This is a genomic window from Marinobacter sp. ATCH36, assembly GCF_023555055.1.
In the GTDB taxonomy this organism is placed as follows: domain Bacteria; phylum Pseudomonadota; class Gammaproteobacteria; order Pseudomonadales; family Oleiphilaceae; genus Marinobacter.
The window spans coordinates 1-57,671 of sequence record NZ_JAMJPL010000005.1; the positions used below are offsets into that span (position 1 = coordinate 1).

General features: G+C 56.8%; 54 protein-coding genes (1 of these 54 running past the window's edge). 32 read left to right on the forward strand and 22 right to left on the reverse strand.

Features of this window, described 5'->3' with window-relative positions; genetic code table 11:
* Positions 1-149: 149 nt before the first annotated feature.
* The 8 genes from M8010_RS14770 to M8010_RS14805 all read right to left on the reverse strand — a co-directional run bounded on the left by M8010_RS14770 (position 150) and on the right by M8010_RS14805 (position 11,572).
* Entirely contained in the window at positions 150-866 is a 717-nt protein-coding gene (locus M8010_RS14770; RefSeq protein WP_250092759.1) for a sensor histidine kinase, read from the reverse strand.
* On the reverse strand, positions 863-2,506 hold the full coding sequence (locus M8010_RS14775) for a tetratricopeptide repeat-containing response regulator (protein ID WP_250092761.1): 1,644 nt from the start codon (positions 2,504-2,506) through the stop codon (positions 863-865). The genes M8010_RS14770 and M8010_RS14775 overlap by 4 nt, the downstream gene beginning before the upstream one ends.
* Positions 2,503-6,021, reverse strand: a complete 3,519-nt coding sequence (locus M8010_RS14780; protein ID WP_250092762.1) for a hybrid sensor histidine kinase/response regulator — start codon at positions 6,019-6,021, stop codon at positions 2,503-2,505. Before M8010_RS14780 ends, M8010_RS14775 begins: the two co-directional genes overlap by 4 nt.
* Before the next feature lie 52 nt (positions 6,022-6,073).
* Complete coding sequence (locus M8010_RS14785; protein ID WP_250092764.1) at positions 6,074-6,580, reverse strand: hypothetical protein; 507 nt, start codon at positions 6,578-6,580, stop codon at positions 6,074-6,076.
* A 97-nt stretch (positions 6,581-6,677) separates the two neighbouring features.
* Positions 6,678-8,447, reverse strand: a complete 1,770-nt coding sequence (locus M8010_RS14790; RefSeq protein ID WP_250092766.1) for a sodium:solute symporter family protein — start codon at positions 8,445-8,447, stop codon at positions 6,678-6,680.
* 6 nt (positions 8,448-8,453) lie between these two features.
* Positions 8,454-8,717 (reverse strand): DUF4212 domain-containing protein, encoded by a 264-nt coding sequence (locus M8010_RS14795; protein ID WP_250092768.1) that lies wholly within the window; start codon positions 8,715-8,717, stop codon positions 8,454-8,456.
* A gap of 207 nt (positions 8,718-8,924) precedes the next feature.
* Complete coding sequence (locus M8010_RS14800; protein ID WP_250092775.1) at positions 8,925-9,635, reverse strand: 3'-5' exonuclease; 711 nt, start codon at positions 9,633-9,635, stop codon at positions 8,925-8,927.
* A 17-nt stretch (positions 9,636-9,652) separates the two neighbouring features.
* Positions 9,653-11,572, reverse strand: a complete 1,920-nt coding sequence (locus M8010_RS14805; RefSeq protein WP_250092776.1) for a putative nucleotidyltransferase substrate binding domain-containing protein — start codon at positions 11,570-11,572, stop codon at positions 9,653-9,655.
* Positions 11,573-11,755: 183 nt separating this feature from the next.
* On the opposite strand from M8010_RS14805, the gene smrA reads away from it, so the two are divergent.
* The 8 genes from smrA (at position 11,756) to M8010_RS14845 (ending at position 18,450) form a co-directional block, all read left to right on the forward strand.
* The gene (smrA, locus tag M8010_RS14810; RefSeq protein WP_250092779.1) at positions 11,756-12,334 is read left to right on the forward strand and encodes a DNA endonuclease SmrA; all 579 of its coding nucleotides are present in this window, start codon (positions 11,756-11,758) and stop codon (positions 12,332-12,334) included.
* 42 nt (positions 12,335-12,376) lie between these two features.
* The gene (locus tag M8010_RS14815; RefSeq protein ID WP_250092780.1) at positions 12,377-12,568 is read left to right on the forward strand and encodes a hypothetical protein; all 192 of its coding nucleotides are present in this window, start codon (positions 12,377-12,379) and stop codon (positions 12,566-12,568) included.
* Between the two features lie 71 nt (positions 12,569-12,639).
* A complete protein-coding gene (locus tag M8010_RS14820) occupies positions 12,640-13,125 on the forward strand; it encodes a (2Fe-2S)-binding protein (RefSeq protein ID WP_250092783.1) in 486 nt (161 codons plus the stop codon).
* 1 nt (position 13,126) lies between these two features.
* Positions 13,127-15,331, forward strand: a complete 2,205-nt coding sequence (locus tag M8010_RS14825) for a xanthine dehydrogenase family protein molybdopterin-binding subunit (protein ID WP_250092790.1) — start codon at positions 13,127-13,129, stop codon at positions 15,329-15,331.
* Between the two features lie 147 nt (positions 15,332-15,478).
* Positions 15,479-16,105 carry a methylthioribulose 1-phosphate dehydratase gene (locus M8010_RS14830; protein WP_250092791.1) on the forward strand — a complete coding sequence of 209 codons (627 nt, stop codon included), beginning with the start codon at positions 15,479-15,481 and terminating at the stop codon, positions 16,103-16,105.
* Positions 16,102-16,662, forward strand: a complete 561-nt coding sequence (locus M8010_RS14835) for a 1,2-dihydroxy-3-keto-5-methylthiopentene dioxygenase (protein WP_250092793.1) — start codon at positions 16,102-16,104, stop codon at positions 16,660-16,662. The genes M8010_RS14830 and M8010_RS14835 overlap by 4 nt, the downstream gene beginning before the upstream one ends.
* The gene (mtnC, locus tag M8010_RS14840) at positions 16,659-17,351 is read left to right on the forward strand and encodes an acireductone synthase (RefSeq protein WP_250092799.1); all 693 of its coding nucleotides are present in this window, start codon (positions 16,659-16,661) and stop codon (positions 17,349-17,351) included. The genes M8010_RS14835 and mtnC overlap by 4 nt, the downstream gene beginning before the upstream one ends.
* A gap of 49 nt (positions 17,352-17,400) precedes the next feature.
* Entirely contained in the window at positions 17,401-18,450 is a 1,050-nt protein-coding gene (locus M8010_RS14845) for a DUF3080 family protein (RefSeq protein WP_250092801.1), read from the forward strand.
* Between the two features lie 13 nt (positions 18,451-18,463).
* Here M8010_RS14845 and tfpB read toward each other — a convergent pair whose 3' ends face one another.
* From tfpB to wrbA, 3 genes are read right to left on the reverse strand one after another with little or no spacing between them, the layout of a single operon-like run.
* A complete protein-coding gene (tfpB, locus tag M8010_RS14850; protein ID WP_250092803.1) occupies positions 18,464-20,266 on the reverse strand; it encodes a type IV pilus assembly ATPase TfpB in 1,803 nt (600 codons plus the stop codon).
* 13 nt (positions 20,267-20,279) lie between these two features.
* Positions 20,280-20,648 carry a DUF2069 domain-containing protein gene (locus M8010_RS14855; protein WP_250092804.1) on the reverse strand — a complete coding sequence of 123 codons (369 nt, stop codon included), beginning with the start codon at positions 20,646-20,648 and terminating at the stop codon, positions 20,280-20,282.
* 28 nt (positions 20,649-20,676) lie between these two features.
* Positions 20,677-21,282: an NAD(P)H:quinone oxidoreductase gene (gene wrbA, locus M8010_RS14860; protein ID WP_250092814.1), complete on the reverse strand. Its 606-nt coding sequence runs from the start codon at positions 21,280-21,282 to the stop codon at positions 20,677-20,679.
* 140 nt (positions 21,283-21,422) lie between these two features.
* Here wrbA and M8010_RS14865 point away from each other — a divergent pair, with 140 nt between their 5' ends.
* The 17 genes from M8010_RS14865 to M8010_RS14945 all read left to right on the forward strand — a co-directional run bounded on the left by M8010_RS14865 (position 21,423) and on the right by M8010_RS14945 (position 40,151).
* Positions 21,423-21,890 carry a TlpA family protein disulfide reductase gene (locus tag M8010_RS14865; RefSeq protein ID WP_250092820.1) on the forward strand — a complete coding sequence of 156 codons (468 nt, stop codon included), beginning with the start codon at positions 21,423-21,425 and terminating at the stop codon, positions 21,888-21,890.
* 44 nt (positions 21,891-21,934) lie between these two features.
* Positions 21,935-25,417, forward strand: coding sequence for a DNA polymerase III subunit alpha (gene dnaE / locus M8010_RS14870; RefSeq protein ID WP_250092823.1), 3,483 nt, complete (start codon positions 21,935-21,937; stop codon positions 25,415-25,417).
* A gap of 176 nt (positions 25,418-25,593) precedes the next feature.
* Positions 25,594-26,547, forward strand: a complete 954-nt coding sequence (gene accA, locus M8010_RS14875; protein ID WP_250092825.1) for an acetyl-CoA carboxylase carboxyl transferase subunit alpha — start codon at positions 25,594-25,596, stop codon at positions 26,545-26,547.
* On the forward strand, positions 26,531-27,886 hold the full coding sequence (gene tilS / locus M8010_RS14880; protein WP_284048145.1) for a tRNA lysidine(34) synthetase TilS: 1,356 nt from the start codon (positions 26,531-26,533) through the stop codon (positions 27,884-27,886). The genes accA and tilS overlap by 17 nt, the downstream gene beginning before the upstream one ends.
* 94 nt (positions 27,887-27,980) lie before the next feature.
* Positions 27,981-29,609 carry a CTP synthase gene (gene pyrG, locus M8010_RS14885; RefSeq protein ID WP_250092829.1) on the forward strand — a complete coding sequence of 543 codons (1,629 nt, stop codon included), beginning with the start codon at positions 27,981-27,983 and terminating at the stop codon, positions 29,607-29,609.
* A 2-nt stretch (positions 29,610-29,611) separates the two neighbouring features.
* Complete coding sequence (kdsA, locus tag M8010_RS14890) at positions 29,612-30,457, forward strand: 3-deoxy-8-phosphooctulonate synthase (protein ID WP_250092834.1); 846 nt, start codon at positions 29,612-29,614, stop codon at positions 30,455-30,457.
* A 179-nt stretch (positions 30,458-30,636) separates the two neighbouring features.
* On the forward strand, positions 30,637-31,932 hold the full coding sequence (gene eno, locus M8010_RS14895; protein ID WP_250092839.1) for a phosphopyruvate hydratase: 1,296 nt from the start codon (positions 30,637-30,639) through the stop codon (positions 31,930-31,932).
* Positions 31,933-32,119: 187 nt separating this feature from the next.
* Positions 32,120-32,392 carry a septum formation initiator family protein gene (locus tag M8010_RS14900; RefSeq protein WP_250092843.1) on the forward strand — a complete coding sequence of 91 codons (273 nt, stop codon included), beginning with the start codon at positions 32,120-32,122 and terminating at the stop codon, positions 32,390-32,392.
* A 38-nt stretch (positions 32,393-32,430) separates the two neighbouring features.
* The gene (gene ispD / locus M8010_RS14905) at positions 32,431-33,129 is read left to right on the forward strand and encodes a 2-C-methyl-D-erythritol 4-phosphate cytidylyltransferase (RefSeq protein ID WP_250092849.1); all 699 of its coding nucleotides are present in this window, start codon (positions 32,431-32,433) and stop codon (positions 33,127-33,129) included.
* Between the two features lie 4 nt (positions 33,130-33,133).
* Entirely contained in the window at positions 33,134-33,613 is a 480-nt protein-coding gene (ispF, locus tag M8010_RS14910) for a 2-C-methyl-D-erythritol 2,4-cyclodiphosphate synthase (RefSeq protein WP_250092851.1), read from the forward strand.
* A complete protein-coding gene (gene truD, locus M8010_RS14915) occupies positions 33,610-34,701 on the forward strand; it encodes a tRNA pseudouridine(13) synthase TruD (protein WP_250092857.1) in 1,092 nt (363 codons plus the stop codon). Before ispF ends, truD begins: the two co-directional genes overlap by 4 nt.
* An 11-nt stretch (positions 34,702-34,712) precedes the next feature.
* Positions 34,713-35,477: a 5'/3'-nucleotidase SurE gene (surE, locus tag M8010_RS14920; RefSeq protein ID WP_250092859.1), complete on the forward strand. Its 765-nt coding sequence runs from the start codon at positions 34,713-34,715 to the stop codon at positions 35,475-35,477.
* Positions 35,477-36,133: a protein-L-isoaspartate(D-aspartate) O-methyltransferase gene (locus M8010_RS14925; RefSeq protein WP_250092860.1), complete on the forward strand. Its 657-nt coding sequence runs from the start codon at positions 35,477-35,479 to the stop codon at positions 36,131-36,133. Before surE ends, M8010_RS14925 begins: the two co-directional genes overlap by 1 nt.
* 74 nt (positions 36,134-36,207) lie before the next feature.
* Entirely contained in the window at positions 36,208-37,098 is an 891-nt protein-coding gene (locus M8010_RS14930; RefSeq protein WP_349666114.1) for a DUF368 domain-containing protein, read from the forward strand.
* 371 nt (positions 37,099-37,469) lie between these two features.
* A complete protein-coding gene (locus tag M8010_RS14935; RefSeq protein WP_250093602.1) occupies positions 37,470-38,243 on the forward strand; it encodes a peptidoglycan DD-metalloendopeptidase family protein in 774 nt (257 codons plus the stop codon).
* 138 nt (positions 38,244-38,381) lie between these two features.
* Positions 38,382-39,383 (forward strand): RNA polymerase sigma factor RpoS, encoded by a 1,002-nt coding sequence (rpoS, locus tag M8010_RS14940; protein WP_250092862.1) that lies wholly within the window; start codon positions 38,382-38,384, stop codon positions 39,381-39,383.
* Between the two features lie 192 nt (positions 39,384-39,575).
* On the forward strand, positions 39,576-40,151 hold the full coding sequence (locus M8010_RS14945; RefSeq protein ID WP_250092869.1) for a chalcone isomerase family protein: 576 nt from the start codon (positions 39,576-39,578) through the stop codon (positions 40,149-40,151).
* 42 nt (positions 40,152-40,193) lie between these two features.
* On the opposite strand, the gene nth is transcribed toward M8010_RS14945, so the two are convergent.
* The 8 genes from nth to metG are packed head-to-tail and all read right to left on the reverse strand — an operon-like array spanning position 40,194 to position 48,441.
* Complete coding sequence (nth, locus tag M8010_RS14950; protein ID WP_250092880.1) at positions 40,194-40,835, reverse strand: endonuclease III; 642 nt, start codon at positions 40,833-40,835, stop codon at positions 40,194-40,196.
* Positions 40,836-40,863: 28 nt separating this feature from the next.
* Positions 40,864-41,580, reverse strand: coding sequence for an electron transport complex subunit E (locus tag M8010_RS14955; RefSeq protein WP_250092882.1), 717 nt, complete (start codon positions 41,578-41,580; stop codon positions 40,864-40,866).
* Positions 41,581-41,582: 2 nt separating this feature from the next.
* The gene (rsxG, locus tag M8010_RS14960) at positions 41,583-42,284 is read right to left on the reverse strand and encodes an electron transport complex subunit RsxG (protein ID WP_250092884.1); all 702 of its coding nucleotides are present in this window, start codon (positions 42,282-42,284) and stop codon (positions 41,583-41,585) included.
* Between the two features lie 3 nt (positions 42,285-42,287).
* The gene (gene rsxD / locus M8010_RS14965) at positions 42,288-43,337 is read right to left on the reverse strand and encodes an electron transport complex subunit RsxD (RefSeq protein WP_250092885.1); all 1,050 of its coding nucleotides are present in this window, start codon (positions 43,335-43,337) and stop codon (positions 42,288-42,290) included.
* 21 nt (positions 43,338-43,358) lie between these two features.
* On the reverse strand, positions 43,359-45,185 hold the full coding sequence (rsxC, locus tag M8010_RS14970; RefSeq protein ID WP_250092887.1) for an electron transport complex subunit RsxC: 1,827 nt from the start codon (positions 45,183-45,185) through the stop codon (positions 43,359-43,361).
* Positions 45,185-45,763 carry an electron transport complex subunit RsxB gene (gene rsxB, locus M8010_RS14975; protein ID WP_250092888.1) on the reverse strand — a complete coding sequence of 193 codons (579 nt, stop codon included), beginning with the start codon at positions 45,761-45,763 and terminating at the stop codon, positions 45,185-45,187. The genes rsxC and rsxB overlap by 1 nt, the downstream gene beginning before the upstream one ends.
* Before the next feature lie 30 nt (positions 45,764-45,793).
* Positions 45,794-46,375: an electron transport complex subunit RsxA gene (gene rsxA, locus M8010_RS14980; protein WP_250092890.1), complete on the reverse strand. Its 582-nt coding sequence runs from the start codon at positions 46,373-46,375 to the stop codon at positions 45,794-45,796.
* Between the two features lie 32 nt (positions 46,376-46,407).
* Positions 46,408-48,441, reverse strand: a complete 2,034-nt coding sequence (gene metG / locus M8010_RS14985; protein ID WP_250092893.1) for a methionine--tRNA ligase — start codon at positions 48,439-48,441, stop codon at positions 46,408-46,410.
* 163 nt (positions 48,442-48,604) lie between these two features.
* Here metG and apbC point away from each other — a divergent pair, with 163 nt between their 5' ends.
* From apbC to M8010_RS15005, 4 genes are all read left to right on the forward strand, one after another.
* Positions 48,605-49,705 (forward strand): iron-sulfur cluster carrier protein ApbC, encoded by a 1,101-nt coding sequence (gene apbC, locus M8010_RS14990; RefSeq protein ID WP_250092900.1) that lies wholly within the window; start codon positions 48,605-48,607, stop codon positions 49,703-49,705.
* A gap of 231 nt (positions 49,706-49,936) precedes the next feature.
* On the forward strand, positions 49,937-50,503 hold the full coding sequence (gene dcd / locus M8010_RS14995; RefSeq protein WP_250092902.1) for a dCTP deaminase: 567 nt from the start codon (positions 49,937-49,939) through the stop codon (positions 50,501-50,503).
* Positions 50,504-50,531: 28 nt separating this feature from the next.
* Entirely contained in the window at positions 50,532-51,131 is a 600-nt protein-coding gene (locus tag M8010_RS15000; protein ID WP_250092911.1) for a YjaG family protein, read from the forward strand.
* Between the two features lie 71 nt (positions 51,132-51,202).
* Entirely contained in the window at positions 51,203-52,492 is a 1,290-nt protein-coding gene (locus tag M8010_RS15005) for a valine--pyruvate transaminase (protein WP_250092915.1), read from the forward strand.
* A gap of 10 nt (positions 52,493-52,502) precedes the next feature.
* On the opposite strand, the gene M8010_RS15010 is transcribed toward M8010_RS15005, so the two are convergent.
* The 3 genes from M8010_RS15010 to purM all read right to left on the reverse strand — a co-directional run bounded on the left by M8010_RS15010 (position 52,503) and on the right by purM (position 55,073).
* Positions 52,503-53,243 (reverse strand): DUF3108 domain-containing protein, encoded by a 741-nt coding sequence (locus M8010_RS15010; RefSeq protein WP_250092916.1) that lies wholly within the window; start codon positions 53,241-53,243, stop codon positions 52,503-52,505.
* An 85-nt stretch (positions 53,244-53,328) separates the two neighbouring features.
* Complete coding sequence (gene purN / locus M8010_RS15015) at positions 53,329-54,012, reverse strand: phosphoribosylglycinamide formyltransferase (protein WP_250092920.1); 684 nt, start codon at positions 54,010-54,012, stop codon at positions 53,329-53,331.
* On the reverse strand, positions 54,009-55,073 hold the full coding sequence (gene purM / locus M8010_RS15020; RefSeq protein ID WP_250092922.1) for a phosphoribosylformylglycinamidine cyclo-ligase: 1,065 nt from the start codon (positions 55,071-55,073) through the stop codon (positions 54,009-54,011). Before purM ends, purN begins: the two co-directional genes overlap by 4 nt.
* Positions 55,074-55,295: 222 nt before the next feature.
* Between purM and M8010_RS15025 the strand changes: the two genes are divergently transcribed.
* The 3 genes in view from M8010_RS15025 to hda are tightly spaced (at most 33 nt apart) and all read left to right on the forward strand, a layout consistent with a single transcriptional unit that may run on beyond the window.
* Positions 55,296-56,588 (forward strand): DUF2066 domain-containing protein, encoded by a 1,293-nt coding sequence (locus M8010_RS15025; protein WP_250092923.1) that lies wholly within the window; start codon positions 55,296-55,298, stop codon positions 56,586-56,588.
* 33 nt (positions 56,589-56,621) lie between these two features.
* The gene (locus M8010_RS15030) at positions 56,622-57,182 is read left to right on the forward strand and encodes a CDP-alcohol phosphatidyltransferase family protein (RefSeq protein ID WP_250092925.1); all 561 of its coding nucleotides are present in this window, start codon (positions 56,622-56,624) and stop codon (positions 57,180-57,182) included.
* Positions 57,179-57,671 carry the 5' portion of a DnaA regulatory inactivator Hda gene (gene hda, locus M8010_RS15035; RefSeq protein WP_250092927.1) on the forward strand. It continues 206 nt past the right edge of the window, so the window shows 493 of its 699 coding nt (coding positions 1-493); its start codon is at positions 57,179-57,181; the stop codon falls past the right edge of the window. The genes M8010_RS15030 and hda overlap by 4 nt, the downstream gene beginning before the upstream one ends.

Genomic DNA, 57,671 nt, shown 5'->3' on the forward strand with positions numbered 1-57,671 from the left:
ACTCAGCCGTGAAACAGACCAGCGCCGATGGTAGTGTGGCTTCTGCCCATGTGAGAGTAGGTCATCGTCAGGCTCTTAATACCGAAAAACCCCGTCAGCAAACGCTGCCGGGGTTTTTTATTGGCGGGTGAAAAGTGGGTCAATGATATTCAGGGCAACCAGATCTCGAACACTCCGCCTCCCAAGCTGCCACCATTGTGAAGCCGAATTGACCCTGTCCGGTCTCCGTCACCGTGCAACTGGGCTACGGACGACGCGAAGAATAAACCCAGGCTTGTGCTCCCGCTCTTGAAATCCAGGGATTTGAATCCCGGTGTGCCGCTGTGTTGCATGCTTTCCGGATACCCATCACCATCATCCTCAACGCCAATCACCAGAAACCCCTGCTGCTCCGACGCCGTCAGTTTGATTCTGGTGCTGGTGTATCGTATGGCGTTGTTAATGGTGTTGTTCAGCACGCCGGTCAGCAAATCCTCATCGAAAAACCCATTCTCGTCATCAGCCTCTATCTCCAGCCCTATTCCCAGACCTTCTAGAAGTGGTGTGTGCCGCGCCATATGCTCAGAAAGGAAGTCGGGGACGAAGTGCTCCTCAATGTGAGCCGAGAGATTATTTTCACCAAGCCGATAGATACCGAGCAGTTGCACCAGATCATTGTGCATGCGCTCAGCCTCGTACTGTAGTGTATTGAAACGTGAGGACTCTCCAATCAACTGGCCCTGTTCCTGGCGTAGTTCGTCGAGAGAATTCAGAAGCATACCGAGGGAGTTCTTCATATCGTGAACGGCTGATGCCAGGACCATGGAGAAATCGATACTTTGCGCTTCCTGGAATTCCACAGGAGTGTCGTGGTTATTGGTGCTCATGACATCATTCCTTTCAGTTTTTTGTCCAGGGACATCAGCCGACGATACTGTCTGTGTTGCTCCGGTAATCCCGAAAGTCTCGAAAGGTAAACGTCGCAGCGCTTCAACAGATCAGGATCGCCTGGTGTTTCCTGATACTGTTTCATCAATACTTGTACCAGGTTGAGGTTGAGTGAGGCGTGAGAAGGGACTATTTCGAGCGCCTGGCTGAACGTGGCGACAGCCTCATCCAGCTTTCCTGCCTCAAATGCCTTTATGCCATCCCGATTAAGGGATCTTGCCTGCAGTTTTTGCCGGAATCCTACCGGCTCATCGAGCAAATTCTCGATCTTATGCAGCAGCGTCGGGTTATCATGGAAACGGTTGGCGAGTGATGCCAGCAGGGACTTTGCTTCCTCGTCCCGGCCTAGTCTGAACAGTGTCTTGGCATAATCCAGGCCGACGTCGGGATCCATCATGTTCGGATCGTCCAACTCCTCGGCGATGCTCTCGATAGCTTTCCGGGCTTCGCCCATGCGTCCCTGACCGACGTGAACCCGTGACTGAACAATGCGGCTCCGGACCTTGATAATATCCTTATCAGCGAAGCGTTTTTCCATGCGACGCAGAATGGTGAGGGCTTCGTCGGCATGAGCCGAACCTTCGTCAGAAGTATCACCTTCGCTAAGATCCGATAGCGACTGCCCCATTGCCAGGTAATGCTCGTAGCTGTCGTGTATAGAGTAGGTGCCGAGAGCGACGGTTTGCCGCCATGCATCTGAGGCTGTTGCCATATCCTGGTTGGATGCGGCGAGTGTTGCAAGATGCTTTTGTCGCAACAGAGCATTCGGAGAATGCTCTGCGGCCTTTTCCAGAATTTGCTGTGCCTGGGTTGGGCGCCCCTGTCTTTCCAGTGCCTCGGCCAGCAGATCGTAGGCTTCCATGTAATCCGGGTGTTTCGCAACCAGATCCTTCAGGGTGATAGCGGCATCATCATAATTCTGGTTGGCTAACAGAATTTTGCCACGGCCCAACCTGGCCCATGACAGGTCCCGCTGCGCCAGCACGTCATCGTAGATTTTCAGAGCATGGCTGAAGTCTCCCACCTGGAAATAGAGATCGGCGAGTGTTTTCGTCAGCCATGTCTTGTAACGGGGTTTTGCCGGAAGCGTCTGCAGACACAGGGAGATGGCTTCAGGAAAGTTTTCGCGGTCGATTTCCCGATTAATGGGAAGCAGGGCATTGCGTTGCGAAATCAGCCCGCTGAGGCGTTTTTCCAACATGGTGCGGTTGATTGGTTTTGTCAGATAGGCGTCGGGCTGGTATTCCCTTGCGCCCATAACCATCTCTTTCGAGGTTTCGGCGGTAACCATCAGGAACAGCGATGATCGTTTCAGAAGTTTCTTGTGTCGCAGCTCCTCCAGAATGTGCTGGCCGTCCTTGCCTTCCCCCAGGTTGTAGTCGCAAAGGACCACATCGACATGATTGTAGGAGCAGTACTGAACAGCAGTGGAGGCATTGGGCAAAAGCTCGATTTTGTCAGCCCCACAGCTGCGTAACATCTGCCTCATGGAAAGACGAAAATTCTCAAAATCATCGACAACGAGAAAACTGAGTTTTGCGAAGGTATTGCCGATAGCATTGTCTGTTGAGACGGTCATGGGCGCTTCTGTTTCAGTAACTTGTTAACCACTGCCCTGAGGGCCGCTGGTTTTACAGGTTTGTAGAGAATCTGATAGCCCCGGTTAATGGCATCTTCCCTGACGTCCGGAGCCATGTAGCCGGTAATGAGTATGCCAGGTATATCATTGGTTGCCTCGTGTCTCAATGAGTCCATGGCGTCAAGACCGTTACGGTTATCATCAAGCTGATAATCCGCCAGTATGATGTCCGGCTCGGTTCCGTTCAGCTTGTCGTGGGCGTCCTCAAGGCTTTCGGCGGTTGTGACGTCACATTGCCAGTTGTCCAGCAGGGCACTCATGCCGTGCAGGATGGCAGGGTCATTGTCGATACACAGCACGTGCAGTCCTCCCAGGCTGGAGACGCGCCGGGATGCGGCTGCCGGCTTGGCAGCATTCTGCTCGGTGTGTTCAGGGGGAGCGACCGGCACAGTTATGCTGAACACACTGCCCAGGCCCTGAACGGAGCGCACATTGACCGGATGGTTGAGCATGCCGCAGATTCGATCGACGATGGCCAGCCCCAATCCCAGACCTTTTTTGTCCCGGCCCTGCTGGAAGCGGCGAAACTCCTCAAAAATATGGGCGAGCTGATCATCCGGGATACCGGGGCCGGTGTCCCAGACCTCAATGCGAATATAGCCTTTGAGACGACGGCACCCGAGCAGGATCTTTCCACTGGGGGTATAGCGGATGGCATTGGAAAGGAAGTTCTGTATCACCCGTCTGAGCAATTTGGAATCAGAGCGAATCCAGGCACTGCTGGGTACGACGTGCAGATCCAGCCCCTGATCTTTGGCGATGGCGGAGAAATCGGTTGCCAGGTGACGCATGATCTCATTGACCGGGAATACACCAATGTCCGGTTCCAGCGCGCCGGCATCGAGTTTGGATATGTCCAGCAGCGTACTGATGATTTCCTCGGCAGCCCCCAGAGAACTGTCAATATGCTCCACCAGTTCGCTCATTTCCGGGTCACGAGCCTTGCCGGCCAGCGCTGATGTGAATAATCGCGCAGCGTTCAGTGGTTGCAGCAGGTCATGACTGGCGGAAGCGAGAAAGCGGGTTTTGCTCTGGTTGGCCTGCTCAGCAACGGATTTGGCCTTGAGCATCTGCTCATTGATGACCTGCAACTCCTGGGTGCGTTCCTTGACCCGTTGTTCCAGATAGATATTGGTTTCCTTCAGCGCCTGTTCGGTGCGGCGCATGGCAGTGATGTCCTGGAATGTGGTTACGTAGCCGCCACCTGGAATCGGGCTGCCGTCAATTCGCAGCACGGTGCCGTCCGGTCGCTGACGCTCGTAGGACATGGCAAGGCCTTCCCGCATCTTGCTGCAACGGTCGGTAATAATCTCGTCGATACGCCTTGCCGGCAGGTTTGCATTGGTCAGGTTGTAGCGCATCAGGTCTTCCACCGGCCGGCCGACCCGGACAAAACCGGCGGGATAGTTGAATTGCTCGAGGTAGCGCTGATTCCATACCACCAGCTGTTGCTGATGATTCACCACCGAAACGCCCAGGCTGATGTTCTCAATAGCGGACTGCAGCAACTCCCGGCTGAAGGTCATGGCCTGGGAGGCTTCATCGACGATACTGACAACGTCCTCAATCTGCATGTCCCGACCGGTCAGGGTCGACTCAAGGACGACCCTGGCCGTTGATGCGCCGATAACTGAAGCCAGCTGACGCTCGATAAACTTCATAAGATGTGATGAAGCCGGGCGGTGAAGGTGCAGGCGGATCGCGTTACGCCGCTCGTAGTTGCGGAAAATGGCTTCCGCCCGCTCCTCTCCCATAAAGCGGTCGGCAATAGCCTGGAGATCCGAGGTAAGGATCTCGCCCTGCCAGCTTTGTTGCTGGGGTGTTTCAGCTTTAGGCTGAGGGTCCTGAAAGAAAGAAGCGATCTGGATTTTTTCACGCACTCGTTGGCGGGTGAGCATGGACAGAACAATGTAGGTGATGCTGTTAATGCCAAGGCTCCAGATGATGCCATGGCTAATCTGGTCCAGCTCGGAGCCGAAAAGGGCCGTCGGCCTGGTCCAATTGATTCCCCAGATACCCTGTTCGATCAGGGTATCACTAAGCCAGCCGGTGGAAGCGAGCGCAGGTAACAGCAGAGTATAGCACCACATCAGGAAGCCCAGCCCAAGCCCCCATACTGCACCGGTGTGATTGCCCCTGCGCCAGAGTATGCCGCCCACCAGGGCGGGACCGAACTGGGCTGCGGCCGCGAAAGAGAGGAGCCCGAACGCCGTCAGGCTGTAATCTTCCCCGGCCATTCGATAGAAACCGTAAGCGGTAAAAAGAACAACGAAAATGGCAACCCTGCGGATGCTTAACAGCAGGTAGCTGAGATCGGAGCGTTTGTTCATGCCCGGCCGGAAAAATTTCAGCAGGGCAGGCATGATGATCTCGTTGCTGACCATGGTGGCGATGGCCACGGAACAGACAATCACCATGGCTGCGGCCGCTGATCCACCCCCCAGGAAGGCCAGTATGGCGAGCCATTGTTCGCCCGCGGCAATGGGCAGGTTGAGAATCAGTATGTCGGGGTCCGAGAACGCGAATTCCGGTGACAGAAGTCCGGCTGCAGCGATGGGCAATACAAAGGCACTGGCAATGATCAGGTAAATAGGCATGGCCCATCGGGCGGTTTCAAAATCCCGGTGATCGGTGTTTTCCACCACCATCACGTGAAACTGGCGTGGCAGGCAAATGATGGCGAGCATGGCCACTAGCGTCTGGGTAATGAAGGCTGGCGCCTCAATGCCATCCGTGGTCAGAGTTCCCATCAGTCCGGCATCACGGACATTGTCCCACAGGTCGCCAAATCCGCCGTAAATGCCATAACTGACAAACAGCCCTACAGCCACGAAAGCAACGATCTTGATGAGTGACTCGAAGGCAACAGCCTGAATCATACCGCGATGGTGTTCTGTGGACTCAAGGTGCCGGGTGCCGAACAGAACAGTGAACACCGCCAGAACGAGGGTGATGTACCACGCAGAGTCGTTCCATGCGGCGGTGCTCAGCTCAGTGTGAGCCGCTCCGGAGTCGGACAGAACGTTGAAGCCCATGGATATGGCTTTTAACTGGAGCGCTATGTAGGGAACGCTGCCGATGAGGGCGAAGATCGCGACCATGGCCGCCAGGGATTGCGATTTACCATACCGGGAGGCAATGAAGTCGGCGATGGAAGTGGTGTTGTTACGTTTACTGATGAAGATAATGCGGCGCAACAGTGGGGCGCCGAACACGAATACCAGCAAGGGCCCCAGGTAGATGGGCAGGAAGCCCAGTCCTTCCTGTGTCGCACGCCCGACAGCACCGTAGAAGGTCCAGGAGGTGAAATAAACCGCGAGGGACAGAGCGTAAACATGGGTCCTGGCCCAACGGCGACGATACAGCCCGGGGTGACGGTCGCCAGCCCAGGCAATGGCAAACAGCAGCGAGATGTAAGTGATCGAAATGAGGACTAACAGCCAGCCACTGAGCATAAACAGGCTTTCCCAGAATACGGTGATCGGACGTCAGGCTCGGAACCGGTACTTACCGGTCGCAGGCAAGTTCCAGTAACCGGTCGTCTTCGGACAAGGTTCGGAGTGCGCTGGTATCCAGGCTTTTTTCGCCCTTCAGGGGCACCAGTTCACTCGTGTCACAGTTTAGCAGATACATTTTCTGGGATACCGCATCGGTATAGGACTGTTCAAACCGATAAAGACTGAAACGGACGATATTCTGATCGGGGTTGTCCTGTACCACGCTATTGGTATCCAGGACGGTAAAGGCGGTCACCTGCGGCACCACATAGGCCCATGGCCGCCAGGGTGCGCCGTACTCCTCGGTGCTGACGACGATGGCTTCTTCAGGAAGCTGTGTCTGTTTGAGTTCAAACCAGGTGTACTCCATGTATATCAGGTAGCCCAGCATACCTGCACCAGCGAACGCGGGAATGATCCACTTGGGGGCCTTCTTGCGGGTGATGGAACGTATACTCAGGGCGATACCGGCAGCGCCAAGACCACAGAATACGGTTGCCACAAAAGTCCAGAACATAAGATTGTTTCCTTGAAAAAAAACGGGCTTCCCCTAAGAGGAAGCCCGTTCAGGTTCAGCCTGTCAGATTCTCATCTGTCATTGGCTGACGTGTTACTTAGTGGTCATAAGATTTGCCGGCACCGCGTGGGTAACGGACGCTTTCGACCAGTTCCTGAATCTCAATGGGCGGCTCTTCGGTCGCGTGAGAGACCGCAAAGGCTACCGCAAAGTTGATGATTGCACCAACCGCACCGAACGACAGCGGGGAAATACCCAGCAGCCAGTTGTCCGGAGTGTTGGCCAGGTTGTTGGTCCCAGGAATGAAGAACCAGCCAAGGAAGATAAAGATGTAGACCAAGGTTGCACCCAGGCCGGCCAACATACCCGAGATGGCGCCAACATTGTTGATGCGCTTGAAGAAGATACCCATCATCAGCGCCGGGAACAGCGAGGCTGCCGCGATACCGAAGGCCAGAGCCACAACCTGCGCGGCGAAACCTGGTGGGTTGGCACCGAGGTAGGTGGCCAGCACTATGGCGACGGCCATGGAGATACGTGCCGCCAGTAGCTCTCCTTTCTCCGATATATCGGGTTTGATGCCGCCCTTGATCAGGTCGTGACTCACCGCGGACGAGATTGCGAGCAACAGACCAGCCGCTGTCGACAATGCCGCTGCGAGACCACCGGCTGCAATCAGGCCGATAACCCAGCCTGGTAGGTTGGCAATTTCAGGGTTGGCCAGTACCAGGATGTCGTTGTTATAGGTGAATTCGTTACCTTCCCAGCCGCGGGCTGCAGCTGCTTCAGCGAACTCGGCATTGCCCTCGTTGTAGAACTGGATTCGACCGTCATTGTTCTTGTCTTCGTACTGGATCAGGCCGGTAACTTCCCACTCCTGAATCCACTGGGGCCGTTGGTCATACTCGATGGCCTGACCATCAACGCCATCCGGATAGATGGTGGTCATCAGGTTCAGCCGAGCCATGGAAGCAACCGCAGGTGCAGTCAGGTACAGCAGGGCGATGAAGACCAGGGCCCAGCCAGCTGACCAGCGCGCATCTGCAACCTTGGGTACGGTGAAGAAGCGGATGATAACGTGTGGAAGACCAGCGGTACCGATCATCAGCGACAGGGTAAACAGAACCATGTTCAGTTTATTGTCCACGTCAGCCGTGTAATCCCGGAACCCCAGTTCGGTAATGACCTGGTCCAGTTTCTCCAGCAGCGGTATGCCAGACTCCACGTGGGTAGAGAACAGACCCAGCGGGGGCAGCGGATTGCCAGTCAGCTGCAGTGAGATAAACACGGCAGGAATGGTGTAGGCAATGATCAGTACGCAGTACTGGGCCACCTGGGTATAGGTGATGCCTTTCATGCCACCGAGTACCGCGTAGATGAAGATCACAATCGCCGCAATGATCAGGCCCATGGTGGAATCTACTTCCAGGAACCGCGAGAAGGCCACACCGGCACCGGCCATCTGGCCGATAACGTAGGTAACCGACGCCACGATCAGACAGGCTACTGCTACAAACCGCGCATTCCTGCTATAGAAGCGGTCGCCGATGAACTCGGGAACCGTGAACTTGCCAAACTTGCGCAGGTAAGGGGCAAGCAGCATGGCCAGCAGTACGTAACCACCGGTCCAGCCCATCAGGAAGGTTGAGTTGGCATAGCCGCCGGCGGCAATCAGGCCCGCCATGGAAATAAAGGATGCCGCGGACATCCAGTCAGCACCGATAGCGGCACCGTTGGTGATTGGATGAACGCCGCCACCCGCGACGTAGAAATCACTGGTGCTACCGGCACGTGCCCAGATGGCGATACCGATATAGAGGGCGAATGAACCGCCTACAAACAACAGGTTGATGACAAATTGACTCATTCGAACTTACTCCTCATGCACGTCGAATTTTTCATCGAGCCGGTTCATACGCCATGCGTAATGAAAAATCAGCGCGATGAAGGTAAGAATCGAACCCTGTTGGGCGAACCAGAACCCGAGGTCTGTTCCGCCGATAGGGATACCGGCGAGCATGGGGCGAAGTAATATCGCAAATCCATAAGATACCAGGGCCCAGACAATCAGGCTCCCGAATATCAGACGAAGATTCGCCTTCCAATAATTCACAGCATCGTAGTCATGACCTGACATAGGATCACTCCTGTCTTGTTGTTGTGGAGGTTGGGTGGGTTTTCCGTGAGGTGTTTTTTGTAGAGAAATTATTATTCATATAGTTCTTCTCCGACTTGTTGTCCCTCCTGACTTTACCCGTCAAGCAATATATAGATATTGGCAAAAGGTCTAATTCTCAGTTATTTGCCCGTGAAAACGTCCATAAATGCGACACTGTTCCTAATATCAGTTTGGCCGATGCATGTTTTTCAGTTGACGGTAATACTTCAGTTTTCCAACAAGGTCCTTTAGCGTGATGAGGTCATTTTTTTGTGCTTTATTGATCACTGCGAGGGTGAGCTCAGCGGTGACCATGGCATCGGCTGCAGCGTGGTGTCGGGCACTGACTTCCAGGCCAAAGAAGTCCGCCCAGTTGTCGAGCCCACGACCCCCGGTTTTTGCGTCAGGGAAAAAGGCGGGAAGCATCTCTGCCACGTCGATCCAGGTGTGAGGTTGAGTGTAACCAAGGATCTGTTTGAGGGTTTTTTCGAGAAATTTCTGGTCGAAGGCGGAATGGTAGGCAAGAATCGGGTCGCCATTCATCCATTCCAGCAGATGCAGCAGCGCGTCTTCCGTTTCGTGGCCCCGGGTCAGGGCTTCCGGGCCGATACCGTGAATAAGGACTGTTTCACTGATGTCCAGTTCGGGACGCCTGAGCACCAAATCAAACTGGTCGCCCAGATCGACGGAATTTTTGTGGATGGCTACGGCGCCGATAGCAATTACTTCGTCCTTGGCTCCGTTGAGGCCAGTGGTTTCAAGATCAAGCACAATCAGCCTGCAATCAGACAGGCGCTGATCGCCGGCCGTCTTCGGGGTTGGCAGGTGTTCACGGTCGGGCCCGCCTGTGCTACCGGCCCTGAGTCGCTCAATCCAGTCTTTGATCTGCTCCAGCATAACGGTTGGCCCGGCGGTCAGAGTTGATAGGTCAGTTCCAGTTTCTGCTGCAATCGCTGGGCCTGGCGGAAGGATTCACGGAGGATCCGCCTGTCCAGCGGATTGAGGTCGTCCGGGTTGATGTAGTTAGACAGGGGCTCATCCCGTTCCAGCATTTCCTGGTGTGCTCTCATGCGGATTGCCTGAATCAGACTGTAGGCCTCCTGCCAGGCATTGGCATCCTTGGGGTCGAAGACTCCTTTCTCGGCCAGCTTGTTCATCCGCTCCAGCGTATTGGCCTCGCCAACACCATTGGCAAGCGCGAATACCCGGACAGCCTCTACGAACGGCGCCAGTCCCTGACGTTTGAGGTCAAGGTTGCGCTTCTTTCCATCCTCCTGCACGTAGCGAAAGTTGCGGAACATGGTTAGTGGGGGCTTGCGGGTGATGGCATTGCCTGCAAGCATTTTCTGAAAAAGTGCATTCTTGCGGATACGTGCGAGAACCTTGTCCAGCAGGAGTTCCAGCGGCTTTGTCGGACCAAATACCGCTCTCATATCGAGAAATATGGACGAATAGACCAGGTTTTGCGGGGTGGATGCATCGATAAACCGGATAAACCAGTCATCCCATTCCTGCCCGCTGAGGCAAAGTTTCGGATTGCTGGCCATGATATTGCCTTTGCACAGGGTAAAGCCGCATTCCGCCAGTTCCTTGTTGATAGTTTCGGCAAAGGGCAGCAGTTTTTCCCGCACCTGGTCCTCTGTCATTCCTTCCGGTGTTTCGAACAGAATGCCATTGTCCTGGTCTGTCAGCAGAGTTTGCTCCTGACGACCCTCACTGCCAAATGTCAGCCACGTAAACGGTATGCCGGGGTCGTTCTTCTTGATGTTGAGTTCCAGCACGCGCCGCACGGTGACATCGTTCAGAGTGGTGATGATCTTCACCACCTGGCCGGAGTCGGCTCCGTGGGCGAGCATGGAGTCTACCAGTCTGGAAACGTCGGTTCTCAGGCTGACCAGAGTCCGGAGATGGCTGGCAGTGCCGATGGTGCGCGCAAGATTGACAAGATCCACCCGTTGCAGTGAGAAGAGGTCTCTTTCTGAAACCATGCCGATCAGGCGGTTTTCATCATCCACCACACAGATATGGGCGAAATGATGCTCGGCCATAAGCATGGCTGCCTCAAAGGCATCAGCCTGAGCTGTCAGGCAACAGGGATCTTTGGTCATCACCTGGCCGATAGGGGTGTCCAGCGGGCCCTTTTCTTCCGCCACCATGGTGCGCAGGTCCCTTAGGGTAAAGATGCCAGTGGGGTGCCGTTCGTCATCCGTTATTACAATACTGCCGACGTTGTTCTCATGCATGCGCGCGACGGCTTTGCGTACCGGAAGATCCGGGGAGCAAACAATGGGATTGCGAATGGCGTAACGCTCCAGTGGAGTGTCCAGCGAATTGCTGGATCCTATGGACGCCATGGCGCCGCTCTGGATTCGCTGGTTCACCTGGTCGAGCAGGCTGCTTACGCCACGAAGACAGAAATCGCGGAAAGGATCACTCTCTGAAAACAGCATTACGAAGGTGTCGTGTTCAATGCTGAGGCAGAAAGTGTCCCCGGAAGCGCGGTGCAGTGTGCGGGTAGGGCGCTCGCCGATCAGGGCGGCCAGCGGAAAACACTCGCCCTGACTGATTTCGAATGTGGTTTCTGTCTCACCGTCCTTGTCACGGGCGCGCTCGCCGCGAATGCGCCCCTGTTTGACGATGTAGAACCGTTTTACCGGGCCGTCTTCAGGCGATAGCACGACATCGTCGTCTGCATAGAACCTCAGGGAGGCGTGTTCTGCAAAATGGGCCAGATGTGAGTCATCCATGTTGGAAAATGGCGAATGCTCACGCAGAAAAGTCATGATGGCACGGGTATTCTGGGGGCGTTCGCTGTCCTGGGGTGAGGCTGTCATAAACGCGCTCCGTTGTCGTTGTTATGAGCCTGAAGTGTAGACCAACAATTGGCCGGCAGGCCCTAAGATTTTTGTCTGATAGCCAATTATTAACACCACAGCGGGTGTAGGCTGAAGGCTCGTCTTTATGATAGGGGAGGCGGGTGGTAAAGTCCCTCCAACCCGACTGCAAGTGATATCGACATGACGACCAAAGATGAGCGCCTGAGCTTTCTGGAGGAGATGAAGGACGTCCGTCGCATCCGGAAGTCCAACAAGGCCGATGTAAAAACTCCAAAGGAGCTGACGCCGGGGCACCTCGAACGGCAGCGGTCAGCCATGGATCAGCCGCTCAAGGACCGTAACCCGCTCACCGCTGATACAGTGGAGCCGCTGACAGCGCACGATGTACTGTGTTGGCAGCGCCCTGGTGTCCAGCACGGGGTGTTTCGTAAATTCCGTCTTGGGCAATATCCCATTGAAGCACGCCTTGACCTGCATCGCATGACCGTTGAGGAAGCTCGCAGGGAGGTATTCGGCTTTGTTTCAGATTGTGTCCGCTACGGGCTGCGGTCCGTGATTATCCTGCACGGAAAGGGTGAGCGGAACCCGGACGGTATCGCCCAGCTCAAGAGCTACATCGCTAAATGGCTACCGGAGCTGGATGATGTGCTGGCGTTCCATTCGGCGCAGAAACGTCACGGCGGCACGGGTGCCGTCTACGTCATGGTTCGCAAGGGAGACCGTGACAAACAACACAACCGTGAAATTCACGGTGCCTGAGCATTATCAGCCAATACCGATGAAATCGGTCCGGAGGTAAGAGTGAAGCAATTAATGTTGGTACTTTTCGTGGTAGCAGCCCTGGCCGGATGCAAGGACCGAGTTATCTGGAACGATAATGGCAAGGTCGAAGAGGCGACAACGGACCGTGAGGTCTGGGACTCCGAGGGTAAAATGCCGAGCGGCGAACGAAAGATCTGGACCGACAAGGACGGTGAAGACGTCGTCAAGTAAGGCCGTTCCGGCTGAAGCAACAATAAAAACTCAGCCGGGGCCGTGGCTCCGGTCTACCTGGGAGAGTATTCATGGCCGTGCGCCTGACTGTGAATGGCGAAAAACGAACCGTTGAGGTTGAAAGCGACACCCCCCTGTTATGGGTCGTTCGCGACGAACTTGGGCTTAAAGGAACCAAATTCGGGTGCGGCAAAGGGCTTTGCGGTGCCTGTACCGTGCATTTGAATGGACAGCCAGTGCGCTCCTGTTCCACGCCGGTGGAAATGGCCGAAGGTGGAGATGTGATCACTATCGAAGGCCTGACAACTGATGGCGATTTGCATCCCCTGCAACTGGCCTGGGTGGAACACGGAGTTCCCCAATGCGGCTATTGCCAGTCAGGCCAGATCATGAGTGCTGCTCACCTGTTGCAGCACAATCAGTCGCCCTCCCGTGAGGACATTGTAGCTGCGGTGAGCGGTAATCTGTGCCGTTGCGGCACTTATTCACGCATTGTAGCTGCTGTTGAATCCGTGGTCGAAAACCGTGCCGCCCAGTCCAGTCAGGGAGAGGCCTGATATGACCATGAATCGACGCGATTTCCTTAAAGTGACTGCCGGCACCTCTGGCGGGCTGGTAATCTCGCTGTCACTGCCGGGCTGTGCCGGAATACAGACCGGATATGACGAAAAAAGCGGCGACTGGAAACCCGACGCCTGGCTGGAGCTGACTGCCGATGATCAGGTCTATTTCACCCTGGCCCGGGTAGAGATGGGGCAGGGAACCTACACCGGCCTGACCACGCTGATTGCTGAAGAACTGGAGGTGGCACCTGCCGGCATCAAACCCAGGTTTGCTCCGGTCGCTTCCGAGTACCGCAACCCTCTCTACAAGCTGCAACTGACAGGCGGAAGTATCAGTGTAGCGACCAGTTGGCAGCCATTGCGCGTTGCCGGGGCCTCTGCCCGGATCATGCTGATCAATGCCGCAGCCAGTGTCTGGGAAGTCAGCCCCGGCGATTGCCGGGCAGCTGAAGGTCGGGTGATGCACCCGAATGGCAACGACAGCCTGTCCTATGGCCGGTTGGTGGAGTTGGCGGCGAAACAGAAAGTCCCGGATGAACCCGCTCTGAAACCCCGCAGCGAATGGAAATACATCGGCAAGAACCGGGGTCGCCTGGATGCCGAAGCCAAGTCAACCGGCGCGCCGATCTACGGCATTGATGTGGAGCTGGAAGGCATGGTGTTCGCGGTGGTTACCCGCCCGCCCCGCTATGGCGCTCGCGTGCGGTCTTTCGACGATTCCGAAGCCCGCAAATTGCCCGGTGTACTGGACGTCTTCCAGATTGAACGGGGCGTTGCGGTGGTCGCCGACAAATACTGGCGGGCTCGCAAAGCTCAGGACGCGGTGACCATTGAATGGGATAACAGTGAAGCCCTCAGCGTGTCTAACGACCAGGTTTTTGATTCCTATCATCAGGCGGCCGATGAGGACCCGGGTGAAAGTGAGCGTAGGGAGGGCGACTACAACGATGCGGTTGAGAGAGCCGAACGCCTGGTGGAAGCCAGTTACGAGCAGCCCTACCTTGCCCACGCCACGCTGGAGCCAATGAACGCAACGGCCTGGTACCGGGATAGCGGGATTGAAGTCTGGGCACCGACCCAGGCGCCGGATCTTGGCCGTATCGCGGCAGCCCGCGTGACCGATCTGTCACCGGACAATGTCACCATTCATACCACGTTTCTGGGCGGAGGTTTCGGGCGCCGCCTGACCAATGATTACATCGAGGAAGCTTCAGCCGTTGCCTTCCGGATGCGCAAGCCGGTCAAGCTGATCTGGTCGCGGGAGGAGGATACCCGTCATGACCTTTACCGCCCGGCCATGCTGCACCGGATGCAGGCCAGTGTCAGCGGCGACACGGTTACCGGCTGGCATCACCAGATCGTGGGACCACAGATACTGGACTGGTACGTGCGCAATGCCGCTCCTGCGCAGTATCCCTGGGCACCAAAGTTCCTCTACAACACCCTGGGCCGGGTAGGTCTGATGGCCGAGGGCATCGCCACACCAAAGGACCATTCCGCGATTGAGGGAGCCATCGAGTATCCATACCGGGTGCCCAATCTTGATATCCGCCATACTCACACGGATCCCGGCGTACCGGTCAGTTGGTGGCGGTCGGTGGGCTTCTCCCACAACGGCTTTGCCGTGGAAACCTTCATGGATGAGCTTGCCAGTGAGCTGGGCCAGGATCCGTACCGGTTCCGGCGCTCGCTGATTGACCATGAACCCAGGCACTTGCAGGTGCTGGACCGTGCTATCGCGCTGTCACAGTGGGGCAAACCAGTAGCGGAAGGACGGGCCCGTGGTCTGGCTCTGTACCGGAGTTTCGGCACCTATGTGGCCCAGGTCGTGGAGGCCAGTGTCGAGGCCGGGGAAATCCGGGTACACAAAGTGGCCTGTGCTGTTGATTGTGGCCAGGTAGTCAATCCGGATATTGTGCGTGACCAGATCGAGGGAGGTGTAATCTTCGGTCTCACGGCAGCGCTTTATGGCGATATAACCTTTGAAGAAGGCCAGGTTAAGCAGAGTAATTTCCACGATTACCCGCTAATGCGGCATGATCAGCGCCCGGAAGTCATGGTCGACATTGTTGACAGCGAAGAGGCCCCGACCGGCGTGGGGGAGCCCGGTGTACCGCCGGTGATCCCGGCACTGGGCAATGCCTTGTTTGCACTGTCCGGCAAGCGTCAGCGCAAACTGCCGCTGAAAGCTCAGGTGTAATCTGCCGGATGGCCAAGGGCGCTCACGAATCTGTTTTCAGCGATGTCCGGACCTGATTGCCGTTCGTCACCATTTGCGGGTGGCCCGCCCATCCTTATAATGGACACTATCAAGCGCTGAACCGGCGTGTCTGTTCCGAGGTGCCTTTTGTTTGACGTAACCAGCTACGCCATTGCCGCGCAATCAATTATAGAGGCCGGCCACTTTCTTTACGGCCAGGGCTGGTCCCCGGCTACCAGCAGTAACTATTCGGCGCGGATCGACGATGAACATATTGCCGTTACCGTCTCCGGTCGCCATAAAGGTCAGCTGGTTGCCGGCGACGTGATGGTGGTGGATCTGTCAGGGAAGGCTGTTCAGAGCAATGCCCGCTCATCCGCTGAAACCGGGTTGCATACCGTTCTGTACCAGACTTTCCCGGAGGTGGGTGCGGTTCTGCATACCCACTCGGTCAAGGCAACCGTGCTGAGCCGCCTGCTGCCACCGGGAGAGCCGCTGACACTGCGGGGCTATGAGTTACAGAAAGCCTTTTCAGGTATAGATACACACGAATCGGAGCTGACGATACCGGTTTTCGACAACACCCAGGACATTCCCGCGCTGGCCCGGCAAACTGGGGAATGGTTCCAACAGCATCCGGAACAACCCGGCTACCTGATCCGCGGGCATGGTCTTTATACCTGGGGCAGGACCATGGCAGACTGCCTGCGCCATGTTGAAGCCTTTGAATTTCTTTTTGAATGCGAGCTTGAAACCATGAGGGTCCGCCGATGACTACCTTGAGTATTTTTGACCAGAGTGCGCCCGAATCCCCACGCGTTGTCACCGAAGATGCCGGAAAAATTGCCAACTTGCTGGCGGAACACGGTGTGCGCTTTGAGCAGTGGGCCACCAGGGACCTGCCCGCAGATGCATCATCGGACGACATTCTCGGGGCCTACTCAGGAGAGATTCAGGCGCTCAAGGATGAATGCGGCTTCCAGGCGGCCGATGTTATCAGCCTGAATCCGGACAACCCCCAGAAGGATGCCTTCCGCAAGAAGTTTCTTGACGAACATGTGCACAGCGAGGATGAGGTGCGCTTCTTCGTCCGTGGCCAGGGTCTGTTCTACCTGCACTTCGGTGATCAGGTGTACGCCGTGATGTGCCAGAAGAATGACCTCATCAGCGTGCCGGACGGTACCCGCCACTGGTTCGATATGGGTCCGGAACCTGCGTTTACGTGCATCCGCCTGTTCACCAACCCGGAAGGCTGGGTCGCGGACTTTACCGGTGAAGACATTGCCAGCCGGTTGCCGCGCTATGAACGCCTTGCAGGAGCAGCAGGATGATCCGCGTTGTGCTGACAGACATCGAAGGCACCACCAGTTCGATTTCTTTCGTTCACGATGTATTGTTTCCGTACTCCGCGACGCATATGGCGGATTTTGTGCGGGAAGCGGAAGCTGACAGTACGGAAGTGCGGGAGCAACTGGACGCCGTGGCACAGACGTCTGGCGTTGCCCGGGATGATGTTGAGGGGCTGATCGGCGTACTGGAGACCTGGATTCGCGAAGACCGCAAGGAGACGTCGCTGAAGACGCTACAGGGCATGCTCTGGGAGCAGGGTTATCAGCAGGGGGCTTTCCGGGGCCACGTGTATGAAGATGCGGCCGAATACCTTCAGCGCTGGCATGATCGCGGCTTGCGTCTGTTCGTATATTCTTCCGGTTCTGTGAAGGCACAGAAGCTGATATTCGGATTCAGCGAAGCAGGGGACCTGACGCCATTCTTCTCCGGCTACTTTGATACCCGTGTCGGCGGCAAGAGAGAGCCTCAGTCCTACAAAAACATTCTGGATCAGCTCGGGGTGGAGCCGCAGACAGTGCTGTTTCTCTCCGATGTGGAAGCTGAGTTGCAGGCCGCTGACAGCGCTGGACTGCGGACGATCTGGTTGATTCGGGAAGGGGATCTGCCGGAAACGAAATGGGCGGTGGCCAGGGATTTTACCGACGTCGACCGGTTTCTTCTGCAACGCTGATCCGCTCTATGTGCCTTCTTCTCTGAATACCACCTGAGCAGGAGGCCCCGTGCCTGACATCCGCAAACTGATAGCGCCTTTTCTTTGCATCTACCTGACGGGTTGTGCCCCGGACTCCGATGTGCCGGAGATGATGGATGATTATGTGGCGCAGGTGGCCGAAGCTCTGGAGCTCAGCCCCGAATTCTCTGAAATTCGCCCGGTTGCACAGATACCCCGCCGGCGTGACCGGGTCCTTGAAATGCCTGATCTGGACATGGGCATGCTGGATTTCTTCTCCCTCTATGGCTGCGAACTGCAATATGTGGTTGGCGAGAGGAACTCGATTATGGGCAAGGTGATGCAACCCCTGAATCGATTGCGGTACGAAGCCCGTTTTATACGTGCGGCCGAAGACTGTCTGCCGAAAACGGAACGGGAGGGTATGAAGGAAACGCTGGAAGAGGCCATTGAAAGTAAAGCTGAAACACTTCATGTGGCCGTGTGGAATGCAACCTGGGGCGTGGAGGAAGTAGAGCGGCTCTTCACCCGTTCTGAGGGGTATTATCCCGGGGAGTCTGATGAGACTCCGGTTGCTGCGCTGGCTGCCGACGTCGAACGCCTGAACCGGACGGTGGCGGGCCTGCTGGGTGGCAATTCAGATGAATCCCTTGATTACATCGGTGAGGTACACCAGCGCTGGCAGGCTGAGCACCGGGCGGGCCAGTTGATGAACAGTGTTCGGCTGCTGACTACGCGCCTTGATGACGCGTCGTCACTGCTGGCGGCGAGAGCTGAAAGCGCCACATTGTGCCCGAGCGGTGAGCCAGAAGATGCCCCCGCCGGACTCCTGAATGCCTACGCGGATGGTTTCGAGGGACGCGTGAAGAGCTATCTGGCAGGTATTGGCCAGGCCCGGAAGACGCTGGCAAAGCCTCTGGATAAACTCGCGATCCTGCAAGCGGATACCATGCCAGACGCTTTCCGCGACTGGTACGGGGAAAATCTTGACACAGACGGTGCCCGGAGCCTCTGGGGGCAGCTGGACCAGGCTGTCGAGACTCATACCCGGCAGTGGCAACAGGTCTTCGACCAGTGCGGCCTGTCACCGCAAGCATAAAAGCCGGGGCTGATCAGCGCTGGCTTTCCGGGGTAACCCGGAGGATCTCCTCGACAGTGGTGGAGCCGGCTGACACTTTCTGCGCACCGCTGAGCCGCAACGACTTCATGCCATCCTTGTAGGCATCCACTCGCAATTGCTCCAGTTCGCATTGCTCGGTGATCTGTCGGATCAGGTTGCCGGAGAGCTGCATGATTTCGTACACCCCCGCGCGGCCGTAGTAGCCGGTGTTCCGGCATTCCAGACAGCCAACCGGATGATAGACCTGTTTCGGCGTTGTTGCTTTCCAGGGGCGGGTCAGGCTCTGCCAGGCCTGTTCGTCCACAGGGCCGGGTTCCTTGCAGTGAGGGCAGAGGGTTCTGGCCAGCCGCTGTGCCATCACGCCCAGTACCGTGGCGCGAATGAGGTAGGGAGGAATGCCCAGTTCCATCAGCCGGGTAATGGCGCTGGGGGCGTCGTTGGTGTGCAGGGTGGACAGCACCAGGTGCCCGGTCAGCGCGGCTTGTACCGCCATTTCGGCGGTCTCCAGGTCGCGGATCTCGCCAATCATGATGATGTCCGGATCCTGCCGCAGCAAGGCCCGCACCCCGGAGGCGAAGGTCAGCTCGATATTGGTCTGCACCTGCATCTGGTTGAAGGCCGGCTCCACCATCTCGATCGGGTCCTCAATGGTGCAGATGTTCACTTCTGGGGTGGCCAGTTGCTTGAGGGTGGAATACAGGGTTGTGGTCTTGCCGGAACCGGTAGGCCCGGTGACCAGCACGATGCCATGGGGGCGATCGGTAATACCCTGCCAGCGTTCCCGGTCTTCCTTTGAAAAGCCCAGTTGCTCGTAGGATTTCAGCAACACTTCGGGGTCAAAGATCCGCATTACCATTTTCTCGCCAAAAGCGGTGGGCATGGTGGCCAACCGCAGCTCTACTTCGCTGTTATCCGGCTTTCGGGTTTTGATGCGGCCATCCTGGGGTCGGCGCTTCTCTGCCACGTTCAGTCGGCCGAGAATTTTCAGGCGGCTGGTTACCGCCATGCCCACCTGATCCGGAAATTCGTAGACGTTATGCAGCACGCCGTCGATGCGGAAGCGCACCTGAGTGACGTTGCGCCGGGGCTCGATGTGAATATCAGACGCACGCTGGTCAAAGGCGTATTGCAGCAGCCAGTCGACGATCTTGACCACGTGCTGGTCGTTGGCATCCGGGCTTTCACTGGCGCCCAGATCCAGTAGCTGTTCGAAGTTCTGGGCACCCGCGGGGTTCGCAGATTTGTTGCCACCGGCCTTGCTGACTGAACTGGCCAGTTGATAGAACTCGACGGTATACCGGCGAATATCTTCGGGGTTAGCCACCACCCGACGAATGTCCTTGCGGAGGGCTTGGCGCAAGTTGCCTTCCCAGTCACTCTTGAAGGGCTCGGGACTTGCAATCAGCACTTCATCCTCGCCGATTTCAACCGCAAGAATGCCGTGCCGCTGGGCAAACGCGTAGGACATTACCCGGGCAATGGCCGGGGTGTCTATCTTCAGGGGGTCGATGTGGTAATAGGGCTGTTCTGCCCAGTCTGCGAGCCAGTTGGTCAGCTTGTCCAGGTCCAGCGTGCGGCCTGTCTTCTGGCTTTCCAGTCCGGCCTTGGCCACCAGTTCCAGCGGGTGGCGCTGGCTGGCGGGCCCGCCGGTGCCGGTCTGGATACCTATATTGGCAGACAGGACCCGCTCTGCGTCTTCCTGCTTGATCTCACCACTGGTTACCAGGGCGGTACAGATGTCCCTCAGGGTGAGGGTGCTTCTGTGGGGCGCTGGTGGATGAGTACTGTCGGCCATGGTGCGTTTCCTGTCAGGTTTCTGAAACCGGTTGTGGACGATTCACCTTAAGGTGGACCATGGCCACTGTAAACAACAGGAAAGTGAGCACCGTCAGTATGATCGGGGCGATTGCACCCTCGCTGAGCCAGGCGGACACAACGTGGCGGGTAAAGTAGAAAATAACCACAAAACTCAGCCATATGTAACCGCGGTTGTGGCCGCGAAACACGGGCACCGCAAAAACCAGGAGCGGGATCAGTTTGATGCTGAGCATTAGGGTGACCGAGACACCCTCAGTCTGTACCGGATAAAACGTTGTAACGACCAGCGTCACCAGGGTCGCAAGATAGAGCGCAATGGTCAGTCGGGCCGTGAAGCGTGCTTTCGGATTGTGAAGCATTCGGGATTCCGTTTTGAGTAATGGGCTGTCAATCAATAAGTTTTACGGCGAGCCGGGCCAGTCGTTCGCCGAATGTCTGGCAGATCGTTTTTTCGTGGTCGGTCACTGCCTGCTGCTCTCCGGTGCCTGCCCAGTGGGATGGACCATAGGGTGTGCCGCCGGACGCCGTCTCATTCAGCGCGTTTTCCGAATAGGGGACTCCGCATAGCACCATCCCGTGGTGCAAAAGTGGCACCATCATGGTCAGAAGGGTGCTTTCCTGGCCGCCATGGAGACTGCCGGTGGAGGTAAAGGCGCCGGCGGGTTTGCCAGCAAGGGCGCCGTTGAGCCAGAGGTCGCCGGTGGTGTCGAGGAAATACTTGAGTGGCGCCGCCATGTTTCCGAAGCGGGTAGGGCTGCCAATAGCCAGGCCGGCGCAATTGGCCAGGTCGTCTTTGCTGACGTAGGGAGCTCCCTCGTCCGGAACCCGTGGCAGCGATGCCTCAGTGTCCGGCGACACACTGGGCACCGTGCGAATTCTGGCATCAATGCCCGCCACACGGGATACACCCCGGCTGATCTGGGTCGCCATCTCCGCAGTCTGGCCTGTGCGGCTGTAGTAGAGCACCAGAATGTAAGGGGCATCAGAAGCCATCAGGCGTCTCCGTAAAAGAAGGTTGAAGGCGCTGTCGTGTTGTGGAAAATTTTGGTTGGTTCTGTCATGGTTCTCCATCTTTCCGGGTCAGCTGGACCGAATCTCAATCTGAGCGCAGTAGTCTAACAGGAGGGCACCCTGTGCAATACCCTGCCAAATCGCGTTATCCCACCGGGGTATACGGTGCCGGGTTCTTGCTGGCTTTTCTCATGCTGGCGGGCTGCCAGAACCATGAGTTTGAAAAGCCGGATGGAACGGTACTGCAGTGGGAAAGCTTGCGCGGACACTGGGTACTGGTTAATTACTGGGCGGAATGGTGTAAACCCTGCCTGGAGGAAATCCCCGAGCTGAACGATCTCGACAGATCTCCCACCATTGTAGTGCTGGGTGTGAATTTTGATGATGTACAGGGCCAGGATCTGGTTGATCTGGGCAGAAAAATGGGAATTGAATATGGCATGCTGGCCGAGGATCCCGGGCCTAAATTCGGGTGGAAAACTCCGGTAGGGCTGCCCGCCACCTTTGTTGTAAACCCCGAAGGCGAGTTGGTTGAGACCCGCTTCGGCCCCCAGACCGAGGAAGACATCCAAGAACTGATCGGGCGCTGACCCGGCCCGAAGCCGTCATTAACAAGCAGGAATACCCCGACGCTATGTCACAAACATTTGTCCATCTCCGCGTGCACTCCGAATACTCCATGGTCGATGGACTGGTTCGGGTTAAGCCGCTGATCAGTCGGGTCGCCGAGCTGGGTATGCCAGCTGTTGGTCTGACAGAGCAGTCCAACATGTGTTCCCTGGTGCGTTTCTACAAAGCTGCCATGGGGGCCGGTGTGAAACCGGTCATTGGCGCAGACCTCTGGATAGAAAACCCGGAAGAGCCGGACAATCCGTTCCGGATAACCCTGCTGGCCCGTGATAATGACGGCTACCTGAACCTCACGGAAGTGGTCTCTCTGGGTTACACCGAAGGACAGCGTTTCGGCAAGCCCATCGTTCAGCGCAAGTGGCTGGAAAGCCGGGCCAAAGGCCTGATTGCGCTGTCTGGCGCCCGTATGGGCGATGTTGGTAAGGCGCTGATGGCCGGCAAGCTGGAGCTTGCACGCCAGCGTGCTGAATACTGGATGAAGCTTTATCCCGAATCGTTTTACCTGGAGTTGCAACGGGCGGGACGGCCGGGAGACGAAGACTGCCTGCATCTGAACGTCGAGCTGGCGGAGGCACTTTCCTGCCCGGTAGTGGCCACCAACGACGTTCATTTCCTCCACGGGGACGATTTCGAGGCCCATGAGGCCCGTGTCTGCATCGGTGAAAGCCGCACCCTGGATGATCCTCGACGGGACCGGCGGTTCAGTGACCAGCAGTACCTTCGCAGTGCAGAAGAAATGATCGAACTGTTTTCGGATATTCCAGAAGCAGTGGAAAATACCGTGGAGATCGCCCGCCGATGCTCGGTTCAGGTACGCATGGGTGAATACTTCCTGCCGAATTATCCCATCCCGGAAGGGATGACCATGGACGAGTATTTCCGAAAGGTGTCGGAAGAAGGTCTTGAAGAGCGACTTGCGAAGACCCTGAGTAAAGACGACCCGGACTACGACACAAAGCGCGAAGCCTATTACACGCGGCTGAATTTCGAGCTGGATATCATTACCCAGATGGGCTTCCCGGGCTACTTCCTGATCGTTATGGACTTCATCAAATGGGCCAAGAACAACGGCGTGCCAGTGGGGCCTGGCCGGGGTTCCGGTGCCGGCTCCCTGGTGGCCTATGCCCAGTTGATTACCGATCTTGATCCACTTGAATACGATCTGCTGTTCGAGCGCTTCCTGAACCCGGAACGGGTATCCATGCCCGACTTCGACGTGGATTTCTGCATGGAAGGCCGTGACCGGGTGATTGCCTACGTGGCAGAGAAGTACGGTCGTGAAGCGGTTTCCCAGATTATTACCTTTGGCACCATGGCCGCCAAGGCCGTTGTGCGGGATGTGGCCAGGGTCCAGGGCAAGTCCTACGGACTGGCGGACAAGATGTCCAAGATGATTCCGTTCGAGCCCGGTATGACTCTGGAGAAAGCGCTGGAGCAGGAGCCCCAGCTTGGTGAATTTCTGGAAAATGACGAAGAGGCCCAGGAAATCTGGGACATGGCCCTGAAACTTGAGGGTGTCTGCAGAAACGCCGGCAAGCACGCCGGGGGTGTGGTGATCGCGCCCACCAAGATCACTGATTTCTCGCCGCTTTATTGCGACGACGAAGGCGGCAGCCTGGTGACCCAGTTCGACAAGGGTGATGTGGAAGACGCGGGCCTGGTGAAGTTCGACTTCCTGGGCCTGCGAACCCTCACCATCATCGACTGGGCCCTGAAGATGATCAATCCCCGCCGGGAGAGGCAGGGCAAGCCGGCACTGGACATCAACGAAATCCCGCTGAATGACGTACCGTCCTTTGACATGCTCAAGAAAGCAGAGACAACGGCAGTCTTCCAGCTGGAATCCCGGGGCATGAAAGACCTGATCCGGCGCCTGCAGCCGGACTCTCTGGAGGACATGATCGCCCTGGTGGCCCTGTTCCGTCCGGGGCCGCTGCAATCAGGCATGGTGGATGACTTTATCGACCGTAAGCATGGTCGCCAACCGGTGTCGTTCCCACATCCGGACTACCAGTACGATGGTCTGAAACCGGTTCTGGAGCCCACTTACGGAGTTATCCTGTACCAGGAGCAGGTTATGCAGATCGCCCAGGTGATGGCAGGCTACAGCCTGGGTAACGCTGACATGCTGCGCCGCGCCATGGGTAAGAAAAAGCCCGAGGAAATGACCAAGCAGAAGCAGTTCTTTCTGGATGGCTGCGAAAACAACGGAATCGATAAGACCCTGGCAGAGAACATCTTTGACCTGGTAGAGAAGTTTGCGGGCTATGGCTTCAACAAGTCGCACTCGGCAGCCTATGCACTGGTGTCTTACCAGACCCTGTGGCTGAAGGCCCATTACCCGGCTGAATTCATGGCGGCGGTGCTTACCGCGGATATGCAGAACACCGACAAGGTGGTCACGCTGGTTGAGGAATGTCGCAGCATGGGTCTGGAGCTGCTGGTGCCCGACGTCAGCCGCTCCGAATACACCTTCACGGTCAACGAAGACGGCGCCGTCGTGTACGGCCTGGGCGCCATCAAGGGCTTGGGTGAAGGCCCGATTGGCAGCATTCAGGCTGGCCGTGAAAACGGAGAACCCTACCAGGACCTGTTTGATTTCTGCCGCCGGGTGGATCTGAAAAAAGTGAACAAACGGGCCATGGAGGCGCTGATTCGCTCTGGTGCCATGGACAAACTGGGAGCCGGGCGCGCTCAGCTGATGGCCAGCATCGATAAGGCAATTCAGCAGGCGGGCCAACAGTCCCGCAACGAATCCGTGGGCATGACGGACATGTTCGGCGAGATGCTGATGGGCGGGGAGGACGGCGATCCCTATTCCGACGTGGCGAATGTGCGTGAGTGGCCGAAGAAAGAGCGCCTGAAAGGGGAGAAGGATACCCTCGGAATATACCTGACCGGCCACCCGTTTGATGAATACGAGAAGGAAGTACGGCGTTTCGTGCGCTCGTCCATTGCCGACCTGAAGCCAGCACGGCAACCGCAGCGTGTTGCCGGCCTGGTGGTGGCTCAGCGCTCTATGAAAACCCGCACTGGCTCCACCATGGCGTTTATTACCCTGGATGACCGCAGTGCCCGGATTGAGGCAACGCTGTTCTCTGAAGCGTTTTTTGAAAACAGGGAGTTGTTGCAGTCCGATCAGGTAATTGTGGTGGAAGGACAGGTCAGCCACGATGATTACTCTGGCCAGATGAAGATGCGGGTCAATTCTGTGATGGATGTGGGCACGGCGCGTCAACAGTTCAGCCGCGGGCTCAAACTGGCCATTCGTGCCGACCAGCTTCAGAACGGCCTGCTGGACAAGCTGGACTCCACTCTGCGGCCCTTCCGGTGTGAAGGCAGCCCGGTGTGGATCGAATACAGCAGCGACAATGCCTGCACCCGTATTGAGCTGGGTGAAGCCTGGCGGGTTCAGCCTGATGATGATCTTTTGCAGGAACTGAAATATCTGGTGGGAGACCAGTCCGTAGAACTGGTCTATGATTGATATTGTCCGGCAAGGTTCATCCCGGGTATGGCGGGCATACTGAAAGATTACGGTTTTGTCAGAAAGCGGACTCATACCAAGGTACGCTTTAGCCAGGGCCCGGGCGCTGCTATCTTTGTCCAAAATTCTGGTTTGGCGAATTACATTCTCGCCTTGCAAGCAAATGATGGAACATCATGAACCCTAACTATCTGGATTTCGAACAGCCTATCGCCGACCTTGAAGCCAAGATTGAAGAGCTTCGCATGGTGGGCAATGACACCGACATCAATATTACCGATGAGATCAACCGTCTACGCAAGAAGAGCGTAAGCCTGACGGAAAGCATTTTCTCGGACCTCAAACCCTGGGATGTATCGAGACTGGCGCGCCATCCACGCCGGCCTTACACCCTCGACTACGTCGAGATGATTTTTGACGATTTCGACGAGTTGCATGGTGACCGTCGGTACGCCGACGACCAGGCTATTGTTGGAGGTACTGCTCGCCTGGACGGCAAGCCGGTGATGGTAATCGGCCACCAGAAGGGCAGGGAAGTACGCGACAAGGTAAAGCGCAATTTTGGCATGCCGCGCCCGGAGGGCTACCGCAAGGCCCTGAGGCTGATGGAGATGGCCGAACGCTTCCGCATGCCCATCCTGACGTTTATCGATACGCCGGGCGCCTATCCAGGCATCGGTGCCGAGGAGCGCGGCCAGAGTGAAGCGATTGCTTTCAATCTGGCAGTGATGTCTCGCCTGAAAACACCAATCATCTCTACCGTTGTAGGTGAGGGTGGCTCAGGTGGTGCGCTGGCGATCGGTGTCTGTGACCAGCTCAATATGTTGCAGTATTCCACCTACGCGGTTATCTCGCCGGAAGGCTGCGCTTCCATTCTCTGGAAAAGCGCAGAATTTGCGTCCCAGGCAGCTGAGGCCATGGGGGTTACTGCTGACCGGCTCAAACATCTCGGCCTGGCTGACAATGTGATCACCGAACCGCTGGGTGGCGCCCATCGTGATCCGGATAAAATGGCGGAATCTCTTCGCAAGACGCTGTCGAAAGGCATTGCCGAACTCTGTCGTCTGCCGACAGAAGAACTGGTTTCCCGCCGCTATGAGCGTTTGACACGATATGACACGGGCCGGTAGCACCGGCTCCGGACGTGACTGGCCGGCGGCCCTCTGTGCCCCGGTCAGGAACCTGCCTTCCCATTCACGGTTGCGGATTGCACTTAGCGGAGGAATGGATTCTGTTCTGCTTCTCCATGTTGCCGCCAGGCTCTACGGCGCAACCGGTCAGTTGTCTGCCGTCCATATAAATCATCAGCTGCAGCCCAATGCCAGGCAAACTGAGCGTTTCTGTCAACAGCTCTGTGGTGTACTCGGTGTGCCTCTTGATATCCGGCGCGTGACTGTAAATGCTGCAGATCAGGACTCGCGTAACTCTGCCAGTGGTATTGAAGAGTCTGCCCGCAATGCCCGCTACCAGGTGTTTGAGGAAATTCTCACACCAGGTGAGTTGATGTTGATGGCTCACCATGGTGATGATCAGGCTGAGACGGTGCTGTTCCGGTTGCTAAGAGGAACCGGCGTGATCGGCCTGGGAGGCATGCCACGCTCACGACCTTTGGGAAAGGGTAGGCTGTACAGGCCGTTGTTGGATTTCAGTCGCCGGGAACTTCAGGCCTGGGCTACGGAAAATGGCATCGACTGGGTGGATGATCCAAGCAATATCGATGAGCGTTTTGATCGCAATTTTCTTCGCCTGGCTGTCATTCCGCTGCTCAAGACGCGCTGGCCATCATTGATCAACCGCATACGGCATAGTGCTGATTCCTGCCGTGAGAGCGACGAATTGGCCGGAAGACTGGCCGGCATTCGTTTTCAGCAGTGCGCTGATGAGCAGGGTGCTCTGGCCGTTAAGGCACTGGGGAGTCTTGCCGTGGCGGAGCAGAAAAATCTGTTGCGCTGGTGGATCAGGCACTTTCATCAGGAACCACCGGCGATGGCCGACTGGCCGCAGGTGTTGGGTGATTTGCTGAATGCCCCGGCAGATCGTGAGCCGGAGTTGCGGGGCTCTGGCTTTGTTATCCGCAGGTACCAGGGCTATCTGCATCTGGTGCCGGTCCGACAGCCGTTGCCCTCTGACAGGCTTCCTCTGGTTGCGGGTCAGCCGCTGGTGTGGGGCGAATGGCGAGTAACGCTGACAGCGTCCGGCGAATGCAAAACCGGAGCGCCGGAAATACGAGTATCTACGAGGGCAGGGGGAGAACGCATTCGGCCAAACCCCGATGGCCCCTCAAAATCCCTCAAGAACTGGCTGCAGGAAAATAATATTCCGCCTTGGGATAGAGCCAGGCTGCCTTTGCTCCTGGAGGTAAAGAATGGCAAGGAAGAGCTGGTCGGGGTTGGCGATTTATGGCTTTCCGGCAAATACTGTGGGGGCGCCCCGGCAAGTGGTTGGCGGATTGTTGTGGAGCGGGAATGACATTGAGAAGATGAGGTCTTTCTGGTAGTCTGGCGTCCCATCTTGAGATGATAATCTCCCTCCTTCACCGAACCAGACAAATCACGGAATCTGCATGACGCGTTATATTTTCGTCACCGGCGGTGTCGTGTCCTCCTTGGGGAAAGGTATCGCATCGGCCTCTCTGGCCGCGATCCTCGAGGCACGCGGCCTGAAGGTCACTATTCTCAAGCTGGATCCATACATCAACGTGGACCCCGGCACCATGAGCCCGTTCCAGCATGGTGAGGTTTTTGTCACCGAAGATGGCGCGGAAACTGATCTTGACCTGGGGCATTACGAGCGGTTTATCCGCACGCCGATGTTGCGCCGGAACAATTTCACCACGGGTCGAGTTTACGAAGAAGTTATTCGTAAAGAGCGCCGTGGTGATTACCTCGGTGGCACGGTTCAGGTGATTCCCCACATTACCGACGAGATCAAGCGCCGAGTCGTCGAGGGCGCTTCCGGTGCCGACGTGGCAATGATCGAGATCGGCGGTACGGTGGGCGACATCGAATCACTGCCTTTCCTGGAAGCCTGTCGTCAGCTGAAAGTGGAAGTAGGCCCCCAGCGTGCGCTGTTCATGCATCTTACCCTGGTTCCTTATATTGCAACTGCCGGTGAGATCAAGACCAAGCCCACCCAGCATTCAGTCAAGGAAATGCGCTCCATCGGTCTGCAGCCGGATATCCTGCTGTGTCGTTCCGAGCACGAGGTAGACGCCAGCTCACGCCGCAAGATTGCCCTGTTCACCAACGTGGAAGAGCGGGCAGTCATCCCGCTTCAGGACGCCAAATCCATCTACGCCATTCCACGCATGCTGCACGAATTCGGTCTGGATCAGCTGGTCATCGAGCGTTTCGGGATTGATGCCAGCCCGGCGGATTTGAGTGAATGGGATGCGGTGGTCGAGTCCCTGATGAATCCGGAGCATGAAGTCACTATCGCCATGGTCGGCAAGTACATGGAACTGCTGGACGCTTACAAGTCCCTGATTGAATCGCTGCTCCATGCGGGTATCAAGACCCGCACCAAGGTCCGGATGAACTACATTGATTCTGAGGACATTGAGCGTGATGGCACAGGTGCGCTCGAGAGTGCTGATGCCATACTTGTACCGGGTGGCTTTGGTGAGCGCGGAGTGGAAGGCAAAATCCGCACCGTGCAGTACGCCCGCGAAAACAGGGTCCCTTATCTTGGTATCTGTCTGGGTATGCAGGTAGCTGTTATCGAATATGCTCGCAACGTTGCAGGTCTGAAAGACGCCCACAGCACCGAATTCCGTGAGCACACACCGGAGCCGGTGGTGGGGCTGATTACCGAATGGCTGGATGCCAGTGGAGAGAAGGAAGAGCGCACTGAAGAATCCGATCTGGGTGGCACCATGCGTCTGGGCGCACAGGACTGCGTGGTGACAGAAGGCTCTACCATTGCCAACTGTTACGGACGCAAGACCATCCGTGAGCGCCACCGTCACCGCTTTGAGGTCAACAACCATTTCCTGCCGCAACTTGAGGGCGCCGGCCTGAGAATCTCCGGCCGCTCAACCGACGGCAAACTGGTAGAAGTCGTGGAAGTGCCCGACCATCCCTGGTTTGTGGCCTGCCAGTTCCATCCGGAATTCACCTCCACTCCCAGGGACGGTCATCCGTTGTTCAAGGGCTTTGTCGAGGCAGCACTGGCCCGTAAAAAGGAATCCTGACCATGGCGCAGAGTACGGTTAACGTCTCGGGAATCGAAGTCGCCAACGATAAGCCGTTCGTGCTGTTCGGTGGCATGAATGTGCTGGAATCCCGGGAAATGGCCATGGAAGTGGCCGAGGCGTATGTCGAGGCCACCAGCAAGCTCGGCATTCCCTACGTATTCAAAGCCTCCTTCGACAAGGCCAACCGCTCTTCCGTCCATTCCTTCCGTGGTCCCGGCCTGGAGAAGGGCCTGCAGATATTGGCGGACATCAAAAGCAAATTCGGCGTTCCCATCATCTCTGACGTCCACGAGCCTGAGCAGGCCGCACCCGCTGCAGAAGTCTGCGACATCATCCAACTGCCGGCCTTCCTGAGCCGTCAGACGGACCTGGTCGTCGCCATGGCGGAAACCGGTGCTGTTATCAACATCAAAAAGGCCCAGTTTCTGGCACCTCAGGAGATGAAGCACATCATCAAGAAGTGCGAAGAGGCGGGAAACGACAGGGTGATCCTGTGTGAGCGGGGCAGCAGCTTCGGTTATAACAACCTTGTTGTGGATATGCTCGGCTTCGGCATCATGAAGTCGATGAATGTTCCAGTCATGTTCGATGTGACCCATTCATTGCAGATGCCTGGTGGGCGTGCTGATTCCGCTGGTGGCCGCCGTGCCCAGGTAACTGATCTGGCCTTGGCGGGTATGTCCCAGGGCTTGGCCGGTCTGTTCCTGGAGGCCCATCCCGATCCGGATCAGGCCAAGTGCGACGGCCCCTGTGCTCTTCGCCTTAGCCAGCTGGAACCATTCCTGGCGCGGGTGAAAGCCGTTGATGACCTTGTTAAAAGTTTTGAGCCACTGAATACCGCCTGATTGGCGGTTTTTGCGTTCCAGAAGGACTATGGGAGTGAGCGGGAACGGCTCTACGAAAATGTGCGGAGCCATGGATGGCGGAGCCCAAGCGCACATGGATGTGCTCGTAGCGTTTTTCGTAGGGCCGTTCCCGCTCGCTCTTGCTCCCAATTTGAAATCAAACTTGGAGACAGAGACGAATGACCAAGATTGCCAATATTAAAGGCAGGGAAGTACTGGACTCCCGTGGAAACCCTACGGTTGAAGCTGATGTGATTCTTGAAGACGGAACCGTTGGCAGCGCCTGTGCGCCTTCTGGCGCTTCCACCGGTTCCCGTGAAGCACTGGAACTTCGGGATAAAGATGCAAGTCGCTACTTGGGAAAGGGTGTACTCAAGGCAGTTGAAGCGGTAAATACGAAAATCCGTGATTCTCTAATTGGCAAAGACGCGGCCGACCAGCGGGCCCTTGACAAGGTCATGTTGGATCTGGATGCCACTGAAAATAAGGCGAATCTGGGCGCCAACGCGATTTTGGCCGTCTCCCTGGCCGCCGCCAAGGCCGCTGCCATATCTCTGGGTAAGCCGCTATACGCGCACATTGCGGACCTGAACGGCACCTCCGGCAAATACAGCATGCCAGTGCCGATGATGAATATCCTCAACGGTGGCGAGCACGCCGATAACAACGTTGATATCCAGGAATTCATGATCCAGCCGGTGGCGGCCAAGTCGTTCGCCGAGGCACTGCGTATCGGTGCCGAGATTTTCCACGCGTTGAAGAAGGTTCTCAACAGCAAGGGCCTGAACACTGCGGTCGGTGATGAAGGTGGCTTTGCACCGGATCTGCCTTCCAACGAAGGTGCCCTGGCGGTGATTCAGGAAGCGGTGGAGAAGGCCGGTTACAAGCTGGGTACCGATGTGACTCTGGCGCTGGATTGTGCGTCTTCCGAGTTCTATAAGGATGGCCAGTACCAGCTTTCCGGTGAGGGCAAGTCTTTCGACTCTGCCGGCTTTGCCGATTACCTGGCCGGGTTGTGCGAGCGGTATCCCATCATCTCCATTGAAGACGGTATGGACGAGAGCGATTGGGAAGGCTGGAAAGTGCTGACCGAGAAACTGGGCGACAAGGTGCAGTTGGTGGGTGACGACCTGTTCGTAACCAACACCAGGATCCTGAAGCAGGGGATCGACAGGAGCATTGGCAACTCCATCCTCATCAAGTTCAACCAGATCGGCAGCCTGAGCGAAACTCTGGATGCCATCAAAATGGCCCAGGATGCCGGGTACACGGCGGTTATTTCCCACCGGTCCGGTGAGACCGAGGACACCACCATTGCCGACCTGGCCGTAGCCACCTGTGCCGGCCAGATCAAGACTGGCTCCTTGTGCCGCTCCGACCGGGTTGCCAAGTACAATCAGCTGCTTCGTATCGAGGAAGCCCTGGATGGCAGTGCGCCCTACCGTGGCCTGAGTGAAATCAAGGGCCAGGGCTGACCTTCCCGGGGTCAGGATTACCTGTCGGGCGGGATACCGACAGGTAACGGATCTGAAAAGGCCATCGTGGTTCTGGAATGTAGAAGCACGATGGCCTTTTTGTACAACTGGTTAGCAGAACTTGTTGCTAAACTACACTAAGGTCTATACTGACTGTCCGGCTGTCACATCGTAAACGGAATTCGCAATGAAGTTGCTTTGGTCCATCATGATAATTCTTATTCTTCTGTTGCAGGTGCGCCTGTGGGTTGGAGAGGGGAGTTTTGCCCAGGTATGGGGGCTGGAAAAGTCCGTAGCCGAGCAGCGCGAGGAAAATGCCGAGCTGGCCGTCCGCAATGACCGCCTTTATGCCGAGGTCCGCAATCTCCGCGGAGAGAAAGGAGCGGTAGAGGAGCGGGCGCGCATGAACCTGGGATTGATCCGTAACGATGAAACCTTCTTCCTGGTGGTTGAGCAGTAATCAGCCAAAAACCAGACCTTGCAAAGCCGACCACGTTCATGAGTAAACCCCGCTACTGGCTGATCGTCCCCGCTGGAGGTTCAGGCAAGCGAATGAAGGCCGATTGCCCCAAACAGTATCTTCGGCTGAGTCAACGCTTCGTTGTCGATATCACGCTTTCCAGTTTGCTGGATAACGCTGCTTTCGCCGGGTGCGTGGTTGCTACAGGGCCCAATGACCAATGGTGGCGGGAAACAGATGCCAGCAAAGACGGTCGTATCAATACCTGTATTGGTGGTGCCGAACGTTCAGAGTCAGTACTGGCTGCTCTGGAGGCGCTTGCTGATCGTGCGAGGGATGACGATTGGGTTCTGGTTCACGATGCTGCTCGGCCCTGCCTTCATCCCGATGATCTCATGCGGTTGTTAACCGAGCTGAAGGATCATCCGGTGGGAGGCTTTTTGGCAACGCCAGTGACGGATACCCTCAAGCGTACCGGGCCTGGAAGCCATGAGGTTGAGGCAACAATAGACCGTAGCGATCTCTGGCGCGCACTGACTCCCCAGATGTTCCGTTTCCTGGCACTGAAGCAGGCACTTGAGAGTGCCATAGATTCAGGATATCCGGTAACTGATGAAGCTTCCGCAATCGAGTTTGCCGGGCAGGCGCCCTGTATCGTGGAGGGGAGACCGGATAACATAAAGATTACCGTACCTGCCGATCTGGCCCTCGCCGGCTTTATCTTGAAAAGGAAGTGACACTATGCGAATCGGACAAGGTTTTGATGTCCATGCATTTTGCGAGGGCGACAATGTCACCCTCGGCGGCGTCCGTATTCCCTTCAGCCAAGGGCTCAGGGCGCACTCTGATGGAGACGTGCTGCTGCATGCCCTGGCTGACGCGCTGCTCGGTGCTGCGGCGCTGGGAGACATCGGGCATCTGTTTCCGGATACCAGTGATGAGTGGGCCGGTGCGGATAGCCGGGATTTGCTGCGCCGGGTGATCGATCGCGTTATGGATGAGGGATTTGTGGTTGGTAATGTGGACGCTACCATTATCGCCCAGGATCCAAAAATGGCTCCCCATATCGAAGCTATGCGTCTCAATATTGCTGAGGACCTGGCCATTCCTGCCAGCCGGATCAGTGTCAAGGCAACCACAACCGAGAAGCTGGGCTTTACGGGTCGAGGGGAGGGGATCGCCTGTCAGGCCATCTGTCTGCTTGAGGCGGTATCCCCATGATCGACGTCGCGGACACAACCCCGGAGAAGTCTGAGTGGCGACTTGACTGGCCTACCTCAGGCGGCAGTCGGGTGGCCAGCGCGGTGCTCAAGTCCAGTCCCGAGGACTTTTTCGTGGATGAGGACCTGCCGTTGCCGGATGACCCCGAGCGCGGTGGTGAGCATCTCTGCATTCGTCTGGAGAAACGTGGCGACAATACCGATTATGTCGCACGTCAACTGGCCACTTTCTCTGGCTGTCGCCATTTCGATGTGGGCTTTTGCGGGCTCAAGGATCGCCACGCCGTTACCCGCCAGTGGTTCAGTGTTTACCGCCCTGGCCAGGAAAGTGAAGATGCCGAGTTTGTCACGGAAGTGGCACGGAATTGGCGCGTGATCCAGCATCACAGGCAGTCGCGAAAGCTGCGCCGGGGTGACCATCGGAGTAACTTTTTCGAGTTGGTGCTGCACGATGTGGTCGGCGACCCGGATGCCATAGACAGGGCCCTGGGCAGGCTGCGGGACGTGGGGTGTCCCAATTACTTCGGACCACAGCGATTTGGTCATAATGGAGCCAATCTGGACCGCGCCCTGACAATGGACCCTTCAAAGCTGAATCGTCGCGGTGCACGCAATGCCAAAAAGCGGGGAAGAGGGCGTTCAACCTCTGGCAGTGGCGACAGTAAAAACGTATTGTACTTTTCGGCGGCACGTTCCTGGTTATTCAATGAGGTGCTTGCCTTCCGTGTACAGAACGGCAGCTGGCTGGAACCTCTCGAAGGTGAGCCCGGCGCCGGTGAGGATCAGGATATAATAATTACGGGTCCGCTTTGGGGTGACGGCGGAACGGATGCAGTCTCGGTGCAGGGCGAGATCGAGCGTGCGGTGGTTGCCAGGCATCCTGATCTGGCAGCGGTTTTTGCCACGACACGCATGAAGCCTGAACGTCGGCCACTGAGAATGGTGCCGGAAGGGCTTGAGTGGCAATGGCAGGATAGTGACCAGTTGCAGCTGAAATTCCGGCTGTCGCCCGGGCAATATGCGACGAGTCTGTTGAGCGATGTGTTCGACATAATCGATGCCACCATTAGTACGGGTAATCAAAGCTAGCGGAGAAAATTGTGCGAATTCTGTTGTCCAATGATGATGGCGTTCATTCACCCGGTTTGCAGGCTCTTTACGAGGGGCTTGCGGGCTTGGGGGATCTGGAAGTCGTGGCGCCGGATCGCGACCACAGCGGCGCCAGTAACGCGTTAACACTGAACCGGCCGTTAACGGTTGAAGATCACCCGAACGGTTTCCGTTCGGTGGATGGCACGCCTACAGACTGCGTTCATCTGGGGGTGAACGGTCTGTTCGACAAACCTTTTGATAGGGTGGTGTCGGGCATCAATACCCACGCCAATCTCGGAGATGACATTATCTACTCCGGAACCGTTGCTGCTGCCACAGAAGGCAGGAACCTGGGGTTGCCGGCTATCGCAGTGTCATTGGTCAATGAGGGACGCTTTCATTATGAAACTGCGGCGCGGGTCGTCCGGGTGTTACTGGAAAGTCAGGATCCGCTCACTCTCGGGCCCCGCTGCATTCTCAATGTGAATGTTCCTGATGTTGCCTGGGAAGAGATAGCGGGCTTCCGCGTTACCCGCCTGGGCCATCGTGGACGGGCCGAGGGCGCCGTCCCCATGACGTGCCCGCGGGGCAAGGCCCGTTACTGGATCGGCGCCGCTGGCGAAGGCAATGATGCCGGCCCGGGTACTGATTTCAACGCTATTCGTGAGAATTATGTGTCGATTACCCCTGTTCATGTGGATATGACCAGGCACGAAGTGCTTTCACCCTTGCGGGAGTGGGTTGGGCTGCTGTCGGAACGGGAGGGGCGCTGATGGTCGCAGCAATTGATGGTATCGGCATGACATCACGCCGAACCCGCATGCGGTTGATACAGAGGCTGAGGGAAGCTGGTATCAATGATGAGCAGGTGTTGCAGGCGATGTCTGATACCCCGCGTCATATCTTCCTGGACGAAGCCCTTGCCCACCGGGCCTACGAAGACACGTCATTGCCCATCGGTTACAGCCAGACCCTTTCCCAGCCTTACATTGTGGCGCGAATGACAGAGGCGTTGATGCGGCACAAGCCCCGCAAGGTGCTGGAACTGGGTACCGGTTCCGGTTACCAGACCGCCATCCTGTCCCGGCTAGTCGATCAGGTATTCAGCGTCGAGCGAATCAAGCCACTTCAGGACAGGGCACGGGACAGACTACGCCAACTTGGCCTGCGCAATGCCATGCTCAAGCATGCCGACGGTGGCATGGGTTGGCCGGATCAGGGTCCATTTGACGGTATTATTGTCACAGCTGCTCCCCGGGAAATCCCCTCCGAGCTCAGGGAGCAGCTTGCGGACGGTGGTGTGATTGTTGCGCCAGTTGGGGAAGGAACCCAGATGTTGGTGGAAATGGTTCGCCATGGTGACCGGTTTGAAACCACAGATATCGAGCCTGTCAACTTTGTCCCTCTTCTGGGCGGGGTTGTGCGGTGACCCAAGAGCCCCAGGTACAGGACTCGACCGAACCGGCACGTTCCCACCGTCCTTTCGCAGTGTTTCTGCGGGGCATGGCCATGGGCGCTGCGGATATTGTGCCTGGTGTTTCCGGTGGAACCATTGCTTTCATTACCGGCATTTACTTCCGGCTGCTGGAGGCCATCGGCGCGATCCCCCAGGCAGTTTTCACGCACCTGGTCCGGGGCAGGGTAAAGGCGTTCTGGGACGCTTGTGACGGCACTTTTCTTTCGAGCCTGCTGCTGGGAATTGTCGTCAGTATTGCGACGCTGGCATCCGCCATCAGTTTTATCCTGACCGAATATCCCATTCTTATCTGGAGTTTTTTCTTTGGTCTGATTGTGGCGTCTGTTTGGCACGTGGGCCGTCAGGTTCGTTATTATCTCCCCGTGCTCATTCTACCGTTTCTTGCCGGGACGATATTTGCCTGGTGGGTGACTACCTTACCCGTCAGTCAGATCGCACCCTCGCCCATGGTGTTTTTCGGAGCCGGGGCCGTGGCGATCTGTGCCATGATACTCCCGGGCATTTCAGGTAGCTTTATTCTGGTTGTTCTGGGCATGTATGTCCCTGTACTGGATGCTATACGTGCATTGGATTTCGGAACGCTGCTGATCTTCGTTGCCGGGTGCCTCCTGGGGCTGCTGTCTGTTGCCAGGCTCATAACCTGGGCGTTCAAGCGCTTTCACGATCCGGTTCTGGCCCTGCTTACCGGCTTTATGGTGGGCGCACTGAACAAGGTCTGGCCCTGGAAAGAAACCCTGAGTTGGCGGACCAACAGCGCTGGTGAGCAGGTGCCCCTTAACGAGTCGAGCATCAGCCCGCTGGGCTATGCTGAGATGACAGGACATGACCCGCAACTGGTGGTCGCTTTGATCTGCGCCTCAGCGGGCCTGGTGCTGGTATTGCTGGTAGATTGGGCCGGGGGAAAAAGAGCGGCCTGACAATCATCATCCTCAAACATGGATTCAGATCAGATTTGCCAAGTAGTTCACAGGTTTATCGAGACGAAGTGTTACTTTTTGCTCATGAAAGGTGTTTCGACCGGTAACAAACACAACAAGCAGGTAACTTGGTTTCCTGTCCAAAATGTGCAATAAATTAGCAGGTTACTCACAACACTTTATAAACTGCCGTATTTTTTATACGAATTTCCAATAACGGGCATATTTTTATTCTTTTCAAATTAGTGCGTGGGTTTATTATCACTGCAAAGGCAGCTCTCCCGCGGCTCCCCTCCGGTGCCCCTGTTTTCCCGTGTTCGAAAAAGCGGGGCCCTCATCGCGGCTTACCGTTGTTACTGCTCAGCCTTGTAATGGTTCCTTTTCTCCTCAGTGGCTGTAACACCCAGGCCCTCTATCAGGACGACATATACAACCCGCCGGTGTATTGGGGCAGGCATGTGGTCAAACCGGGCGAGACCCTGTACAGCATTGCCTGGCGGTATGGTCGCGATTATCGGGAACTCGGCGATGCCAACGGTATATCGCCCCCGTTTAACATCAAGGCAGGGCAGGTTCTCAGGCTGGATGTTCGCGGGAATGTCACATCGTCCAGAGATAATCGGAGCAATACGAAACCCGCGGCCTCTTCTTCACCGAAGCCGTCTGCTCCGAGCGTTTCCCGTCAGAAGACACCTGAGTCTGAGCCGAAGCCGTCAGTTTCGAAAGCACCGGACAGGTCGTCGCCGTTGACGGGGCAGACCCAGACCGTCGCCAGCGTCAATTGGCGCTGGCCGCACGTTGGCACCGTAATTGCAGGTTATTCGACATCCGGGAAAGTCAATAAAGGTATTGATATTGCTGGAAAAGAAGGGGACTCTGTAAGAGCAGCGGCAAGCGGTAATGTCGTCTATGCCGGAAGCGGATTACTTGGATACGGCAACCTGATTATAGTGAACCACAGTGAGCACTATTTGAGTGCTTACGCACACAACCGGAAGATTTTGGTGCAGGAAGGGGAGGATGTAAAAGCCGGACAGGTCATCGCTGAAATGGGAAACAGTGGCTCGGATCGACCCAGGTTGCATTTTGAAATCCGGAAAAATGGCAACCCTGTAGATCCCGCACACTATCTCCCACCCCGATGAGGCGGATTTCCGACACAAACCTGCTACCGGTAGCTAGCAATAAATGTCCTGAACAAGAAATCGAATAACAGCAGGCGCTCGCAATAACAAGAAAACGTGAGCGAATATCCAGGATCATTGAAAGGCGGGGCAAGAGTTATGTCAGCAGAGCATGAAGAACTCATTATCGATCGTGTATCCGACGTCGAGGATGCAGACGATCAGCTGTTAGCAGAAGACAAGGTAGAAGAGAAAGAGACCGCGGAAGTTGAAGCGGTTGAAACAGAAGACGATATTCCGGCCCAGGGTCGCTATTTCACCAGCCAGAAGCAGCTCGATGCCACTCAGCTTTATCTCAACGAAATCGGTTTTTCCCCCCTTCTGACACCCGAAGAGGAAGTCTATTTTTCACGGCTTGCCCGTAAAGGCGAAGAATCCGGCCGAAAGCGGATGATTGAAAGCAACTTGCGGCTGGTGGTCAAAATTGCCCGTCGCTACGTCAACCGCGGTCTGACGCTGCTGGACCTGATCGAGGAAGGCAATCTGGGTCTGATCCGGGCTGTGGAGAAATTTGATCCGGAACGGGGCTTTCGATTCTCCACCTATGCGACCTGGTGGATTCGGCAGACCATTGAGCGGGCGATCATGAATCAGACCCGTACCATTCGTCTTCCCATTCATGTGGTCAAGGAACTCAACCTTTACCTGCGTGCAGCCAGGGAACTGACCCAGAAGCTGGACCACGAGCCGTCTGCGGAAGAAATTGCAACAATGGTCGATAAGCCCGTAGCCGACGTAAAGCGAATGCTTGGGCTGAATGAGCGGGTTGCCTCCATGGACACACCCATCGGTAGCGGTGGTGAGAAGTCCCTGCTGGACACCGTTGCAGATGAAGGCGCATCAGACCCGGCTGACCTGCTGCAGGACAATAACATGTGCTCCTGCGTCGAGAAGTGGATCGACCAGCTCAGCGACAAGCAGCAGGAAGTTCTCTCCCGCCGGTTCGGATTGAGAGGGTACCCTATCAGCACTCTCGAAGAGGTTGGCCAGGAAATCGGCCTCACCCGCGAGCGGGTAAGGCAGATTCAGGTTGAGGCTCTTCGTCGTCTTCGCGAGATTCTGGAAAAAGAAGGTCTGTCAGGAACCATGCTCTTCAAATAACAGGTTCTGCCTGACAAAAAACCGGCCTGCTGTCAGCGGGCCGGTTTTTTTTGCGCTGCCAAATGAGAACCAGCCGGCGTAAGCGTCGGTTTGCTCCCTGTTAAACTTGCACGGCTGGAGGGGGATAAGGGTGTCGAACTCCGGCAAATAGTGACAAGACATTCAATAATAACGATCAATAAGGACGGGACGATGAAGAAGGCCTTATCAACAGGATTTGCCTCACTACTTCTGACAGCAGCACTGTCAGCCCCGGCTACCGCTCTGACGGTGGAGGGTGTAGACCTGCCGGATACCTATTCGGCTATGGACACCGAGCTCAAGCTGAATGGCGCGGGCACCCGCTCCAAGTGGTTTATGGACCTCTACATCGGTGGTCTTTATGTGCCAAAGACGATTAGCGATGGCCAGGCCATTATTAATGCGGATGAGCCCCAGGCGATTACCTTGCATATCATCTCCGGAATGATCACCAGCGACAAGATGAAATCAGCCACCATGGAAGGGTTTGAAAACTCCACCGATGGCGATCTGTCTGCCATTCAGAACGATGTCGATACCTTCCTCGATGTATTTTCCGAGGAGATTAAGGATGGTGACGCTTTCGACCTGGTCTATCTGCCCGGTGAAGGTGTCCGTGTCCTCAAAAACGGGGAGGCGCGTGGCACCATTGGTGACCTGGAATTCAAGAAGGCACTGTTCGGCATCTGGCTGTCTGATGAGCCCGCACAGGAGGACCTGAAAGAGAAAATGCTGGGTCAGCGATAATAGCCCGGTAGCGTGCCAGCTTCCCCGGTGGGGACGCTGGTTCTACTCCATGTAATCCCTTTTCTGTTTGAACTCACAAAGATCCTCGATAATGCATGCCCCACATTTGGGCTTTCGGGCCGTGCAGGTGTAACGGCCGTGCAGTATCAGCCAGTGATGGGCGTCCAGCAGAAACCCCTTCGGCACTACTCGCATCAGTCGCTTTTCCACTTCCACGACATTCTTGCCCGGGGCAATACCGGTGCGGTTAGAGACCCGGAAAATGTGGGTGTCCACTGCCATGGCTGGCTGCCCGAAGGCTGTGTTAAGAACCACGTTGGCGGTCTTGCGTCCTACACCCGGCAGTGCTTCCAGATCTTCCCGTTTGTCAGGTACTTGCCCTCCGTGGTTTTCGATCAGGGCGCGGCAGGTTTTGATGACGTTTTCGGCCTTGCTGTTAAAAAGCCCGATGGTTTTTATGTACTCCTTCAGCCCGTCCACTCCCAGCGCCAGTATCTTCTCAGGCGTATTGGCGACAGGATAGAGTTTTGCCGTCGCCTTGTTCACTCCCACATCCGTGGCCTGGGCGGACAGAATCACCGCGATCAACAACTCAAACGGGCTGGCGTAGTTCAGTTCGGTGGTCGGATTCGGATTGGCGTCCCGAAGCCGGGTAAAAATTTCAATGCGCTTTTGTTTATTCATTAGTTCTCAATCTAATGCAGCCATGTATTCAGGAGATGTTGCCGGTAACCCGGACCCGCCTGCTTCCGGAGGTTATCGGTGCTGGCTCCCTGGCCTTGCGGCGCTCTTCCAGGTGGTTGTCGATGCCATTTTTGAGGGCAATGAGCAGGCCCAGCCCAACAAAGGCGCCGGGGGGAAGAACCATGAAAAGCATGTCCGGATAATTTTCGAACGGACGTATCACCCAGTCAGCAGCAACAGGGCCGAGCAGCAGGTTCATGTCTACAAGCAGGCTTCCCTGGCCGATGAGTTCCCGCATACCGCCGAGTACGATCAGAACCGCGAGGAACCCAATTCCCATCATGGTTCCATCCAGCAGGGCGGCGCCTGGTGGGTTTCTGGAAGCAAAGGCATCCGCCCGGCCCAGAATCGTGCAGTTAGTCACGATCAGTGGTATGAAGATGCCCAGTATCTGGTAGAGCTCGTAGGTGAATGCCTGCATCAGCAGTTCGGCACAGGTTACGAACGAGGCGATGATCATCACAAAAGCTGGCAGGCGCACGGACTCACTGACGAAATTGCGGATCAGCGACACTGCAAGGTTGGAGCCCATAAGCACCATCAGGGTTGCCAGGCCAAGGCCTATGGCATTAACAACGGTGCTGGTCACCGCCAGCAATGGGCATAGCCCGAGCACCTGAACCAGTGCCGGATTGTTGTTCCAGAGTCCGTCGTGGATGATTTCGCTGGATGGTTTGGTTGCCATGATCAGGAATGCTCCGTATTGGACGATTCGCCGGCAATCGCTTCCGGGTTCAGTGTCTTGTCCCTCAGGGACGGTTCCTCATTGAGCCGCTCCCGGATGATCTCGCGATTCTCGCGGAAATAAAGCAGCGCTTTCTGAACAGCCTTGACGACGGCACGCGGGGTGATCGTGGCGCCAGTGAACTGGTCAAAATCGCCACCGTTTTTCTTCACGTTCCACTCCCGGTGGGGCGGTTGGCCCAGAGACTTGCCTTCGAATTCCTTGATCCAGTCCGACTTTTTGGTTTCGATACGGTCACCCAGTCCGGGGGTTTCCCGGTGGCTGGTTACCCGGACGCCGAGGATGGTGCCCTGCATATTGACACCAACCAGCAGATGTATGTTGCCGGAGTAACCGTCGGGCGCGACGATGGGCATGATCATGCCGACCGGTCGATCATCCTGCCGGGCTACCCAGACGGTCAGGGGATCTGGCCGGGTCAGGCGCTCACTGGCGGGCAGTTGCACGGTATCTCTGAGCAGGTCGTTCGTGTGCTGGCTTTCCGGGATAATTTCGAACAAGGCCTGTGCCTCCGCACGGGCGGCTTGCTCCTGTATTCGTTCTTTGGTTATCGCCTGTGTCAGGGCAATGGTGCCACCGGTAATAACGGCAAACAAGCCAAGCCCGATGGCGCTGCGACGGACAGATTGTGCGATGGCTGTCATGTGTTACCCCTGACTGCCCGGAACACCACGGCGGGGCTTGTGATGGCCATAGGTCCGCGGTGGTGTGTAGTGGTCGATGAATGGTACGGCAAAGTTCATCAACAGAACGCTGAAGGCCACGGCGTCCGGGTAGTTGCCCCAGGTGCGGATCAGGTAGATCAGGATGCCGATCCCTGCGCCGTAGATCAGTTTGCCCTGATGGCTGGTTGCCGCAGAGACCGGGTCGGTGGCAATAAAGAAGGCCCCAAGCATGGTGCCCCCGGCCAGTAAATGCAGCGACAGGGGGGCGTACAGGTCCGCGTTATTGCCGAAGGCGAGGCTCATCAGAATAAGGCCACCGAGAAAACCGACCGGAATATGCCAGGTGATGATGCGCAGGCCGATCAGCAACAGGCCACCCGCAAGGAAAGCGGCATTCACCCATTCCCAGCCTTTGGCGATGCCATCACCGAACGTCGGGTGAGCAAGCACCTCGCTCGCTGTGCGGGTGGTGATTTTGTGCTTGTACTCATCAAGGGGCGTTGCCATGGTCCAGCCGTCAATTGCGGTCTGCTGGCCCGAGGCGATGGTTGCCAGAGTTTCGCCGAAGCCCGGGGCACCTCCCCAGAGCATGGCCGGTTCTGCCCAGTTGGTTGTCATGGCCACGGGAAATGAAACGAGCACCAACGCATAGCCTACCATTGCCGGGTTGAAAGGGTTGGAGCCGAGACCGCCATACAGCTGTTTGGCAACGACAACAGCGGAGATGACTGCAACCGCCGATACCCACCAGGGCGCAAATTGCGGCAAAGAAAGGCCGAGGAGCAATCCGGTAACAGCGGCGGTGTTGTCTCTGATAAAAAAGCCGATTGGTTTTTTCCTGATCCGAAGTAAAGCTGCTTCCGAGGCAACGGCAACGGCAACGCAAAACACCACATTGATCAGATTGCCCCAACCGAAAAACAGGGTCTGGGCGAACAGGCCGGGCAATGCCGCGATCATGACCCATAGCATCACACGGGATGTTGGTCGGGCCCTGTGGGCATGGGGTGAAGACTGCTGAACAAACGCCATGAGTGTCGTGCCTGATTCCGTTTAGTCGGTGGACTGGGATTCGGTCGGCCGGGTGGCCATCGTATTTCGGGCTTCGGTCAGTGCCTCGTCAGCCCGTTTTACCCGGTCGTGGTTTTTCGCCACGGCGCGCTCAAGCTTCTCCACGTTATCCGCCTGTTGCGCCTTCGCTTCATCAAGCATGCCCTGCATGGTTGCCAGTTTGGACTGGGCCTGGCTGAGTTGCTTTTCCAATGCCTCTATATCCGGCTTTTCCGCAGTGGGCTGGCCTGCCGGTGACGGCTGGCTTGCCTCGGCTTTTGCCTTTTTGCGGGCCAGGGCCTGCTCGACCAGAGCAGATTTGGCCGCTCGTTCATCAACTGCCTCACCGTCAGCTGCCGCTTTCTTTGCCTCGGCCTGTTTATTGGCCTGTGCTTCGGCCGCAGCCTTTGCCCGTTCCTTGCGACGAAGCTCTTTCTCTTCCTTCTCCCTTTCGAGGCGTGCCTGGCGCGCTTCGAAACGCTCGCGGGCACGGTCGGATTTCAGTTGCTCCGCGCGCTGAACGCGAATTTCGTCCTTGGCAAAGCGATAGTACTGAACCAGGGGGATTGAGCTCGGACACACGTAGGAACAGGCGCCGCACTCGATGCAGTCGAACAGGTTCAGGTGCTCCGCCTTTTCAAATTCAGTGGCCTTGGAGTACCAGAAAAGCTGCTGTGGAAGCAGCTCCATGGGGCAGACTTCGGCACACTCACCACAGCGGATACACGGCTGCTCGGGCGGTGGAGCGGACAGCTCGGTGGCAGTGGCGGCAATGATGCAGTTGGTGGTTTTAATCACCGGGACTGCTTCGGTTGAGAGCGTGTAGCCCATCATCGGTCCGCCAAGGACCAGTCGGCTGAGTTTATCCTGTTGCACGCCAGCCTGCTCCAGCAGGTACTCAATGGGTGTGCCAATCAGAACCTCGAAATTACCCGGTTCGTGAACCGCTTCCCCGGTGATGGTAACAATCCGGGAGATCAGTGGTGTGTCCTGGTAAACCGCCTGTGCCACGGCAACGGCGGTTCCGATGTTTTGGCACATAACCCCGATATCCGCTGGTATGCCGCCGCTGGGTACTTCCATGCCGGTCAGAACCTGAATCAGTTGTTTCTCGCCGCCGGATGGGTACTTTGTCGGGATAACGGCAATTTCAGTCTGTGTGCCCTCGGCTGCCTTACGCAGGGCGGCAATGGCTTCCGGTTTGTTGTCCTCCACGCCAATAACGCAGCGTTCCGGACGTAGAATCCAGGCCATGACCTTGAGCCCGGCAACAACCTCGTCGGCTTTTTCCCGCATGGTCATGTCATCGGCGGTGATGTAGGGCTCGCACTCAGCGCCGTTGAGAATCAGGGTGTTTACCTTGCGATCCCGCGGAGGCCTGAGTTTGATATCGGTTGGAAAGCCCGCCCCTCCCATGCCGGAAATGCCAGCGTTCCGGATAATCTGCAGAACCTGGTCGCGACTGAGGGTGTGAAAGTCGCCCACGGGATTTCGGGAACACCATTGGTCCTTGCCATCGGGCTTCAGGGTAATGCACCAGTCAGCCATTCCAGAGGGATGGGGAACGGGATGTTCCATAATACTTTCTATGACACCGGATGTTGGCGCATGCACGGGAACGCCCATGCCGGTTTTGACATCGGCGATCTTCTGTCCCTTGAGGACCTGGTCGCCGATCCCAACAATCGCTTGCGCCGGGTCGCCGATGTGTTGCTGCAGCGGCAATATCAGTCGCTCCGGAGTCCCACAGCGGCGAATCGGGCGAGCCGTTGAAATGTCTTTGTGTTCCAGAGGATGAATGCCACCGGAGAAATCCCAAAGCTGGTTCATCAGGCACTGGCTCCCTGGCGGTCAGTGGCAATGAGTCTCGGTGCCGGCGGTGTCCAGGTCCAGGTGCGGATATCCGGTTCCACAGTCACCATGTCGATGCAATCGACAGGGCAGGGCTCCACGCAGAGGTCGCAGCCGGTGCATTCGCTTTCAATGACCGTGTGCATATGTTTGGCGGCTCCGAGAATGGCATCGACCGGGCATGCCTGAATGCATTTGGTGCAGCCGATACACTCGTCCTCCCGAATAACAGCAACTCGTTTGACCTGTTCGGAGCCATGCTCGGCATCCAGGGGTTCCGGCTCCACATCGAGCAGATCCGCCAGGGCCTTGATGGTGGATTCACCGCCGGGAGGGCATTTGTTAATGGGGCCGCCTTCCGCGATGGATTCAGCGTAGGGGCGGCAACCCGGATAGCCGCATTGCCCGCATTGTGTCTGCGGCAACAGCGCGTCAATCTGGTCGGCCAGTGGGTTGCCTTCCACCCTGAAGCGTTCGGCAGCAAAGCCGAGCAGGCCACCAAACACAACAGCGAGGGCCAGAAGAACCACAACGGCAACAAGAATGCCTGTCCACATAATCGCGCTACTCCTAATCCTGCTGCCCGGTCAAACGGTGACCAGGCCGCTGAAGCCCAGAAACGCCAGTGACATCAGCCCCGCTGTTACCAGCCCGATGGCAGCCCCCCGAAACGCCACCGGCACATCCGCGACGGCAATACGTTCTCGCATGGCGGCAAACAGGACAAGAACCAGGGAAAAACCGGCGGCTGCACCGAACCCATACAAAACCGACTCAACGAAATTGTTGTTCCTGTTTATGTTGAGCAGAGCAACCCCAAGGACGGCACAATTGGTCGTGATCAGGGGGAGGAAGATGCCCAGTACGCGATAGAGAAGCGGGCTGGTCTTGCGTACCACCATTTCGGTGAACTGAACCACCACGGCAATTACCAGGATAAAGGTAATCGTCCGCAGGAAGGCAAGGTCCAGTGGTTCCAGCAGGTAGGTATAGGCAAGGTAACTGCACACCGACGCCAGTGTCAGCACAAACGTCGTTGCCAGGGACATCCCCATGGCTGTTTCCAGCTTTCCGGAAACGCCCATGAACGGGCACAGCCCCAGGAACTGAACCAGCACAAAGTTGTTCACCAGAATGGTGCTGACCAGAATCAGCAGATAGTCGGCCATTCGCCTTGCTCCATTGACCCGCCTGCCGGTCGTTACATAATACGCATGCCGGGTGTAGCACCAGAATCCGGAGACAGAATAAAGATATCCTTGCCTCCGGGGCCCGCTGCCAGAACCATTCCCTCGGACATGCCAAACTTCATTTTCCGGGGCTTGAGGTTGGCAACCATCACCGTCAGGCGCCCCTCAAGATCTTCCGGCTTGTATGCAGACTTGATACCAGCAAACACGTTGCGTTCGCCATGCCCTACATCAAGGGTGAGGCGAAGAAGTTTGTCGGCTCCTTCCACGTGTTCCGCTTTGACAATTTTAACGACCCGAAGATCCACTTTCGCGAAATCGCCAAATTCTATTTCATCAGCAATCGGCTCGAGCTCGGAATCTGGCGCTGGTTGTCCGGTTGCCGCGGGCAGTTCTGCTTTGGAGGCGTCCAGCATTTTTTCGATCTGTGCCATCTCCACCCGGTTCATCAGTGGTTTGAACTTGTTGATGCCGTGGTTCTCCAGCCTCTGGTCCCGCTTGTTCCAGTCCAGAGGGGCGTTCAGAAACGCCTCGGAAGCTTTTGCGGTTTCCGGTAGCACCGGCGCCAGGTAGGTCATCAGCAGATGGAACATGTTGATGGCGTTGGTACAGATGGCCTGCAGGTTATCGTCCTGGCCGTCCTGTTTGGCGATTACCCAGGGCTGCTCGTCGTTGACGTACTGGTTGGCGATATCCGCCAGTTCCATAATCCGCCGCATGGCACGGCCGAATTCCCGGGACTCATAGAAATCCGCGATTTCGTCACCCGCCTCAATGAACTCTTTCAGCTTGCTGTGCTCGGTGACCACGCCAAGCTGGCCGTCAAAGCGCTTGGTGATAAACCCGGCGCTGCGGCTGGCGATGTTCACTACCTTGCCCACCAGGTCTGAATTAACCCGTGCGGCGAAATCGTCCAGGTTCAGGTCCATGTCATCGACGCTGCCGGTGAGCTTGGCGGCGAAGTAATAGCGCAGGTACTCGGGATTGAGATGGTCCAGATAGGTACGAGCCATGATAAAGGTGCCCCGGGACTTGGACATCTTTTTACCATTCACCGTGACAAAACCGTGGGCCCACACCGCACTCGGGGTGCGGAAGCCGGCGCTGTGCAGCATGGACGGCCAGAACAGGGCGTGGAAGTTGATGATGTCCTTGCCGATGAAGTGATAGACCTCGGCGGTGGAGTCCGCTTTCCAGAAATGCTCGAAATCGATGCCTTCCCGGTTGCACAGGTTCTTGAAGCTGGCCAGGTAACCGATGGGGGCATCCAGCCACACATAGAAATACTTGCCCGGCGCATCGGGAATCTCGAACCCGAAGTAGGGCGCGTCGCGGCTGATGTCCCACTCCTGAAGGCCGGCATCCAGCCACTCGGCCAGTTTGTTGGCCACCTGGGGCTGCAGGGTGCCACTGCGGGTCCAGTTGGCGAGAAAATCCGCAAACTTCGGCAGGCGGAAGAAATAGTGCTCCGATTCCTTGTCAATGGGTGTTGCGCCGGAAACCGCCGAAACCGGGTTGATCAGCTCCGCCGGGGTATAGGTGGCACCACAGGCTTCACAGTTATCACCATACTGGTCTTCGGTCTTGCACTTGGGGCAGGTGCCCTTGATAAAACGGTCCGCCAGGAACATCTGCTTTTCAGGATCGTACGCCTGGGTAATCTTGCGGGTGGCGATATGGCCGTTTTCCTGCAATTGGCGGTAAATATATTCCGAAAACTGCCGGTTCTCATCGGAGTGGGTGGTGTAATAGTTGTCGAAGCGGATATGGAACCCGCTGAAATCCTGCTGGTGCTCGTCCTTGATTCGGTCGATCAGGTTCTCGGACGAGATTCCCTCACGCTCTGCCCGCAGCATGATGGCGGTACCGTGGGCGTCATCCGCACAAACGTAGTAGCAGTTCTGGCCACGCATTTTCTGATAGCGCACCCAGATATCGGTCTGAATATACTCCAGCAGATGGCCCAGGTGGATGGGGCCATTGGCGTATGGCAGGGCGCTGGTTACCAGAATATCGCGCTGTTGCTGTGAACTCGCTTGCGTCATGTTTGGTCCGAACCTTCATTCGTCAGGAGTTGGGCGTACGTGTTTGCCGGCCTTGTTCAGGGTCAAAACTCCTTATGGCCAGAAACGGGCTCAGATGATACCTTCCAAGCAAAGTTTTTTCATCCGAAACACCTGCTTTCAGCGCTTTATCCCGGAGAACACGATGGCACAGATTTCACAGCAGGCACTTGAAACCGCCGTAAAACAGTACCGCGACCCCTACCTCGGGAAGGACCTGTACGAACTTGGCGCAGTGAAGTCACTGAAGGCAGATGACAGCGGCAGCGTCACTACCATGATCGAGCTGCCATACCCGTCTAAAGGTATCGCCGGTGCACTGAAAGAACTGCTCACCAACGCCCTGGGCGACGTCGAGGGCGTTGCAAGTGTGGAGGTCCACGTGGGGCAGCGCATCTACTCCCATAAGGGCCAGAAAGACATCCAGTCCGTACCTGGAGTGAAGAACATCATCGCCGTTGCCTCCGGCAAAGGGGGTGTGGGTAAATCCACTACCGCCGTCAACCTGGCCCTGGCGCTGCAGGCCGAAGGCGCCCGCGTGGGCATCCTCGACGCCGACATCTACGGCCCCAGCATCGGCATGATGCTGGGCGTGCCCGAAGGCAAGCGCCCGGACACCCGCGAAAACAAATACTTCGTGCCCATGGACGCCCACGGCCTGCAGGCCAACTCCATGGCCTTCGTGGTGACCGACAAAACCCCCATGGTCTGGCGTGGCCCCATGGTCAGCGGCGCCGTCATGCAGCTGCTGCAGCAGACCCTGTGGAACGAGCTGGACTACCTGATCATCGACATGCCCCCCGGCACCGGCGACATCCAGCTGACCATCGCCCAGAAAGTCCCGGTCACCGGAGCCGTCATCGTCACCACCCCGCAGGACATCGCTCTGCTGGACGGCAAGAAAGGCATCGAAATGTTCCGCAAGGTGGAAATCCCGGTGCTGGGCGTGGTTGAAAACATGAGCGTCCACATCTGCAGCAACTGTGGCCACGAAGAGCCCCTGTTCGGCCACGGCGGCGGCGAACGCATCGCCGAAGAGTACGACACTACACTTCTCGGCCAGCTCCCGCTGCACATGACCATCCGTGAACAGACTGACGGCGGCACCCCCTCTGTGGTAGCCGAGCCAGACTCGGAAGTGGCAAGGCGCTACAAGGACATCGCCCGCCGGGTAGGCGCCGAACTGTCCACGAGAGAAAGAAATCTCACCGGTTCAATCTCCAGCGTTTCAGTAACCGAACACTGATCCACGCGGAAGGTCAGATCGCGGCTTCGGAGAGGACGGGTTTGAAACTGTGAAAAACATGGATGTTTTTCTCAAGCCTACATGGACGTATTAACGGCGTGTTTCAAACCCGTCCTCTCCGCAGCCGCAGCCCCCAAGTTCGAGGTGGAATTCAGCGCTCAAGGCTTCGACAGCCATTAAGTGAACAGGTAAACTACCGCCTCTCTTTTTTATGGATACGAGACGTCACCCATGAGCATTAAATCCGATCGCTGGATTCGCCGGATGTCCCAGGAACACGGCATGATCGAACCCTTCGAATATGATCAGGTCCGCGAAACCGAGAAAGGCCGCGTAATTTCCTACGGCACCTCCAGCTACGGCTACGATGTCCGCTGCAGCAACGAATTCAAGATCTTCACCAACGTCCACTCCGCCACCGTGGACCCGAAGCATTTTGACGACAACAGCTTCGTTAACTACACCGGTGACGTCTGCATAATTCCGCCGAACTCCTTCGCATTAGCGCGCACCGTGGAATATTTTCGTATCCCCCGCAGCGTGCTGACCATCTGCCTGGGTAAATCCACTTACGCACGTTGTGGCATCATCGTCAACGTCACACCACTGGAACCCGAGTGGGAAGGGCAGGTCACACTTGAGTTTTCCAACACCACCAACCTGCCGGCCAAGATCTACGCAAACGAAGGCGTGGCACAGATGCTCTTCTTTGAATCCGACGAGATCTGTGAAACCAGCTACAAAGACCGGGGCGGAAAATACTTCGGACAAACAGGTGTGACCCTGCCGCGGACATGAGTGGCTTTACCATCAGGAGAGATCCACAGTGAATGCCAACCAGTTTCTCAAGGCGGTATCACAACTGCAGGGCTGGCGGGAATACACCTTCCTGATGGCTCTCGCGGAGCGCTCCTTCCCCAACTATGCTCTGTTCGCGGACGCCGTTGAACTGAAAACCGGCGCGAAAATGCGCCAGTTGCTCGATCTCGGCTGGGAAATGCTGCAAAAAGACTTTTCCGAGGCGGCCATTCCCCAGCTGTTGGCAAAACTGGAAGCCCTTTCACCGGACGTCAATGCTTACGATGCGTATGGTGTTTATCCCGCCTTCGATTTCTGCCAATTACTGGAACAGGCATTACTGAACCGGCTCAATCCGGGCAAACATCGCGCAACCGAAGCGTCACAGATGGCCACGGCAACAGTGATGAACTTCATTGAACTGTCCGAGGGCGAAGATCTGGACGAGGACGAGCTGGTCCGACTGCTGGAGCAGCACCCGCTGATGAAAGAAGACAAGGTCTTCCAGCGTGACCTTATACTTGCCCTCAAGCGCCAGCGAACCCCGACCAGCCAGTTTGTTGAGCGTATCCGAGAGGATGCCGCCAACGAAGGCGTGAGCAACCTCGGCATTTCTCTGAGCGACTGACCGGCGACGCTGCCGGCTCTGTCCTACACTTTAAGACTACAACCTGTTCTGAACCGGTATAGACAAACACCATGAAACTTTCTTCGTTTGGTCGAAAATTTACTGCGGATTCAGGCATTACGTCCCTGATGGATGACCTGGGTAATGCGTTGGCATCCGGCGATGACATGATCATGATGGGCGGAGGCAATCCCGGCCATATTCCCGAAATCCAGGAGCGGGTTCAGCAGATACTGGCGGATATGGCCAGGAGCGAAGGGGACACCCGCCGGTTGGTGGGTATCTACGATCCGCCCCAGGGCGAGAAACAGTTTATTGCCTCACTGGCGGAGCTGCTGAACCGGGAGTACGGCTGGGGCCTGAAGCCGGAGAATATTGCCCTGACCAATGGCAGTCAGGCGGCCTTTTTCATGCTGTTCAATATGTTCGGCGGCGACTATGGCGACGGGGTGCACAAGCACATCCTGTTACCCCTGGCGCCGGAATATATCGGTTATGCCGACGCGGGTATCGAACCCGGGCTGTTTCACGCCGTGCAACCTGACATTTCTTTTACCGACGCCCACGAGTTCAAATATCGCGTGGATTTCGACGCGGTTGAAGTCACTGGTGAAACGGGTGCTATCTGCGTTTCCCGCCCCACCAATCCCACCGGAAACGTGGTCACCGATGACGAACTGGCCCGGCTCGAAGCCATGGCGCGCCAGCACAATATCCCGCTGATTGTGGATGGGGCCTACGGCACACCTTTCCCGAACCTGCTGTTTGTGGATGCCACGCCGCACTGGAATGAGCAGGTGATTCTTTGTCTCAGCCTGTCCAAGTTCGGTCTGCCGGCTGTGCGCACGGGCATCGTTATCGCTGCCGAGCCTGTTATCAAGGCCTTGTCGGGCATCAACGCCATCATGAACCTGGCGACGGGCAGCTTTGGCGCCATGCTCGGGGAGCCTCTGGTGCGTTCCGGGGAGATCCTGTCTCTCAGCCGCGACGTGGTTTGCCCATTCTACAAGGCGAAAATGGAACGGGCTGTTGCCGTGTTCCGGGAAGCCATGGGCGAAGACAGTTGCCGCTGGTATGTCCACAAACCCGAAGGTGCCATGTTCCTCTGGTTGTGGTTCCCTGATCTGCCCATTACCAGCCTGGAGTTATACCAGCGGCTGAAGGAGAGGGGGGTGCTGGTGGTTTCCGGGCACTATTTCTTCCCGGGGCTGCCGGAAGATGATTGGCAGCATCGTCATGAGTGTTTGCGGGTTACCTACTCACAAGATGATGAGCGGGTTGCTGCGGGGCTGCGAATCATTGCGGACGAAGTGAAGGCCGTCTGGGCTGCAGTTGAGACCAAAGAAGAAACCCGGGCTTAGGCTGCGGCCATTAGCGGCCGACAGTGGCCTCGTCGATGGTCAGCTCATACTCGCTGCCATCCGGTTCCACCTGCAGGAATCGAATCAGCAGGTGGTCCCGCTCCGGCGCGAACCACATCAGTGACTGCCGTTTGCTGTCGCTGTCGCGGACTTTCTCGGCTTTCAGAGTTCTGATTTCCTCACCGTTCGCGTTCAGGGTTTCTTCATCAACGACGGCAAAACGGTCGGTGTCGTAGTCGCCCTTGTCAATCACCCGGTATTCCATCTCACGCTTGCCGGCCTTGATGTCCTGGCTGAGCTGCAACTGGTAGCCCATGGGGTCCAGGGCGCCTTCTTCCAGTTGCAACGAGAAGCTGTCGCCACGGTGGTGCCCGCTGACCACCATCTTGTCCCAGTCGAAATCAATGGCCTGTTCCCTGTTCTTGATAAGGAAACCGGAGAGCTTGTAACGGTAACGCAGGGGGACCACCTGATTGTTTTCCCAACGGAAGGTCAGGGATTCATCGATATCGGCAATAAAAGAATTCACATCCGTGCGAAAGCGCCAGGTGCCGTCATCCCTTTGTTCCAGAATCCGGCGGGCACTGCCATTGAGCGAAATGCCTTTGTCCATGGACGCGTTGTAGCTGAGTTCCATGGGCTGGAGAGAAGTCTCCCCCGTGCCTTCTTCGGCCAGCAGGGGTGTGGCGTTAAAGAGCAGCACCCAGGCCAGTAGGGTAGGCAGGACTGCGGAGCGGTATTTCAGGGGCATAGTGTATCTCCGGTTGCTCAACGGCAGGTGTACCTGTCTCTGGACAGTCTAACGCGCCTGATTGCTCCTGGAGATGACGATAAAGTCACCCGGCTGTCGCCGCTGCACTGTCGTCCGGAAGAACCAGAGGTCTGTTCAGCGGCTGACCATCGAATACCACATAGTCGGAGCCAAGCTGAATGCGCCCTTCACAGAACCAGCGTACAACGATGGGGTAGAGCACATGCTCCTTCCGCTGGACTTTTTCGGCAAGCGACTCCGGGGTATCTTCCGGAGTTATATTGACCTCTGCCTGAGCAATAATGGGGCCGCCATCCAACTCCTCGGTAACATAGTGAATAGACACACCATGGACCTTGTCGCCTGCCTCCAGTGCACGTTGATGGGTATTCAGTCCGGTGTACCTCGGCAGCAGTGAGGGGTGAAGGTTCAGCATGATGCCACGCAAGGCCTTCACAAAATCCGCGGTGAGAATACGCATGAATCCTGCCAGCACAATCAGGTCCGGATTGTGGCGCCGAATTTCCGCCATCAATGCTCCGTCGAATTCCTCTCGTGATCCATACAGGGTGTGGTCCACGATGAACGTGTCGATATTTGCCTGCGCAGCGCGCTCAAGGGCAAAAGCCTTGGGCCGATTGCAGCCGACGGCAACAATCTGGCCGGGAAAATCACGCTCACGGCTGGCGTCAATCAGCGCCTGCAGGTTGGTGCCACTTCCGGACGCCAGAACCAGAATGCGGGGTGCGGTTACCGGATCTGCTTTCATACCGACAGCAGCCCCGGCGCATAACGAACGGATGCCGCGGACGCAGAGTCTTCCGCTGTTTCAATGACGCCAATCTGCCAGACTTTCTCTCCCAGCGCATTCAGAGTATCGAGCGCCAGTTCACGCTGATTCGCCGGAATACAGACAACCATGCCGACGCCGCAGTTGAAGGTACGATACATTTCCTCACTGGCGACGCCACCGGCATCCTTCAGCCACTGGAAAACCGGTGGCAGCTTCCAGCTGTCAGTGTCGATAGCCGCCACCATGCCGTTGGGAAGGACCCGGGGAATGTTTTCTGGCAAGCCGCCGCCGGTGATGTGGGAAAGCGCGCGAACATCTACCTCACGGACCAGCTGAAGCAGGTTTTTCACATAAATGCGGGTCGGCGCCATCAGCGCATCGGCGAGGGTTACGTCGGCAATGGTCTGGTTCAGGTCGGCATTGCTGACCTCCAGAATCTTGCGGATCAGAGAGTAACCGTTGGAATGCGGGCCGGATGAACCCAGTGCCAGTAATACATCACCGGCCTGCACACGGTTGCCGTCGATGATTTCGCTACGTTCGGCGACGCCCACACAGAAGCCGGCCAGGTCGTAATCGTCACCTTCGTACATGCCCGGCATTTCTGCAGTCTCACCGCCCACCAGGGAGCAGCCTGCCTGCTCACAGCCTGCGCCGATGCCTTCAACTACCTGGGCCGCCACATCTACGTTCAGCTTACCGGTGGCGTAGTAGTCAAGGAAAAAAAGAGGTTCCGCGCCGCCCACCACGAGATCGTTAACGCACATGGCAACGAGGTCGATGCCGATGGTGTCGTGCTTCTGAAGCTGCATGGCAAGCCTGAGCTTGGTGCCCACGCCGTCTGTGCCGGACACCAGAACCGGCTCATTGTAACCCTGCGGGATGGCAACCATGGCGCCAAAACCACCGAGCCCGCCGAGCACTTCCGGGCGGCGGGTGCGGGCAGCTGTGTTCTTGATCCGGTCGACGAGTTCGTTTCCGGCGTCAATATCAACGCCGGCGTCACGATAGGTCAGGGAGGGCTTCTGTTCGCTCATGGTGTGCTTAACCGTTTGGACAGTGGGTCAGGCGGCGAATTTTAACAGGTGCGGAGTGGCGCTCCAAATGCAATTGCCATGTTTGCCGCCGTGTTGGCGTTAAAGGCTTGTATTGACTTTCTGCAATCCGGGTTAGCTACTCACACCAGGGGGCTTGGTGTATCCTATGCGCCATTCAGACGAATTGCAGGGTGTTTCATGCCAGATTCAGGAAAAATCTCGATGCAGGCAGCGCAGATAATCCGTCGGTCAGTGGGGTTGTTCGGTCTTCTGGTGCTGATGGTCACTCCAGCGGCTGCGGTTACGGTAACCGGGCTCTACTCGGTGGAAGTGCCGGTGGCAAGTTCACAGACGGCAGACCTGGAGCAGGGTTATGCGGATGGCTTGAGCCGGGTCTTCGTGCGTGTTTCCGGTACCCGAGAGGTGCTTGGTAGTGAAGGTATCGATGCACTGCTGGATGATGCCGAGTCGCTGTTGCAGTCCTATCAGTTTCTGCGATCGGGCGAAGGCAGACACCGGCTGCGGATGTCGTTCGGCGCTGTCGGGGTCAATCGTGCTCTGGCGTCTATAGACGCGCCGGTCTGGGGCGCCAATCGCCCGCTGACCCTGGCGTGGATCGCCGTGGAAGAAAGCGGGCGTCGGTCCCTCGTGCACTCTGACGGGGAAGGTGGTAACGGGAATGATCAGTGGCGGCAGATCTTTGAGGCAGCGGCGGTTGACCGGGGCCTGCCGGTGAGCCTGCCTCCTGCTGACTTCCGTCAGGACCGGGAGTTACTTTCCGATATCTGGGGTCAGTTTACTTCCAATGTCCGGAGTGCGTCCGAAGAGCTTGAGCATGACCTCATGTCGTTGGTGCGGATTAGTCGTTCAGGGTCTCAATGGCGTGCTGGCTGGGTTTTTGACGGCATGGGGCTGGACAGCACCGAACAGTCAGTGACCGCCGATACCAGAGACGAGCTGGCCGCGCAGGTTATCGGGCGCTGGGCTGAAATGTTTGCGGATCGCTATGCGGTAGCCGGAAGTGACGTGGGCGAATCGCCGCAGCTGGATATCGTAGTGCATGGTGTTACCAACCTGACGGACTACGCCCGCGTCAGCAGTGCACTCAGGAATCTGTCTCCGGTAATGGAAGCAGGTGCTACCCAGGCTCGAGACGACCAGCTGAAGCTGCGGGTTGTGTTTTCCGGAGAAATGGAACAACTGAAACAGTACATAGCCCTCGATCCGCGCCTGGTGCCCCTTTCTGACGCGGAAGTCTCGCGGATTCCCTCCGGCGATGGAAACGATTCAGATGCGGCAGAAGCTGACCAGTCTGCCCTTCAGGCCCCGGAAGGCGGTGTCGCCCTGGCAGAAGACAGTGCCGAGAATGGCAACAGCGCCGCCAACCCTCTGTTCGTGTATCAGCCGTTGCTGGTGGATGAAGAGGAGTCGGAACAGGCATTTGAGTCACTCTACCAGGTGTTGCATTATCGCTGGCAGCCCGCCTCGATCGTTGATTCGGAAAACGGAGAGTAAATTCCGGGTGCTGCAACGAAAGGGAGGCGTGTCATGATGACGCACCGCTGGCGCTGGATTCCCAACGCCCTCACGTTTCTGCGAATAGTGATGATTGCGCCTTTCGCTGCCGCCCTTATGGCCAAGGAATACCGCTTTGCACTGTTAATATTCTTTGTTGCGGCGGCCACCGATGCATTCGATGGTTTTCTTGCCCGTCATTTTGATTGGCGGACCAGGCTGGGTGCCATTGCCGATCCCCTGGCCGACAAAGCATTGCTGATTACGGCTTACCTGATGCTGACCCTGACCGGCGTTTTACCGCCATGGCTTTTCTGGTTGGTGCTGGGCCGGGACCTGTTGATTGTATGCGGCGGACTGGCGTTCCACTACGCCATTGGCCGGTTTGATTTGCAGCCCAGTATCCCCGGTAAAATCAATACACTGATACAGATTCTGGTTGCCCTTGCGATCATTATTTTGCTGGCGGGTTTTCCGATGCAGCCCTGGGTTATTGATGCTGGTACTCTGCTGGTAGCTGCTTCTGCGCTGTTCAGCGGGGCACACTATATCGCGGTCTGGAGTCTGAGGGCGTGGAGGGTCAAGAGACAGTGAGTGCTTCGCAACTGGTGTTGGGGGTAAAACTGCGTGATGACGCCCGGTTTGACAACTTTCACGGAGATAGGAATGCAGCCGCAGCGGTGCGCCTGCGTGAGGCCTGTGAGCAAACGTCCCCAGTGCCGGTTGTTGCAGTCTGTGGCGATTCCGACACTGGTAAAAGTCATCTTTTACAGGCTGTGTGCCATCTTGCCGAACAGCGTGAGCAAAGTGCTGTATGTGTCAGCGTGAAGGAGCTATTGCCGTTCGGGCCCGATGCGTTGGCCGGGTTGGAAAACCAGTCGGTAATCTGCCTGGACGATCTTGATCTCATTGCCGGCCTCGAAAGCTGGGAAGAAGCGGTCTTCCATCTGTACAATCGGGTCAATGATCGCGGCAGCCTGTTGGTCGTCAGCCTTTCAGAGGTGCCTGGCGTGTTGTCGTTCCTGTTGCCGGATCTGATGTCACGGCTAAGCCACGGGCTGACCATTCAGCTGGGCATAAACC

Bases quoted from the DNA above. Each gene is read 5' to 3' on its own strand.
- M8010_RS14770 (WP_250092759.1), bottom strand. From the start codon at position 866: ATGAGCACCAATAACCACGACACTCCTGTGGAATTCCAGGAAGCGCAA.
- M8010_RS14775 (WP_250092761.1), bottom strand. From the start codon at position 2,506: ATGACCGTCTCAACAGACAATGCTATCGGCAATACCTTCGCAAAACTC.
- M8010_RS14780 (WP_250092762.1), bottom strand. From the start codon at position 6,021: ATGCTCAGTGGCTGGCTGTTAGTCCTCATTTCGATCACTTACATCTCG.
- M8010_RS14785 (WP_250092764.1), bottom strand. From the start codon at position 6,580: ATGTTCTGGACTTTTGTGGCAACCGTATTCTGTGGTCTTGGCGCTGCC.
- M8010_RS14790 (WP_250092766.1), bottom strand. From the start codon at position 8,447: ATGAGTCAATTTGTCATCAACCTGTTGTTTGTAGGCGGTTCATTCGCC.
- M8010_RS14795 (WP_250092768.1), bottom strand. From the start codon at position 8,717: ATGTCAGGTCATGACTACGATGCTGTGAATTATTGGAAGGCGAATCTT.
- M8010_RS14800 (WP_250092775.1), bottom strand. From the start codon at position 9,635: ATGCTGGAGCAGATCAAAGACTGGATTGAGCGACTCAGGGCCGGTAGC.
- M8010_RS14805 (WP_250092776.1), bottom strand. From the start codon at position 11,572: ATGACAGCCTCACCCCAGGACAGCGAACGCCCCCAGAATACCCGTGCC.
- smrA (WP_250092779.1), top strand. From the start codon at position 11,756: ATGACGACCAAAGATGAGCGCCTGAGCTTTCTGGAGGAGATGAAGGAC.
- M8010_RS14820 (WP_250092783.1), top strand. From the start codon at position 12,640: ATGGCCGTGCGCCTGACTGTGAATGGCGAAAAACGAACCGTTGAGGTT.
- M8010_RS14825 (WP_250092790.1), top strand. From the start codon at position 13,127: ATGACCATGAATCGACGCGATTTCCTTAAAGTGACTGCCGGCACCTCT.
- M8010_RS14835 (WP_250092793.1), top strand. From the start codon at position 16,102: ATGACTACCTTGAGTATTTTTGACCAGAGTGCGCCCGAATCCCCACGC.
- mtnC (WP_250092799.1), top strand. From the start codon at position 16,659: ATGATCCGCGTTGTGCTGACAGACATCGAAGGCACCACCAGTTCGATT.
- tfpB (WP_250092803.1), bottom strand. From the start codon at position 20,266: ATGGCCGACAGTACTCATCCACCAGCGCCCCACAGAAGCACCCTCACC.
- M8010_RS14855 (WP_250092804.1), bottom strand. From the start codon at position 20,648: ATGCTTCACAATCCGAAAGCACGCTTCACGGCCCGACTGACCATTGCG.
- wrbA (WP_250092814.1), bottom strand. From the start codon at position 21,282: ATGGCTTCTGATGCCCCTTACATTCTGGTGCTCTACTACAGCCGCACA.
- dnaE (WP_250092823.1), top strand. From the start codon at position 21,935: ATGTCACAAACATTTGTCCATCTCCGCGTGCACTCCGAATACTCCATG.
- accA (WP_250092825.1), top strand. From the start codon at position 25,594: ATGAACCCTAACTATCTGGATTTCGAACAGCCTATCGCCGACCTTGAA.
- tilS (WP_284048145.1), top strand. From the start codon at position 26,531: ATGACACGGGCCGGTAGCACCGGCTCCGGACGTGACTGGCCGGCGGCC.
- pyrG (WP_250092829.1), top strand. From the start codon at position 27,981: ATGACGCGTTATATTTTCGTCACCGGCGGTGTCGTGTCCTCCTTGGGG.
- kdsA (WP_250092834.1), top strand. From the start codon at position 29,612: ATGGCGCAGAGTACGGTTAACGTCTCGGGAATCGAAGTCGCCAACGAT.
- eno (WP_250092839.1), top strand. From the start codon at position 30,637: ATGACCAAGATTGCCAATATTAAAGGCAGGGAAGTACTGGACTCCCGT.
- M8010_RS14900 (WP_250092843.1), top strand. From the start codon at position 32,120: ATGAAGTTGCTTTGGTCCATCATGATAATTCTTATTCTTCTGTTGCAG.
- ispD (WP_250092849.1), top strand. From the start codon at position 32,431: ATGAGTAAACCCCGCTACTGGCTGATCGTCCCCGCTGGAGGTTCAGGC.
- ispF (WP_250092851.1), top strand. From the start codon at position 33,134: ATGCGAATCGGACAAGGTTTTGATGTCCATGCATTTTGCGAGGGCGAC.
- truD (WP_250092857.1), top strand. From the start codon at position 33,610: ATGATCGACGTCGCGGACACAACCCCGGAGAAGTCTGAGTGGCGACTT.
- M8010_RS14925 (WP_250092860.1), top strand. From the start codon at position 35,477: ATGGTCGCAGCAATTGATGGTATCGGCATGACATCACGCCGAACCCGC.
- M8010_RS14930 (WP_349666114.1), top strand. From the start codon at position 36,208: ATGGCCATGGGCGCTGCGGATATTGTGCCTGGTGTTTCCGGTGGAACC.
- M8010_RS14935 (WP_250093602.1), top strand. From the start codon at position 37,470: ATGGTTCCTTTTCTCCTCAGTGGCTGTAACACCCAGGCCCTCTATCAG.
- rpoS (WP_250092862.1), top strand. From the start codon at position 38,382: ATGTCAGCAGAGCATGAAGAACTCATTATCGATCGTGTATCCGACGTC.
- M8010_RS14945 (WP_250092869.1), top strand. From the start codon at position 39,576: ATGAAGAAGGCCTTATCAACAGGATTTGCCTCACTACTTCTGACAGCA.
- nth (WP_250092880.1), bottom strand. From the start codon at position 40,835: ATGAATAAACAAAAGCGCATTGAAATTTTTACCCGGCTTCGGGACGCC.
- M8010_RS14955 (WP_250092882.1), bottom strand. From the start codon at position 41,580: ATGGCAACCAAACCATCCAGCGAAATCATCCACGACGGACTCTGGAAC.
- rsxG (WP_250092884.1), bottom strand. From the start codon at position 42,284: ATGACAGCCATCGCACAATCTGTCCGTCGCAGCGCCATCGGGCTTGGC.
- rsxD (WP_250092885.1), bottom strand. From the start codon at position 43,337: ATGGCGTTTGTTCAGCAGTCTTCACCCCATGCCCACAGGGCCCGACCA.
- rsxC (WP_250092887.1), bottom strand. From the start codon at position 45,185: ATGAACCAGCTTTGGGATTTCTCCGGTGGCATTCATCCTCTGGAACAC.
- rsxB (WP_250092888.1), bottom strand. From the start codon at position 45,763: ATGTGGACAGGCATTCTTGTTGCCGTTGTGGTTCTTCTGGCCCTCGCT.
- rsxA (WP_250092890.1), bottom strand. From the start codon at position 46,375: ATGGCCGACTATCTGCTGATTCTGGTCAGCACCATTCTGGTGAACAAC.
- metG (WP_250092893.1), bottom strand. From the start codon at position 48,441: ATGACGCAAGCGAGTTCACAGCAACAGCGCGATATTCTGGTAACCAGC.
- apbC (WP_250092900.1), top strand. From the start codon at position 48,605: ATGGCACAGATTTCACAGCAGGCACTTGAAACCGCCGTAAAACAGTAC.
- dcd (WP_250092902.1), top strand. From the start codon at position 49,937: ATGAGCATTAAATCCGATCGCTGGATTCGCCGGATGTCCCAGGAACAC.
- M8010_RS15005 (WP_250092915.1), top strand. From the start codon at position 51,203: ATGAAACTTTCTTCGTTTGGTCGAAAATTTACTGCGGATTCAGGCATT.
- M8010_RS15010 (WP_250092916.1), bottom strand. From the start codon at position 53,243: ATGCCCCTGAAATACCGCTCCGCAGTCCTGCCTACCCTACTGGCCTGG.
- purN (WP_250092920.1), bottom strand. From the start codon at position 54,012: ATGAAAGCAGATCCGGTAACCGCACCCCGCATTCTGGTTCTGGCGTCC.
- purM (WP_250092922.1), bottom strand. From the start codon at position 55,073: ATGAGCGAACAGAAGCCCTCCCTGACCTATCGTGACGCCGGCGTTGAT.
- M8010_RS15025 (WP_250092923.1), top strand. From the start codon at position 55,296: ATGCAGGCAGCGCAGATAATCCGTCGGTCAGTGGGGTTGTTCGGTCTT.
- M8010_RS15030 (WP_250092925.1), top strand. From the start codon at position 56,622: ATGATGACGCACCGCTGGCGCTGGATTCCCAACGCCCTCACGTTTCTG.